This is a genomic window from Sphingomonas benefaciens (genome assembly GCF_052907485.1).
Map to the genome: position 1 here is coordinate 170510 of NZ_JBREIC010000001.1, position 57671 is coordinate 228180.

Below are 57671 nucleotides of genomic sequence, written 5' to 3' on the forward strand. Positions count from 1 at the left end.
AGCAGCGCCCATCGGGCCAAAGAGATTCACACGATCTGGATCGCGGATATCGTAGAAGACCCGCATGGTGGGCATCACCGTCTTACCGCGCCTGACTTCCCAATCCACCGTCGCTTGATGGTGACGGCCCGCAGCATCGGCGTAATCAATCCGCACCTTCGTGTATCGACCAATCTTGCCATCCGTGAAGGGGTGTAGCCTCAGCGCGGCGAACGGCCGAAGATCGTCAAGACGCTCTGCTTCGGAGTAATCGCTGCCAACCGTCACGGCCTCGACGGAACGCCACCAGTGGGCTCGGTCCCAAGCCCGCCACCCGTAGAACAGGGAGCCGAATGTCGGTCCGCCCACAAAGAGGAGGTAGATCAGCATCCTATCGGCCTAATCGATATTGCTGAAGATGCTGTTGACGTGCCGCAGCGCTGCAATGGCGCCTGTAACCGGCACGACGAAGCGCGAGCTCACGAACACAGGCAGCTCTAACAGGACGGCGCCGAAAGGCGGACGGGCTACTTACCCCTTCCCATTCCGCGAGCGACAACACACGCCCGAGTGGAGGAACCGCCCGACTCATCGGACCCACGAGGTGGGGCTCTTCGAGCACGCGAATACTGCGTGTCTCCGACGACGCACCCGCAGACATCGCTAAAAACTCTGCAACGTCGACCAGCCCGTTTGGTGACCCCTACGGGACTCGAACCCGTGTTTCAGCCGTGAAAGGGCCGCGTCCTAACCACTAGACGAAGGGGCCATGCGATGGCGTTGGGTGCGCCTAGAGAAGGTCGCGGGCACGGTCAAGCCCTTGTTGGTCACGATGCCCAGGCGGCGTCGTCGAGATGCAGTTCGGCGACGTCGCGACCGCTCCAATCGTCGCGGCGGGCGCGACCGGCGAGCCACAGCTTGCGATGCGGTGCCGCGGCGAGCAGCGCCTGGCCGAGCGGCGTGTCGGCGGCGCGGAACGCCATGGCCTTGAGACTGCGGCCGTCGTCGCCGGCGACGATTGCGCGGACATGGTCGCTGCCGACCCGGTCGGCGCGCACCACGCGGACGGGGCCGACGGCGATACGCGGCGCCGCCCAACCGGTGCCGTATGGCCCGCCGGCGTCGAGCGCCTCGACCAATCCGGTGGTGACCGCGCCCGGCGCCACCACGGTGTCGAGCAGCAGTGCGCGGCCGGCCATCGCCCGCGATACCGCGATCGAGAGTCGATCCTCCAGGAAGTCCGCCAGCGGCTGCACCTGATCGGCGGCGATCGTCAGGCCGGCCGCCATGGCATGGCCGCCACCGGCGACCAGCAGGCCGTGTTCGCGGGCGGCAAGGATCGCCGCACCGAGGTCGACCCCGGCAATCGAGCGGCCGGAGCCCTTGCCGACGCCGTCCTCGTCGATCGCGATGACGATGGCGGGGCGGCCGAACCGTTCCTTCAGCCGCCCCGCCACGATGCCGATCACCCCGGGGTGCCAGCCGCGGCCGGCGACGACAACGACGCGGCGATCGCCGCTCGCGCCGGCTTCCGCCGTTTCGCGGACCAGCGTTTCGATCGCGCGGCGTTCTTCGTTGAGCCGGTCGAGCTCGGCCGCGATGGTCCGTGCTTCCTGCGGCTCGGCCGTGGTGAGCAGCCGGACGCCGAGATCGGCGCGACCGACCCGGCCACCGGCATTGATCCGCGGACCGAGTGCGAAGCCGAGATCCTGGCAGGTCGGCGCACGGGTGAGCCGCGATGCCTCGATCAGTGCGTCCAGCCCGAGGTTGCGCCGCTGCGCCATCACCTTGAGCCCTTGCGCGACGAAGGCGCGGTTCAGCCCTTTCAGCGGCGCGACGTCGGCGACGGTGCCGAGCGCGACGAGGTCGAGCAGTTCGAGCAGTCGCGGCTCGTCCCGTGCGGCAAAGAAGCCGCGGGCGCGCAAGGTGCGGATCAGGGCGGCGCCGAGCAGGAAGCAAACGCCGACCGCGGCAAGGTGACCATGCGCAGCGCCTTCATCCTCGTCGAGCCGGTTAGGATTGACCACGGCATGGGCCGGCGGCAGCGCCGATTGGCATTTGTGGTGGTCGACCACAACGATATCCACCGCCGCGGCGCGCACCGCTTCCAACGCCTCGAATGCCTGCGCACCGCAATCGACCGTGACGATCAGCGAGGCGCCCTCGTCGGCGAGGCGATGCAGTGCGGCGCCAGATGGGCCATAGCCCTCCGTCAACCGGTCGGGAATATAGGGGCGGGCGCAGAGCCCAAGCTCGCCGAGAAGGCGAACGAGCAGCGCGGCGGAGGTAGCGCCATCGACGTCATAGTCGCCGAAGATCGCGACCCGTTCGCCCTTCTCCACCGCGTCGGCCAGCCGCGCGGCGGCTTTGTCCATGTCCCGGAATATCGACGGATCGGGCATGAAGGCGCGGATCGATGGCGCGCGGTGATCGTCGAGCGCCTCGCGCGGGCAACCGCGGGCGAGCAGCAATTGGGTGACTAGATCGTCGGTGCCGAAGCCGTCGCGCGCATCCGCCGCCAGCCCTCGCCAGCGCCACGGCTGGCCCAGGATCGAGGCAGCGATACCGAGCGCCGCGGGCGGCGCGGCATCGGCAGCACCGACGGTGGCGGTGGCGAGATCAGAGGGACGCGGTGGCATGGGTCACTTCATCCACGGCTTTTCGCGAAACCATTTGGTGACGACATATTTCGTTCCACGCACCACCGCCGTCCCCTCGTGGAGCGTCAGCAGATTGGGACTGCCATCAGGATTCATGTTGTTCCAGGCGAGCAGCATGCCGGCACGCGGCGGCACCTGGAAGCCGGCCTGCGGGAACCAGGTCGCGCCACCCTCCTCGACGTCGTTGAGGTAGATCATCGCGGTCCAGGTCCGCTGGCCACCCGACGCCTTCATCGCGCCCCAATAGCTTTCGCCCTCGTGGAAATAATCGTGATGCGCCTTGAACTGCTGGCCGGGCGCGTAACGCTGCCCCTGCATCGTCTCGCCATGGCGCGGATCGATGCCGAGCAGCGCGGCGATCGCTTCGTCGACCGGGCGAATGTCGGGGGAGAAACGATCCATGTCGCAGCTCTCGCTGGTGCGAAAGTCGCTGCCGGCCCTGTCGGATAGCAGGGTCGACGGCCGGCGGCCGGCATCGATGATCCCGATCAGCCGTGCGCAGGTCGCCGGATCGATGAAGTCGAGCTGATAATAGGCCTGGACGTTGGGCACACCGGCACTGGTCATCGCCGGATTGGCTTCGAGGCGGCTTGCGACCGACGCGCCGATCGACTGTCGCAAGGGATTGGCGCCATTGGGCTTGCGGGCGAACATCCCAAGGAGATGCCGCCCGGCCGGGATAATGGCAAGGGGGCAGCGGGGGCGAGCACCGACCCGTGCGACGGGCCGCGCCGCCCCCGCGCCGTTTACCAGAAGATGTCGTAGACGACGTCGACCACCCGGCCGTTGCGCACGTCGACGAGCAAGGCATCGTCATAATAACGGACCCAGCGATAGGGCCCATAGGCCTCCGGTAGGCGATAGGCGAACGGATCGTCGATCCAATAGGACGATCCCCATAGGCCCGACCACAGCGTCGTGCCGACCGTGAAGCGACGATAGCCATAACCCCAGCCCGCCGGCGCATAATAATGCGGCAGGCGATAGGCGGCCCGATTGCCGTCGCGATAGCGGCCCCAATCGTAGCGGCGATCATCGCGCCAGCCGCGGCTCCACGCGCCGCGGTCGTCGCCCCGCCTGTCCCAGCGGCGCTGCTCGCCGTCCCGGCCGTCCCAGCCAGGGCGGTCGTTGCGATCGATGCGGTCGCCGTTCCAACCGGCGCGGCGATCGTCCACGCCCGGCCGGCGATCGTCGAACCCGCGATGGACGGTCACACCGTCACGGCGGTCGTCCCGCTGCCGGTTCCAGTTGCCGCCGCGCCAATCCGGCCGTCCCTCGGCAAGCGGACGGTCGCCGCGCGTGTCGACCTCCAGCCGGTTCGGGGCAGGGCGGTCCGGCGTCAAGCGCTCCGGGCGAACCCGCTCCGGGCCCGGCCGTGCGCCCTCGGGCCGGTCGGGGCGCGCCTCGGGGGGACGGTCGAACCCACGATCGGGACGATCGAAGTTGCGGTCGGGGCGGGCGCCGGGCTGCGCCTGGAACGGCTGGGAGCGTTCGCTGCGGAAATCGGGACGGGCGCCCTGCAAATTGTCTGCCGGACGGGAGCGGTCGCCGCCCCGTCGATCGTATCCGGGTCGATCATAGCCGCGGTGGCCATCGCCCTGCGGCGGTCGCGGCGGGGCGTCCTGTGCCTGAGCCGCCACCGGGATCAGCATCGTGGCGGCGAGCAGCGACTTGATGAAGGTCCTCATCACCTCTTGGTCCTCGTCTGCCGGCGCACAAGCCGGCCCTCATGATGACCTGCAGATAAAGTGCCGTCGATGTTGGCAAGCTGAATTGGTCGGTCAGCGATCCGACAGCTTTCGCCGTCAGGGGGCAACCGATGACACCGTCAACGCTCCGGCTTGGCAACGAAGGCAGGCACCAGCCGCGCGGCATCGGCGGGGTCGATGCCGGGTCGCACGCCGGCGGGGATCGTCTCCTCGCCACGCAGGGCCCGAGCGGCACGTTGGATCGCCTCGATCAGCCGCGGGTAGACGCCGCAGCGGCACAGATTGTCGATCGCCGCGCCGATCGCATCCTCGCTCGGATCGGGGTTCTTCTTGAGCAGCGTCGCCGCCGCCATCAGGATTCCCGGGATGCAGAAGCCGCATTGCGGCAGATTGGCCGCGATGAAGGCGAGCTGGAGCGGATGATTGCGTTCCCGCGACAGTCCCTCGATCGTGGTGACGTAGGTGCCCTCGATCGTGCCGATCGGGGTGCGGCAGGACAGGGCCGCACGGCCGTCGATGTCGACGGTACAGGCGCCGCAATCGCCCGTGCCGCAGCCATATTTAGTCCCGGTCAGGTTGGATGCGTCGCGCAACGCCCAGAGCAGGGGTGTTTCGGGGTCGAGCCGATATTCGACAGGCTGGTTGTTGACCGTGAGGCGCGCCATGGCCGCCGCCATAGGCGAAGCGGGGCAGGGCGATCCAGTCCTAGCGCATTTCGGCGCGGGGTCGGGACAAGCTTGGCCCAGATCAGCGCTTTGAGCGGTTGCCAGCGCCGCCTGGCCGTGCTTGTGCGGTGCCGGAAACGACTACGAGAGGGGCGCCGACCATGGCAATCAACGTCAGCACATCGCCGCAGGAGTCGGCCGCCGCCGGCGACGCGGTCCACGGCTATGATGCGCCGGACCTGCGCGTCTTCGTCTTCGCGCTGTTCTTCATCTTCGGCGGGATCACGTCGCTCAACGACGTCATCATCCCCAAGCTGAAGGAGCTGTTCACGCTCAACTACGCGCAGGCGCTGCTCGTCCAGTCGGCGTTCTTCGCCGCCTATGCGATCTGTTCGATCCCCGCCGCGGCGATCGTGCGGCGCGCCGGCTATATGCGCACTGCCGCGATCGGCCTGCTGACCATGATGGTCGGCTGCCTGCTGTTCGTGCCGGCCTCGTCGTCGGCGACCTTCGGCGTGTTCCTGTTCGCGCTGTTCGTGCTCGCCGCCGGCATCACGGTGGTGCAGGTCGTCGCCAATCCGCTGATCTCGCTGCTCGGCCATCCGCGCACCGCGTCGAGCCGCCTCACCTTCGCGCAGGCGTTCAACTCGCTCGGCACGACCATCTTCCCCTATGTCGGCTCGATCGTCATCCTCGGCGGGTTCGCGACGGTCGATCCGGCGACGTTGTCCGGTGCGGCGCTCGACGCCTATCGCGCCGCGGAAACGCATACCGTCGTTGTCACCTATCTCTGCCTCGCCGCCGCGCTCGCCATCGTCGCCGCCGTCGTCTGGTCGCGCCGCAATCGCCTGCACGAGGAACAGAGCCACAACGGTAGCATCCTCCAGGCCTTCAATCTGCTCGGCCGCCCGCGCTTCGGTATCGGTGCGCTGTGCATCTTCCTGTACGTCGGCGCCGAGGTCGCGATCGGATCGCTGATCGTCAACTATCTGATGCAGCCGTCGACGCTGGCGCTGACCGGCCAGGAAGCCGGCAAGCACGTGCCCTTCTACTGGGGCGGTGCCCTCATCGGCCGGTTCATCGGCGCGGGCATCCTGGCACGGGTCTCGCCGGGCAAGGTGCTGGCCAGCGTCGCCACCGGTGCGATCGCGCTGATCCTCATTTCGGCCAACACCACCGGTGCGGTCTCGGGCTGGTCGCTGCTTGCCATCGGCCTGATGAATTCGATCATGTTCCCAACGATCTTCAGCCTGGCGAGCGAAGGGCTCGGCAAGCGCGCGGCGGAAGGTTCGGGCGTGATCGCCACCGCGATCGTCGGCGGCGCGATCATCCCGCCGCTGACCGGCATGCTCGCCGACCAGAGCGGCTCGCTGCACTTCGCCTTGCTATTGCCGGCGATCTGCTATGCGATAATCCTGTCCTACGGACTCTATGCGCGCCGCCCGGCGCCGGAGGTCGAGCGCGCCGCCTGAACCACCGCGCCGGCGCCGGGATCAGGCGTCGCCCGATCCTTTTCGCGGCGCGGGGCGGCCTAACGCCAGTTCCGCTTCGGAAAAGCGGATCGGGGTGCGCAGGCCGCGGATCGGCGGCTGGTCGATCACCATGCCGCGCGCCGCGATCTGTGGATCGGCCAGGGCCTGCTCGACCGTGTTGATCGGGCCCGCCGGTACGCCGGCCGCCTCCAGCCGGACGAGCAGGTCGCCGCGGGCGAAGCGGCGGGTGGCGGCGGTGACGACCGCCGTCAATGCGTCACGATCGGCGACACGGCCGGCATTGGTCGCCCAGCCGGGGCGGGGTTCGATGCCGGCGACCGTGCAGAAGCGCGCGAACTGCCCGTCATTGCCGACCGCGAGGATGAACCAGCCGTCCGCCGTCTCGAACACCGCATAGGGTGCGATATTGACGTGAGCATTGCCGAGCCGAGGCGGATTGATCCCGCTGGCGAAGTAATTGGCGGCCTGGTTGGCGAGCACCCCGACCATCGTGTCGAACAGCGCCATGTCGATGTGCTGGCCGCGCCCGGTGCGTGTCCGCATCGCCAGCGCCGCCTGGATCGCGATTACCGCGTATAGGCCGGTGGTGATGTCGGCCATGGCGACGCCGATCTTCTGCGGGGCGCCGTCCGGCTCGCCGGTCAGGCTCATCATTCCGCTCATGCCCTGGACGATATAGTCGTAGCCGGCGCGATGGGCGTAGGGTCCGTCCTGGCCGAAACCGGTGATCGAGCAATAGACGAGCCGCGGATTGATCGCCGAAAGGCTGGCATAGTCGAGCCCGTATCGGGCGAGGCCGCCGACCTTGAAGTTCTCGATCAGCACGTCGGCTTCGGCGGCGAGCGCCCGGACCTGCGCTTGCCCCGCCGCGGTGGTGAAGTCGATGACGTGGCTGGTCTTGCCGCGGTTGCAGGCATGGAAATAGGCGGCATCGCGGCTGCCGTCGGGATGGTCGACGAAGGGCGGCCCCCAGGTCCGGGTATCGTCGCCCGCCGGGCTCTCGACCTTTGTGACCTCGGCGCCGAGGTCGGCGAGCACCTGACCCGCCCAGGGGCCCGCGAGAATGCGCGCAAGCTCGAGGACCTTGAGGCCGGCGAGGGCGGTGGTCACGCCGCCCCGCTCAAAACGCCGCGATTCCCGTGATCGCGCGGCCGAGGATCAGCGCGTGGACGTCGTGCGCGCCCTCGTAGGTGTTGACCGTCTCGAGGTTCATGACGTGGCGCATCACCTGATATTCGCCGGAAATGCCGTTGCCGCCGTGCATGTCGCGCGCCGTGCGGGCGATGTCGAGCGCCTTGCCGACATTGTTGCGCTTGACGATGCTGACCATCTCCGGCGCGAAGCGGCCCTCGTCCATCAGCCGCCCGACGCGCAAGCTGGCCTGCAGGCCGAGCGCGATCTCCGTCTCCATGTCGGCAAGCTTCTTCTGGTACAGCTGCCGCCCGGCGAGTGGCGTGCCGAACTGCTTGCGGTCGAGGCCATACTGCCGCGCGGCGTGAAAGCAGAATTCGGCGGCGCCGAGCGCGCCCCAGCTGATCCCGTAGCGGGCACGGTTGAGGCAGCCGAACGGGCCCTTCAGCCCCTCGACATGCGGCAGCAACGCGTCCTCGCCGACCGCGACCTCGTCCATCATCACCATGCCGGTGATCGACGCGCGCAAGCTGAGCTTGCCCTCGATCTTCGGCGCCGACAGGCCGGCCATATTCTTTTCGAGGATGAAGCCGCGAATCGCCCCGCCATGCGCATCGGACTTGGCCCAGATCACGAAGACGTCGGCGATCGGGCTGTTCGAGATCCAGGTCTTGGCGCCCGAGATCACGTAGCCGCCATCGACCTGGCGCGCGCGCGTGGTCATGCCGCCGGGGTCGGAACCGGCATCGGGCTCGGTCAGGCCGAAACAGCCGATCCATTCGCCGCTGGCGAGCTTGGGCAGATATTTGCGCTTCTGCGCATCGGACCCATAGGCATGGATCGGATACATCACCAGGCTCGACTGGACGCTCATCATTGAGCGGTAGCCGGAGTCGACGCGTTCCACCTCGCGCGCGACCAGGCCATAGGCGACGTAGCTCGCCCCGACGCCGCCGAACTCTTCGGGTATGGTCGGGCCGAGCAGGCCGAGCTCGCCCATCTCGCGGAAGATCGCGGGATCGGTATGTTCGTGCTGGAAGGCATCGACGATCCGTGGGGCGAGCCGGTCCTGCGCATAGGCGCGTGCCGTATCGCGGATCATCCGCTCGTCTTCGGTCAGCTGCTCGTCGAGCAGGAACGGATCCGCCCAGTCGAACTTGCCCATACCGGCCATGTGTCACTCTCCTTTGGAGGGTGCGGTACGGGGGAAGGGGCGGGGAGGCAAGCCGTGCCCCTCCCGTTCGCGGGAGGGGCAGGCGGCGTTGGCGCGTTCCGCCGGAATTTCGACCCCGGCTTACAGGCCGAAGCGCAGGGTCGCGCGCAGGTCGCGTCCGGCCAGGGGGGCGAAATCCTTGAGGAAGCTGGAATGACGGCGGGCGACGACATCGAAGACGTTGTTCGCTGACAGCAGCAGGCTGGTCCGGCTCTGGCTGCCCCAGGGCTTCAGCGACAACGACGCATTGACCATCGTATAATCGCTGGTCCGCGTCTCGAACGCCGCCAGCCGGTTCTGCGCGAAGGCATGTTCCACCTCCACCCGGCCGCTCAACCGGTCACCCTGCGCCTCGACGCCGCCGAGCACGCGGGCCGGCGGGATACGCGGCGCCGGCCCTAGGTCGACGATCGTCGCGCGGACGTAGTCGCCGAGCAGATCGGCGTTGATCGCATAGTCGCCGAGTTGCGCCAGCTTCACCGACCCGTCCGCCTCGAACCCCCAATAGCGGGCGTCGCGCTGCTGATATTGGAAGCAGGGCAGGTCGACATCCCGCCCCGACGGCGCGGCGGCGGCGGCGCACACCGCCTGGTCCACCTGATTCTCGGAGATATAGTTGGTGAACCAGTTGTAATAGGCCGAGGCATCGAAACTGAACCCGGTGCCATGGGCGTGCAACGTCGCCTCCAGCCCCCAGGATTTTTCGAGCCGGAAGTCGGGGCTGCCGAGTTCATAGGCCTGGGTGCCGGCGTGGGCGCCGTTCGCGAACAACTCCTCCGCCGACGGCGCGCGCTCGGTGCGGGAGCCGTTGATGCCGACACGGATCGCATCGCTCAGCGCATAGGAGGCACCGAGCGAACCCGACACGGCCTCGAAATGACGCTTGCCCGCAAAGAAGCGCAGATCGTCGGCCGGGGTGCGCGCCGCGAGATCGCTGATCTCGTAGCGCAAGCCGCCCTCCGCCCGGAACGGCCCGCTGGCATATTGCTGCAGGGTGAAAAGGCCGGTTTGATTGGTCTCGTTCTTCGGCAGGAACGCCTCATCGCCCTTCACATCGAACTGGCGGTTGAAATATTGTACGCCGCTCGCGCCCTGCCAGCCGCCGCGATTGGCCTGGACGAGCTCCAGCCGACCCTCGAGACCGTTGTTGTAGAAGGCGGTGCCGACGCTGCCGTCCTCCTCCAGCTCGAAATGGCGATACGTCGCCTGGCCGGCGCGGATGCGGATACGGTCGAGGAAGCCGCCGCCGGTCTGCACTTCGCCGCGCAGGTCGACGCGGTTTTGCACGACGGACAGACGCGGAGCCTCCTGCTCCTGGCCAACCTGCGTCGCGAAACGGATCGGCACGCCATAAAGGCTGTCGTAATGGCTGTAGCTGATGCCGAGACTGCCGGTGTCGGTGATGATCGTCGCACCGGCCCCGGCGGTCCAGGTCTCGGCGGCGCTATTGGGCAGCCGGTTGCGCAGCGCGGCGGAGGCGGCGAAATCGATCGGCTCTTCGGCACCCGGCTGCGGCAGGCCGACCTGGCTGAGCGCCGCGGCGCGCGCCTCGGGCGACAGCAGATAGCCGTGGCCGGTGCGCAGGTCGTCGGACTTCAAATAGGAGCCGTCGGCGTGGAGGACGAGATGGTCGCCGACGGCGACGTCACCCGCCATGCCGCCTGACCGCTCGTTCGCCGCAGAGCCGTAATTGGCGATGCCGTTCAGCCGATAGCCGTCTTTCGGCACGGTGCGCGGGATGCGCGTGTCGATGACGTTGACGACGCCGCCGACGGCGGACGATCCGAACAAGAGCGCCGACGGGCCACGCAGCACCTCGACGCGTTCCGCGAGCAGCGGGTCGATGATCACCGCATGATCGACCGAGGTGTTGGACACGTCGATCGAGCCGATGCCGTCGGTGAGTACGCGGATACGGTCGCCCTGGAAACCGCGCAGGATCGGCCGTGAGGCGCTCGGACCGAAGGAGGTGGCCGAGACGCCGGGCTGACGGGCAAGCGTTTCGCCGATCGTCGGGCGCAGTTCGCGGGTCAGTTCCTCGCCGGACAGGACGGTGGTACCCTGCAGCACGTCGCGCTCGCTCTGATCAATCGGCGCGGACACGATGATGTCGCGGCTGCGATCCTGCTGTGCGGTGCTGCCGGCAATGGTGTCGGTGGCGACCTGGGCGCAGGCCGGAACGGCGGTCAGGGCAAGGCCGGCGGTGCCGGCCAACAGGGCAAGACGTGCCATTGATACTCCAAGCATACGAATTTGGTGCGATGCAGCGCTGTCTAGCGGTGATGTTACATTATATCAAAGACAAATTTCATCAGTCTGGCGGTTTCGCCGATCAGCGTGCGGCGATCAGGAGAATCGCAAGCGTTATCGACCCGGGTGTAGCCGATTCCACGGCGAGATCAGCGACCAGCGCGCCATGGACGTCAAGCTCGGCCTCCGGCAAACAGGCGAGCCAAGGTTGCACGTCACCGTCCGTGGCGCAGCGGAGCATCACCCTGCTACCGTCGAAGGTCGCGCTGGCCCAAGTCTCTTCGCTGATCACCACCGGCTCGATCTGGATCCCGGCGAGGGCGGCGTCACGGCGCAGGGCGCGGATCAACCGCCGGGTTTGGCCGTGAAGGTTCGTGTCGATGCTCATGAGATCACCCCCCGAATGGCGGTTACGTCGCTGACGAGGCAGGGGCGGCCGGTCCTGACGGCATTCTCGCTGCGAGGCGTGGCCAGATCGCGCGCGATGAAATCGCGGATGCGTCGCTCCATCGCCGGCCGCGGCTGACGGCCGCGCCTCAGATCGTGAACCAAGCGGGGATCATTGACCGCCAATCGGCCGAACAGCGTCGCCGGCATCCGCGTCCGCGCGAGATATAGGTTGATGTCATACAGCACCGTCATTGCTCCCTCCCGAGTCCCGAGTCCGTCGGTATGTTCATGAGGTGTTCCGCCAAATCCTACTTGTCTAGGAAAAAATCCTAGGGTACCGAAGGACGGTGGACGGACATGATCCGAGAGCGCGATTGCGCGACCTCGCGCTGGAGCGGGGGGCAAGCCTTGCCGCCTTGTCGGCGATGATCGGGCGCAATCCCGCGTATCTTCAGCAATTCGTCACACGCGGGTCGCCCCGCGCGCTGCTGCCGGACGATCGGCGGCGGCTGGCCGATTTCTTCGGTGTCGACGAGACGGAACTGGGGGCGGAGCGGAGCCGCCCGGCCTTTGTCCTGCCGCGGCTCGACGTATCGGCATCGGCCGGTCCCGGCGCATGGGTCGACGGCGAGATCATGCTGGGTGCGGAAGCGCTTGACCCGGCGCTGGCGACGCGCCTGCGGCTGAAGGCCGGGCAAGCGGCGATCGTGCGGGTGCGCGGCGAGTCGATGGAGCCGACGCTGATCGACGGCGACCTGATCGTGGTCGATCAGGCGCAGCGCCGGCCCGATGCGCAGGCCGCGCTATTCGTCTTGCGCTTCGACGATGCGGTGATGGTCAAGCGCGTGCGCTGGACGCGGGACGGGCTGGCGGTGACCAGCGACAATCCCGCTGCCGCTCCCGTCCCCGCCGGCACACCGACGATGATCGGCAAGGTGGTGTGGCTGATGCGCGCCCCGCGCTGATTCAGCCGCGGCGGTCGCGCAGCCAGACGGCGATCGCGCCAGCGCTGCCGATCGCCAATCCAGCAAGGAAGCCGATCGTTACCTGGCCTTCGAACAGGCCGATCACCGCGCCCAGGATCGAGCAGGCTGCGACGAGGACACCGCCGGCGGCGGAAGCGGGGGGATTGGCCATGGCACGGCCCTGCCACGTCCCGGCCTGGGACGCCAGTGCCCCACTTCGGGACGGTCGGGGCAGTGACGGAAAGTACCGTTTACCTTCGTCCGCCGCGGTTTAAGGCTCCGCGACGCCATCTGGCACGGCGCATGTATAATAAGAAACGATGATGCCATTCCGCGACACCGCCGCTCCCTTGTATCTCGCCGACGCCGATCAGGTGATCGAGGCGACCGACCTGATCGCCGCCTTCGGCGAACATGCCATGCTGGAAGCGGCGGTGCGTGCCGGCGCGATGCGCGACATCGGCAACCACGTCCGCTTCTGCCGTTGGCGGCAGACGGAGCGGCTGATCGCCGTGATGGTCAGCGACGAGGCCGTCGGCACCGTTCACTGAGCGGTTGCGTCCAGGTCCGGCGACCGCTGGCCGCGGGCGTGCGGCGGCCGGTGCGGCGGGGGCTGTCCCCGACGGGGGCGGCGCGCTAAGACCAGGATCATGGTGGCGCGCGTTGGGTTGGTCGGGCTGAGCGCGACTGCCGTCCTTTTTCTTGGCGACCCGGCGGCGGCGCAGCTGGCGACCCCTGCCCGCGAGCGTACGAACGGCAGCGCCGCGCCCGCCGACACGGTGACGCTCGACCCCAATGCGCCGCTCGCACCGATGCCCGATATCGGCGTCGCCTGGCCCGATCTCGGTACCGCACCGGCAGCCTCCGCCAAGGTCGACGCGCACGCCGTGACCGACGCGGCGGCGGAGGCACGCTACGCATGGCGTATCGACGGGATCGATGCGGTCGCGACGCCGCTGCTGCGTCGGCGCTTTGCCGAACTGTCGACGCTCGACGCCAATGACGGCCAGCCGGCCAATGCCGCGCAGCTCGACCGGCGCGCACGCGAGGACGCCGATTTGCTCGTCACGCTGTTGCGCGGGGAAGGCTATTATGACGCGCGCGTGACAACGCGGGTCGAGCCGGGCGCCAAGCCGCTGGTCGTGCTCGCCGCCGACCCCGGCGCGCTCTATCGGTTGAAGACGGTGACGGTGGACGGCCTGGCCGCCGCCGGAACGCAGGCGCCGGCGTTGCGCGACGCGCTCGGCGTGCGCCCCGACGACGCCGCCAATGCCGACACGATCACCGCCGGCGAAGCGAAACTGAAGGCGCAGATCGCACAACGCGGCTTCCCCTTCGCCAAGGTCGGCGAGCCGGTGCTGACTGTCGATCATGCGACGCAAACCGCAACGCTCGACCTGGCGGTGCAGCCGGGCGGCGCCAAGCGGTTCGGCCAAATCGTCGCGCTCCCCGGCAACCGCGTGTTCGACGCCGATCACGTCGCCGAAATCGCGCGCTTCTCGCCCGGCGATCCCTATAATGCCGCATCGGTCGACGACCTGCGGCGTGCGCTGATCCAGACCGGGCTGATCTCGTCGGTCGAGGTCAAGCCGGTGCCGGCCGCCGATCCCGACACGGTGGATATCGGCGTCAAGCTGGAGCCGGCGCCGCCGCACACGATCGCCGGCGAACTCGGCTATGGCACCGGCGAGGGCGCGCGGGCCGAGCTCAGCTGGACGCATCGCAACTTATTTCCGCCGGAGGGCGGGCTGACCCTGCGCAGCGTGCTCGGCACCCAGGAACAGCTCGGCAGCGTAACCTTCCGTCGCAATAATTTTCAGGGCCGCGACCGCGTGCTCACCGCGCAGATCGCCGCCGCCCATACCGTTCGCGACGCCTATGACGCGAAGACCTTCTCGCTTTCCGCCAATCTGGAGCGGCAGACGAATATCTTCTTCCAGAAGGCCTGGACCTGGTCGTTGGGCGGCGAATTGCTGACCTCCGACGAACGCGACGTGATCGAGACCACGGGCCAGCCGCGCCGCCGCACCTTCTTCATCGGTGCGCTGCCGACCAGCCTCAACTATGACGGCTCGGACGATCTGCTCAATCCGACCCGCGGTTTCCGCCTAGGCGGCCGGATCAGTCCGGAACTGTCGCTGCAGGGTACCGCATTCGGCTATACCCGCATCCAGCTCGACGGCAGCACCTACCGCACCGTCGCGGACGGGGTCGTCCTTGCCGGTCGCGTCCGGCTCGGCTCGATCCTCGGTGCTCCGCGTGACCAGATCGCGCCGTCGCGGCGCTTCTACGCGGGCGGCGGCGCGTCGGTGCGCGGCTATGGCTATCAGGCGATCGGCCCGCGCGACGTCAACAACGATCCGATCGGCGGGCGCAGCCTGGCCGAATTCTCGATCGAGACGCGGGTCAAGGTGAAGGGCAACTTCGGGCTCGTGCCGTTCCTCGACGGCGGCAACATCTACACGGGCGCGCTGCCGACGCTCGGACGTTTCCAATACGGCGCGGGCGTCGGGGTCCGCTATTACTCGAATTTCGGCCCGATCCGGCTCGACGTCGGCACGCCGCTCAACCCGCAGGCGGGGGATAGCCGCATCGCCGTCTACGTCTCGCTGGGGCAGGCGTTTTGAAGCGGGTTTGGCGCTGGCTGGCGGGTGGCCTGATCGCACTACTGCTGGTCTTCGGCCTCGCGCTGGCGGTGGTCGATACCGACGTCGGCCATCGCTGGGTGGCGCAACGGATCGGCGCGATCCGCACCGCCAACGGCCTGCGCTTCGCGATCGGGCGGATCGACGGCTCGCTCTACGGCGTAGCCCGGTTGCGCGATGTGCGCGTCTACGACCTCGACGGGCTGCTGCTGCAGGCGCCGGCGGTGCAGCTGGACTGGCGACCGTGGCGCTGGGCGCGCAACACACTCGACATCCGGACGATGGCGGTGCCGCAGGCGGTGTTGCTGCACGCGCCGCATACCCGGCCAAGCGGCCGGTCGGGCCCGCTGCTGCCCGATTTCGACATCCGCATCGGCCGCCTCGCGATCAATCGGCTGGTGCTGGCGCGGCCGGTGCTGGGCAACGTCCGCGTCGCGTCGTTGGTCGCGCGGGCCGACGTGCGGCGAGGACGCGCGATGCTGGTCGCCGACGGCGCGGTCGCGGGCAGCGATCGGCTGGCGCTGCGGCTCGACGCGGAGCCCGACCGCGACCGCTTCGACCTGATGGTCAAGGCGGAGGGACGGACCGGCGGGGTGCTGGCGCGCGCGATCGGTCGCGGGCGGCCCGTGGCGATGGTGATCGACGGCCGGGGCAGCTGGAGCCGCTGGCATGGCCGTGCCCTCGCGCGTGCCAACGGTGTCCCGATCGCCGATCTCGCGCTCACCGCACAAAGCGGCCGCTACCGCCTCAACGGCATGGCGGCGCCCGCGCCGCTGCTCACCGGCAAGGCGCAGCGGCTGACCCAGCCGCGTATCGCCCTCGACGGCGCCGCGACCTTCGTCGATCGTCGCCTGTCGGGCACAGTGGCGATGCGCAGCGCGGCGCTGAGCGCGCAGGCGGAAGGCACCGTCGATTTCGCCGCCAACCGCTGGCACGCGGTGCGCATCCGGGCACGGCTGCTGCGGCCGGCGGCGCTGTTCCCCAACATGTCCGGTCGCGACATCGTCGCGCGGGCGATCCTTGATGGACCATTCGCGCAGCCGCGCCTCGATTTCCGGGTCGCCGGGGCGCATGTGCAGTTCGACAACACCGGCTTCGATTCCGCCCTGCTCACCGGCAGTGGCCGGCTCGGGGACGCGCCCTCGCGGCTGACCGCGCGCTTCGCGGCGCGTCAGGTGACCGGCGTCGGTGCCGTCGCCGGCGGCATCCTGCGCAACCTGTCGGTCGACGGGCCGCTGCTGCTGATTCCCGGTCTATTGCGCGGTGAAGCGTTGCGGCTGCGGTCCGACCGGCTGCAGGGCCGGATGATGCTCGCGCTCGACCTGCGCACCGGACGCTACGAGGTCGGCCTTGCCGGAGCACTGGGCCGCTATCTGATCCCGGGGCTCGGTATCGTCGACGTCCGTTCGACCCTGCGCGTCGTGCCGGGGCCGAACGGTCACGGCACGCGCGTCGTCGGGCGCGGTGATGCGACGATGCTCCGCTTCGACAATGCCTTCCTCCGTTCGCTCGCCGGCGGTCTGCCGCGGCTCGCCACCGGGCTGGAGCGGACGCCGGACGGGATCCTCCACTTCACCGATTTGCGTCTCGTCGCGCCGGCGCTGCAGCTGCGCGGCAACGGCTATCGCCGCCGCGACGGCAGCTTCCATATCGAGGCGGCGGGGCGGCAGGCGAAATACGGGCCGCTGACGATGATTCTCGACGGCCGGATCGAGCGGCCGACCATCGACCTCGTCCTTGCCAGCCCCGCGCCAGCATTGGGCCTGGCGAATGTGCGCGCCCATCTCGACCCAAATCCGGGCGGCTATGCCGTCACTGCCAACGGCGGATCACGCCTCGGCGCCCTTACCGCGACCGGGGCGATCCTGCTGCCGTCCGGCGGCCAGGCAGCGGTCGACATCGCCCGGCTGACGATCGGCGCGACGACCGCGCGCGGTCGGCTGGCGATCGTCCCGGCCGGCTTCGACGGGCAGCTGGCGGTACAAGGCGGTGGGATCGACGGGACGGTGACGCTCCGCCCGCTCGATACGGTGCAGCAGGTGGCGCTGGCCCTCAGCGCCGGCGATGCCCGCATCGCCGGCACGACGCTGCGGCGTGGCCGGCTGGAGGCGACGATCGCTCTCGACCCCGCCGGCGCCACGATCGACGCAACCGCAACGGGCGCGGGCGTGCGCCGCGGCCGGCTGGTGCTGGCGCGCTTCGCCGGCAACCTGCGCTTGCGCGGCGGGACCGGTACGGCGCGGGTGGCTTTGTCAGGGTCGCGCGGCCGCGGTTTCGACATCCGGGCCGAGGCGGAAATCGCCCCGGAACGGATCAGCGCCGCCGCGCAGGGCATGGTCGACCGGCGTCCGCTGAAACTGCTCTCCCCGGCCGTGTTCCACCGCGATGGCGATGGCTGGCGGCTCGCGCCCGCCCGGCTCAGCTTCGCCGGCGGGACGGCCGAGATCGGCGGCCGGTACGGCGGCGATGCGCTGCAGGTCGATGCGACGTTGGCCGCGATGCCGCTCGCCATCCTCGATATCGGCTATCCGGGGCTTGGACTGAGCGGCGTCGCGTCCGGGCGTTTCAGTTTCGCCGATACCGCCGACGCCATGCCGACCGGGCGGGCCGAATTGACCGTCCGCGGGCTAAGCCGCGCCGGGCTGGTGCTGCAATCCCGCCCGCTCGACGTCGGCATCGCCGCCGTGCTGACCGCCGACCGGCTCGGCATCCGGGCAGTGATGGCCGCCGACGGGCGTACCGTCGGGCGCGCGCAGGCGCTGTTGAAGCCGCTCGGCGGTGGTGACCTGCCGACCCGACTGGCGCAGGCGCCACTGGTCGCGCAATTGCGCTACCAGGGACCGGCGGACACCCTGTGGCGCTTGACCGGCGTCGAGCTGTTCGACCTGTCGGGGCCGGTGGCGATCGGGGCCGATGTCGGCGGCCGCCTGTCCGCGCCCGCCATTCGCGGCATCGTCCGGGCGGATGGCGCGCGCATCGAAAGCGCGACCACCGGCACCGTGCTGACCGGCGTGACGGCGAGCGGCCAGTTCGCCGGATCGCGATTGCGCATCGACCGGTTCGCCGCCGACGCGGGCAAGGGCGGTCGCGTCACCGGCACCGGCAGCTTCGATTTCGCCGCCGCGCATGGCGTCGGTCTCGATCTGTCCCTGCAGGCCGATCATGCGGTGATGATCAACCGCGACGACATCGGGGCGACCGTCACGGGGCCGCTGACCTTCGTGTCCGACGGCGGGGGCGGGCGGATTGCCGGCAACGTCGTGCTCAATCGCAGCCGCTACCGCCTCGGCCAGGCGAGCGCCGCCGCGGCCCTGCCCAAGCTCAACCTGCGCGAGATCAACCTGCCCGGCGGTGGCAGCGAGGACGAGATGCCGGCAACCCCCTGGTCTCTCGCCATCAAGGCACACGCGCCCGGCAACTTGCTGGTCAGCGGCCTCGGCCTGTCGAGTGAATGGTCGGCCGACCTCAATCTCGGCGGCCAGCCCAACAATCCCGCGATCAGCGGCCAAGCAACGCTGATCCGCGGCGACTATGAATTCGCCGGGCGCGAGTTCGAACTGCAGCGTGGCGTCATTCGCTTCGGCGGTGATGTGCCGGCCAACCCCGCGCTCGACATTGCCGCCGATGCCAATACCACCGGGCTGAACGCGACGATCCGCGTCACCGGCACCGCGTTGAAGCCGGAGATCGGCTTCACCAGTACGCCGGCCCTGCCACAGGACGAGCTGTTGTCGCGCCTGTTGTTCGGCACCTCGATCACCAACCTGTCCGCGCCCGAGGCGTTGCAGCTCGCCGCCGCGGTGGCGGCCTTGCAGAACGGCGGCAACGGCCTGAACCCGATCAACGCGGTGCGCCGTGCGGCGGGCCTTGATCGCTTGCGCATCCTGCCGGCCGACCGGCAGACGGGGCAGGGAACCTCGATCGCGGCGGGCAAATACGTCACCCGGCGCCTGTATGCGGAGATCGTCACCGACGGGCAGGGCTATTCCGCCACCCAGGTCGAATTCCAGGTGACACGCTGGCTGTCGCTGCTGTCGAGCATCTCGACACTCGGCCGGCAAAGCGCCAACGTCCGCGTGTCCAAGGACTATTGATCGCCCACGTTGCCGGGAGGCATCGGCGCAACCGCCCTCGACCGACGGGCGTTTGCGCCGCGGCGTAAAGGAGACGGACATGGAACGGGTCGCACGCATTGAACGGACCGGCGGGCCTGAGGTGATCGAATGGGTCGACGTCGACCTGCCGCCGCCCGCCGCGGGCGAAGTGGGGATGCGCAACCGGGCGGTCGGGCTCAACTATATCGACACCTACCATCGCGCCGGCGTCTATCCGATCGATCTGCCCTCAGGCCTCGGCAGCGAGGCGGCAGGCGTCGTCGAGGCGGTGGGGGAGGGCGTGCACGGCTTTTCCGTCGGCGACCGTGTCGGTACCTTCGGGCCGCTGCGGGGCGCCTATGCGACCGCGCGCAATGTTCCGGCGGCGCAGCTCATCCACCTGCCCGACGAAGTCGACGACCGTACCGCGGCGGCGCTCCTGTTGAAGGGCTGCACGACGGAATGCCTCGTCGAGCGCTGTGCCGAAGTTCGGCCGGGGCAGACCGTGCTCGTCTGGGCGGCGGCCGGCGGCGTCGGCCAGCTGCTGACCGGCTGGCTGAAGGCGATCGGCGCGCACGTCATCGGGACGGTCGGAACGGCGGAGAAGGCCGATCACGCGCGGGCTGCCGGCGCGGACCACGTCATCCGCTATCGCGACGAGGATGTCGCGGCCAAGGTCCGCGAACTCACCGATGGCGAGGGGGTGCCGGTGGTTTTCGACGGGGTCGGTATGGCCAGCTGGCAGGCTTCGCTCGATTCGGCGGCGCGGCGCGGACTGATCGTCAGCTACGGCAATGCCGGCGGTCCGGTGACGGGCGTGGCGCTCGGCACGCTGTCGGCCAAGGGATCGCTGTTCGTCACCCGACCGACGCTGTTCGATTATTACGCCGATCCGGCGGAACGCCGCCACGGTGTCGACCGGGTCTTCGCCATGCTCAGGAAGGGGGCGATCAAACCACAGATCGGCCAGACCTTTCCACTGAAACAGGCGGCGGAGGCGCATCGCGCACTGGAAACGGGAGAGACACGCGGCAGTACAGTGCTGCTGCCCTAATGCATCACCGCGCGGTCGACTGAATATCGGCCCGCCCGTCGCGAGACATCGCTGATCGGGATCGCAGTGACATTTTTGTCATGGCGGTGACTTGATCCTGCAACCGCGCTGCGGGCATGGGTACGCTCGGAGTTCTATCGATGTCGCAACGGCCCATTTTCTACGACGCCAGCGGACGGCGCAAACGCCGGTTCACCTTCGCGGTGGCGGCGTTCGTCCTGTTGCTGCTGCTTGCCCTTTCGGTGTTCGCGGTGTCGATCGGCGCCGTGCCGGCGGCGCCGTTGCTCCCCGTCCAGGCCGAGCATCCGACCTTGCGCAAGCTGCCGCCGCCGCATGGCCTGATCGGACGTACCGAACGCAGCCTCAATTATTACGCGCGCAAGCTGTTCGGCACCGCCGGCGCCAAGCCGACCGGCGGCATCAACAATCCGTCGCTGGCGATCGGCTTCTACACGCCCTGGGATTCGTCGAGCGCATCGAGCCTGTCGCGGCATATCGACCAGCTCGACTGGGTGATCCCCGGCTGGATTTCGGTGACTGGGGCCAACCACCAGATCACCGTCTTCCGCGATGTGGCGGGACGCGAGATCATCAATCGCGCGACGCGGCGACCGATCGTCACGCCGATGATCCAGAACGTGCTCAACGGACAATGGGACAGCCAGGGCATCGCCGCGCTGCTCGCCGATCCCAAGGCGCGGACCGCGTTCCTCGACAAGCTGACGCCCTGGCTGGCGCAGAACAACGCCAATGGCGCCTTCTTCGATTTCGAGGAACTGCCACCCAGCGCTCATGCCAATTACCGCGCGTTCCTGGCGGAGGCGCAGCGCCGTTTCGCGCCGCGCGGCTGGACGGTGTCGATCGCCGCCCAGCTTGGCAATCCAGACTGGGATCTGCCGGCCTATGCGAAGGTGACCGACAAGGTCTTCCTGATGGCCTATGACGAGCACGAGAGCAGCGGCCCCGCCGGCCCGATCGCCTCGCAGCATTGGTTCGCCCAGGTCGTCGCCGAGGCCGCGCGGGGCATCCCGCCGTCGAAGCTCGTCGTCGCCTTCGGCTCCTACGCCTATGATTGGCACGACGGCACCGGCGATCCGGCGACGGTCGAGGAAGCGTGGCAGGACGCCGCCGACAGTTCGGCGATGCCGACCTATGACCGGACCAGCGGCAACACCGGCTTCGCCTATATGGAGGGCAGCAGCCGGCATGTGGTGTGGATGCTCGACGCGGCCTCGGCCTACAACCAGATCGGGCTGCTGCACCGCGCCGGCATCCGCAGCGTCGCACTGTGGCGGCTGGGGTCGGAGGATCCCGGACTCTGGTCGATTTTCGGCCGCGATCATCGCCAGTTGCCGCCGCCGTCCGCGATAAACGCCATTCCCGCCGGCACCAATACCGACATCGAGGGTGCGGGCGAAATCCTGAAGATCTCGGCGGAGCCCGTCGCCGGCTCGCGGCGCGCGACGGCGGGCCCGGACGGGCTGCTCGCCGATGTCGTCTTCGATCGGCTCCCGTCGCCCTATGTCGTCGAGCGTATCGGCTATCGTCCCGGTCTGCTGGCGCTGACGTTCGATGACGGTCCCGACCCCAAATGGACGCCGCAGATCCTCGACGTGCTGAAACGCGAACATGCGCCCGGCACCTTCTTCATCGTCGGCGAGAATGCGCTGACGCAGCGGCCGCTGTTGCAGAGGATGGTGGCCGAGGGGCATGAGATCGGCAGCCACACCTATACCCACCCCAATCTCGCCACCGTCGGTCCGGCGCAGGTGCGGTTCGAACTCAATGCCACGCAGCGGCTGTTCCAGGCATTTACCGGCCGCTCGCTGCGTCTGTTCCGCGCGCCCTACTTCGGCGATGCCGAGCCGAGCACCGCGGACGAGATCCAGCCGGCGCTGATGGCGCAGAACCGCGGCTACATCTCGGTCGGCCTGCACGTCGACCCCGACGATTGGAAGCGGCCCGGCGTGCAGGCGATCATCGACCGGACGATCGACAAGATCGTCAACGGTCCCAAGACGTGTGACGACCAGTCCGAGGCCAATTGCAGCCGCAACATCATCCTGCTCCACGATGCGGGCGGCAATCGCCAGGAGACCGTCGAGGCGCTGCCGGTGATCATCGAGCGGCTGCGTGCGCTCGGCTATCATTTCGTGCCGGTGTCGACGCTCGCCGGGCTCAGCCGCAACGCCTCGATGCCGCCAATCTCGGCCAGCGACCAGCTCGCGGCGCGTGCCGATCTTGCGCTGTTCTCGCTGCTGGGCGGCATCGTTATCGCGATGCGCTGGCTGTTCGGCATCGCTATCACGGTCGGCATCCTGCGCGCCGTGGCGCTGTCGGCGCTCGCCCTGATCCAGGCGCGGCGCGAGGGACGGACCGTCTTCCCGCCGATCGACCCCGGCCGCTTCGTGACGGTGATGATCCCCGCCTACAACGAGGAACGCGTGATCGAGCGGGCGGTGCGCGGCGTGCTGGCGTCCACCGAGGTCGAGATCGAGGTGATCGTCATCGACGACGGGTCCAAGGACGCGACCAGTGCGATCGTGGCCCGCGCCTTCGCCGACGATCCCCGCGTTCGGCTGCTGACCCTGGAGAATGGCGGCAAGGCGCGCGCGCTCAATCGCGGGCTGGAGCTGGCGCGGGGGGAGATCGTCATCGCGCTCGACGCCGATACGCAGTTCGAGCCGCCGACGATCGCCCGCCTGGCCCGCTGGTTCGCCGACCCGACGCTCGGCGCCGTGGCCGGCAATGCCAAGGTCGGCAACCGCGTCAATCTGGTCACCAAATGGCAGGCGCTGGAATACATCACCGCGCAGAACCTCGAACGGCGCGCCCTCGCGCGGCTGGATGCGATCACCGTCGTTCCGGGCGCGGTCGGCGCGTGGCGGCTGGCGGCGATCCGCAGCGTCGGCGGCTATCCCGACGACACGCTGGCCGAGGATCAGGATCTGACCATCGCGATCCAGCGTGCCGGCTGGAAGGTCCGCTACGACCAATATGCCATCGCCTGGACCGAGGCGCCGGAGACGTTCCGCGCGCTGGCCAAACAGCGTTTCCGCTGGGCGTTCGGCACGCTGCAATGCCTGTGGAAACACAGTGGCGCGATCGGCCGGTCGACGCCGCGTGGTCTTGGCTGGATCGGTCTGCCGCAGGCGATCGTCTTCCAGATCCTGCTCGCCGCCATCTCGCCGATCATCGATCTGGCGCTGCTGGTCAGCTTCGTCGTCACCTATCTCGACGTGCAGGCGCATGGCTGGGCGCAGACCAGCCACGACATCTATACCATGCTCGCTTTCTGGATCGTGTTCACGACGATCGACCTGCTGGCGGCGACGATCGCCTTCGCCCTGGAACGGCGGGAACAGTGGCGGCTGTTGTGGCTGCTGATCCCGCAGCGGGTTGGCTATCGCCAGGTCATGTATTACGTCGTGCTCAAGGCGATCGCCCAGGCGCTGCGGGGGCCGATGGTCGGCTGGGGCAAGTTGCAACGCACGGGGCGCGTCCAGACGGCGGATAGGCCAGCTTCCTGACGCATCAAATGGAAAGTGGTTGTGCGGTTGCGCGCAATGACGCTACGGGCGCGCTCTGCTTACGGAGAAGGTCATGGGGTATCGGGTCGTCGTCGCGGGTGCGACGGGCAATGTCGGTCGCGAGATGGTCAACATTCTCGCCGAGCGGGAGTTTCCGGCAGACGAGATCGCGGTGCTCGCCTCGTCGCGCAGCCAGGGCGATGTGATCGACTATGGCGAGACCGGCAAGAAGCTGACCGTCAAGAACATCGAGCATTTCGATCCCACCGGCTGGGACATCGCGCTGTTCGCGATCGGCAGCGAGGCGACGCGCGTCTATGCGCCCAAGTTCGCCGCCGCCGGTTGCACGGTGATCGACAATTCGTCGCTGTACCGCATGGATCCGGACGTGCCGCTGATCGTGCCGGAAGTGAATGCCGCCGCGATCGACGGCTATCGCGCCAAGAACATCATCGCCAATCCCAATTGCTCGACCGCCCAGATGGTCGTCGCGCTGAAGCCGCTGCACGATGCGGCGACGATCAAGCGCGTCGTCGTCGCGACCTATCAGTCGGTGTCGGGCGCCGGCAAGGTCGGCATGGACGAACTGTTCGAGCAGAGCCGCAACATCTTCGTCGGCGATCCGGCCGAGCCGAAGAAGTTCACCAAGCAGATCGCCTTCAACGTCATCCCGCACATCGACAGCTTCCTCGACGATGGTTCGACCAAAGAGGAATGGAAGATGGTGGTCGAGACCAAGAAGATCCTCGATCCCAAGATCAAGGTGACCGCGACCTGCGTGCGCGTGCCGGTGTTCGTCGGCCATTCGGAGGCGATCAATATCGAATTCGTCGACGAGATCAGCGCCGAACAGGCCAAGACGATCCTGCGCGAGGCGCCGGGGATCATGCTGATCGACAAGCATGAGGACGGCGGCTACGTCACCCCGATCGAGAGCGCGGGCGACGACGCCACCTTCGTCAGTCGCGTGCGCGAAGACTCGACCGTCGAGAACGGCCTGTCGCTCTGGTGCGTCAGCGACAATCTGCGCAAGGGTGCGGCGCTGAACGCGGTCCAGATCGCCGAACTGCTCGGCCGGCGCCACTTGAAGAAGGACGATACCGCCCTGGTCGACGCGCTGACCGACGAGGCCGACGACGCCTGATCACCGGCGGTAGGGGAACGAGCGTCGGGCGCCAGCGCCCGGCGGCTCAATGTCCGATGTACAGGCCCGGCCGGTGCCACGTTACCAGCACCAGGCTCATCGCCGCCGCGCTGAGCGCCGACCAGCCAAGATGCGCCGCGCTGACCACGGGGATCGCGGCGGCGAGGATCACCACGTCGAACGCCGCTTGCGTCCGCCCGGCATTCCAGCCGCGACTCCGCTGCAGCCACAGCGTGACCACGCCGGTACCGCCGACACCGGCGCTATGCCGCGCCAGCGCCAGAATGCCCATGCCGATGACGGTGCCACCGAACACCGCGGCGAAGGCCGGATGGATGTCGACGACATGGAAGGAGGCGCGGGCGAGCATCGATAGTCCCGCGATACCGAGGTTGACGAGCAGCGATTTGATCGCAAAGCGGCTGCCCATCACCCGCTGCGCGAAGGCGAAGAAGGGGATGTTGATCAGCGTGAACAGCACGCCGACCGGCATCGGCACTAGATAGGACAGCAGCAGCGCGATCCCCGCCGTGCCGCCCGTCGTCAGTTCGGCCGATTTGAGCAGCACCAGGCCAAGGACGATCAGGATGCAGCCGATGACCAGGGCATAGGCGTCCTCAAGCAGGCTGTGCTGGCGACCGGTAAAGGCGGTTTGCGAAGGCGCTGGCATCGACTCTCGACAGATTGGGGGTGGCGCTCTCCTGTCCTGTCGCTCTGCTGGCGTGGGGCTGCTATACCCGAGCCTGTCATGGTTGGGAATGAACCTTTCGGAGAGGATGACGACGCCGCGACGATCATGGCCGGTGGCTGCCAATGCGGACGCATCCGCTATGCCCTGATCGTACGGGACGACGAGGCCTATCTTTGCCATTGCCGGATGTGCCAGCGCGCGACCGGCGGCGTCGCCGCTGCGCTGAAGGCGGTGGCGGCGGGCGATCTGCGCTGGGCGGGTGCGGAGCCGGACCGCTATCGTTCGTCGCCGTTCGCCCGGCGCGGTTTCTGCGCGGCCTGTGGTACGCCGCTGACCTACGAACCCGATGACGGCGAAGGCCTCGACGTGACCGTCGGCAGCCTCGACGATCCGTCGCGGTTCCGGCCGGTCGCCCATGCGGGCGTGGAAAGCTGGCACACGGCATGGCTGGACACGCGCGACCTGCCGACGCAACGCACGGATCAGAACAGCCGCATCACCAACAAATGGATCGACAGCCTTGGACGTATCCCCGACTGACCGTTTCGCCAGCTTTGACGGCACGCACATCGCCTGGCGGGAGGTCGGCGAAGGTCGCCCCGTGGTGCTGATCCACGGCTATTTTTCGACCGCGGAGGTGAATTGGATCAAATACGGCCATGCCGCCCGCATCGCAGAGCGGGGCTTTCGCGTGATCATGCCTGATCTTCGCGGTCACGGGGCCAGCGACAAGCCGCATGAGCCGGCGGCCTATCCCGCCGACGCGCTGATGCGCGACGGCTTCGCGCTGGTCGCGCATCTCGGCCTGAGTGACTACGATCTGGGTGGCTATTCGCTCGGCGGACGGACGGTGATGCGGATGCTCGCCAATGGCGCGACGCCGCGGCGGGCGGTGATCGCCGGCATGGGGCTCGACGGGATCGTGCGGACCGCCGGCCGCGGGGGCTATTTCCGCAACGTGCTGACCAGCCTCGGCAGTTTCGCACGCGGGACGCCCGAATGGATGACGGAGGCCTTTCTGAAGACCACGGGGGGCGACCCGGTTGCGCTGCTCAACGTGCTCGAAACCTTCGTCGACACGCCGATCGACGCGGTGGAACGCATCACCGTTCCGATCGCGGTGGTCACCGGCGTCGATGACGACGACAACGGCTCCGGCGCGGCGCTGGCCGATGCCCTGCCACGGGCCGTCTACCGCGAGATCCCCGGCAACCACATGAGCGCGGTGACCAAGCCGGAACTGGGGCAGGCGATCGCCGACTTCCTGGCGGCTTGACCGCAGCGGCGGTCCGCGGCCATTCTCCCTCGCAACAATCGAACCGAGAGGGATTTTGATGTTGCGTACCGCCGTTTCGTTCCTTGCGCTGGCCGGGGCGCTGACCGCCGGGCCCGTGCTCGCGCAGACCGCCCCCGCCGCCGCCACGGCCGGCACGCCGACGGCGGCGCAGGCCGACGCCTGGGTCGCCGGTGTCGAGAAAGAGGCGGCGCAGCTCGGCGTTGACGCTGCCCGCGTCTCCTGGGTCAATGCCACCTACATTACCGACGATACCGATGCGCTGGCCGCCAAGTCCGGCGCGGAGATGACCGAGAAGGCGGTCGAATGGGCCAAGGGCGCGGCACGCTTCAACGGCACGCCGGGCCTGTCCTACGACACCAAGCGCAAGCTCGACCTGTTGCGCAACGGCGTTGGCCTGCCCGCGCCGACGACGCCCGGCGCGGCCGACGAACTGTCGACGCTGACCACGCGCATGTCGTCCAGCTACGGCAAGGGCAAAGGCAGCCTGAACGGCCAGCCGATCAACGGCTCGGACATCGAGGCGGCGATGGGGACGGAGCGCGATCCTGCCAAGCTGAAGGAGATGTGGACCAGCTGGCACGACAATGTCGGCGCGCCGATGCGCAAGGATTATGCGCGGATGACCGCCATCTCCAACGCCGGCGCCAAGGAGCTCGGTTTCGCGGACGTCGGCGCGATGTGGCGGTCCGGCTATGACATGACGCCGGAGCAGTTTGCGGTGCTCACCGACAAGATCTGGGCGGAGGTCGAGCCGCTCTACAAGTCGCTGCACACCTATGTCCGCTGGAAGCTCAACGCCAAATACGGCGATGCGGTGCAGCCCAAGACCGGACCGATCCGTTCCGATCTGCTCGGCAATATGTGGGCGCAGGAATGGGGCAACATCTACGACCTGGTCGCGCCGCCGGGCTCCGGCGATCTCGGCTACGACACGGGCGAATTGCTCAAGGCCAAGGGCTATGACCCGGTCCGCATGGTCAAGCAGGGCGAGGCCTTCTATTCGTCGCTAGGCTTCGCGCCGCTGCCGCAGACCTTCTGGGAACGGTCGCAGATCACCAAGCCGCGCGACCGCGAGGTGATCTGCCATGCCAGCGCCTGGGATATCGACAACATGGACGATATCCGCATCAAGATGTGCACGAAGGTCAATGCCGACGATTTCGTCACCATCCACCACGAACTCGGCCACAATTACTATCAGCGCGCGTACAAGAACCAGCCGTTCCTCTACAAAAACGGCGCCAACGATGGCTTCCACGAAGCGATCGGGGATACGGTCGCGCTGTCGATCACGCCGGATTATCTCGTCAAGATCGGGCTGCTCGACCAAAGCAAGGTGCCGAGCGCGGACAAGGACATCGGCCTGCTGCTGCGTCAGGCGATGGACAAGGTCGCCTTCCTGCCGTTCGGCCTGCTGGTCGACAAATGGCGCTGGGGAGTCTTCTCCGGGCGGATCCCGGAGGGCCAGTATCAGGCCGGCTGGGATGCGCTGCGCCTGAAATATCAGGGCGTCGTGCCGCCGGTGGCGCGTGACGAGAGCAAGTTCGATCCGGGCGCCAAATACCACATCCCGGCGACGGTGCCCTACACGCGCTACTTCCTGGCGCGGGTGCTGCAGTTCCAATTCTACAAGGCGGCGTGCCAGCAGGCCGGCTGGAAGGGGCCGCTGCACCGCTGCTCCTTCTACGGCAACAAGGCGGTCGGCGAGAAGCTCAACGCAATGCTGAGCATGGGCCAGTCCAAGCCCTGGCCGGACGCGCTGCAGGTCTTCACCGGCAGCCGCGAGATGTCGGGCAAGGCGATGATCGAATATTTCGCACCGCTCAAGGCATGGCTGGACAAGCAGAACCAGGGCAAGCCGAGCGGCTGGTAGGTTCGGCAGGGGAGCGTGGTGATGAAGCGGGTGATGCTGACGATGCTGGCCCTGCCGGCGGCGACCTCGGCGCAGACCGCGCCCATCACCACGTTACAGCCGGGTGAGACGTTGCTGGAGGTGCAGGCGGAGGGGCAGGCCAAGTTCCGGCCCGATGCCGCCTTCGTCTCGGTCGGCGTGGTGTCGACCGGCACCACTGCCCGCGAGGCGACGGACGCCAATGCGACACAGATGGCGGCGGTGATCGCGGCGGTGAAGAAGGCCGGCGTCGACGGGCGCTACATCCGCACGCAGCAGATCAGCGTCGAGCCGCGCTTCGCCTGATCCGGGCAGAACGACTGGCAGGGGCAGGCGCAGATCACCGGCTATGTCGCACGCAACAGCGTCGCGGTGACGGTGGTCAAGCTGATGAGCGCCGGCGACGTGATCGCGGCGGCGTTCGGCGCAGGCGCCAATTCGGTGAACGGCCCCAATCTCGAATCCGACGATCCGGCCAAGGGTCTGGCGGAGGCGCGCCGCGCCGCGATCGGCAACGCCCGCCGCGAGGCGGACGACTATGCAGCCGGCCTGGGCATGCGGGTGTCCCGCGTGTTGCAGGTCAGCGAACGCGGCAAGCAGTCACGGGTGGTCGACTATGTGCGTCCGGATGGCATCGTATTGACGCCGATAGCGGCACCGCCGGCGCCACCGCCACCGGTGGCGCCGGGAGAGATGGAGCGGACGGTCAGCATCTGGATCGACTACGCGCTGGTTCCGGCGCGCTGACGCTGGCGCGGTTCCCGCCGGAAACTCCGCCGCTCTCTTGCTCTCATTGCGGCCCACCGGCCCGGTCAGCCGGCTTCGCTCATTCGTTCGGGATCGAGTTTTCGTCGGCGATGCCGGCCTCGAACGATTTGGAGGCATCCTGCCCGTCCGGGCTGTGCGCGCCGTGACCGTCTGCCGGTGCCTTGTCCTTGGGCGTGCTGCTCCGCAGGGACAGCAAGGCGGCGGCTGCGGCGGCACCGGCGGCCGCGACCCCGGCGCCGATCGCCGCGATCCCCCAGCCGGTCTTGCCCGCTGCGGCTGGCGCCGAGCCAGACTTGCCGCCGCGCTTGCGCTCCGTGCTGGGACGCGGCGTCGCCCGCCGGGCAGCGCGCGGCTTGACCGCCTTGGCCGTCGACACGACCGCGCCCTCTGCGGCTGTCGCGGCGCTGCGCACGCGCCGGGCTGCGCGTTTCACCGTGTCGGTTGCGGCCGTCTCGACCTTCTCGACGGTGGTCGGCGCGCTGGCCTTGCTGGTGCTGCGGCGGCGCGCGGTCCCGGTCGCCGTCTTCGTCGCCGGGCTTTTCGCCGCGGTGGCACGCGTCGTCGTCGTCTTGCGCGGGGCGCGGCGCCGCGGCTTGGTGGCGGCGTCGGCTTTGGCGGTGTCGGTGTTCGGCGTCTCGGTGTCATCGGCCATGATGCGGCTCCCTGATGCGTTGGCCCCGCCGACCCGGCACGCTTCCGTACCAGGGTCGGTTCGCAACCGTAACGCATTATCGGCCGATGGTTTCCTACGCGTCGCTACGGCATAGGATTTGCCGAGCAGTCGTGGCGGCTTAGCGGAAGGGTGGTTCGTCGAACGCGCGCAGCTTGCGGCTGTGCAACCGGTCGCCCTCGCGGCGCAGCTGCTCGCACGTCTCGATGCCGATCCGCATATGCTCGCTGATCGCACGTTCGTAGAAGCGGTTGGCCTGCCCCGGCAGCTTGAGCTCGCCGTGCAGCGGCTTGTCCGACACGCAGAGCAACGTGCCATAAGGGACGCGGAAGCGATACCCCTGCGCCGCGATCGTCGCCGATTCCATGTCGATGCCGACCGCGCGGCTCAGCGAGAAGCGCAAAGCCGACGCCGAATAGCGCAATTCCCAGTTGCGGTCGTCGGTGGTTACGATCGTCCCCGTCCGCAACCTTCTTTTCAACTCCTCGCCAGACTGGCCGGAAATGATCTCCGACGCCTTGGCGAGGGCCTGCTGCACCTCGGCGATCGCCGGCACGGGGATTTCGGGCGGCAGCACGTCGTCGAGGACGTGATCGTCGCGCAGATAGGCATGGGCGAGGACATAGTCGCCAATCCGCTGGCTGGGGCGCAGGCCGCCGCAATGGCCGATCATCAGCCAAGCCTCCGGCCGCATCACCGCGAGATGGTCGCAAATCGTCTTGGCGTTCGACGGGCCAACGCCGATGTTGACGAGGGTGATGCCGGTGCCGTCCTCCGCCATCAGATGATACGCGGGCATCTGGTGCCGGCGCCAGGCGCTGTCGGTGACCAGCTTGTCGACGTCCGCCGGGCTGGTGATGACGATATTGCCCGCGCCCGACAATGCGGTGAAGCGCGATCCTTCGCCAAGCTGCGACGCACCCCAGCGAACGAATTCATCGACATAGCGATGATAGTTGGTGAACAGCACGAAGCGCTGCGTGTGTTCGGCGGGAGTGCCCATATAATGGCGCAGGCGCGCGAGGCTGAAGTCGGTGCGTAGCGCGTCGAACAAGGCCAGCGGGCGCGCGTCGGCGTCCGCGATCCACAGGCCGTCCGCGATCTCGTCGCCGATGTGCGACAATTCGGTGGCGGGGAAATGCCGGGCGAGTTCGGTCGCAGACACGGTGTCGAGGCTCAGCGCATGGCCGGGATCGAGCACATAGGGGAAGGGAATTTCCTGCCGGCCCGGCAGCGCCTCGACCGTGACGTCGTAATCCTCGATCAGCAGCGTCAGCTGTTCGGTGAGGTAATCGGCGAACAGGCCGGGCTTGGTGACGCTGATCGTATAGGTGCCCGGCGAGACGAGCCGGCCGAACGAGCGCGGCGGCGTCGGCCGATTTAGGTCGCCCGCATAATGCAGGCGGATGACGGGATAGGCGAAGCTGCCGTCGTGGCGGCTCTCTGGCGGCGGCGGCGTGCCGTCGGTCAGATAGGCGTTGAGTGCGGCCTGGAGCCGGTCGACGGAGGCGCGATAGAGGCGGTCGAGTTCGGCAACGATCTGGGATGCGGTTGACATCCCGGATGGTTACGCGCGGTGCGTGACGCTGGCAAGACGCCCGCAGCTTATCCTCCCCGCAGGCGGGGAGGGGGACCAGCGAAGCTGGTGGAGGGGGCTCGCCTCATGTGCTGCACTGCTTGGATGCCCCCTCCGCCAGCGCTGGCGCGCTGCCACCTCCCCTGCCAGGGGAGGCGGGTTACATCTCGCTCAGCAGGTGCTCCACGCTACTGACCTTGAATTCGCCCGGCTGCTCGACGTGAAGCTGCTTCACGACGCCGTCCTCGACCAGCATCGCATAGCGTGCCGAGCGGGTGCCCATGCCGAACTTGCTCGCATCCATCGCGAGGCCGATCGCGTCGGCGAAGGCGGCGTTGCCGTCGGCCAGCATCGTGATGCCCTCCGCGCCGGCGGACTTCGCCCAGGCAGCCATGACGAAGGCGTCGTTAACCGCGGTGCAGGCGATCTCGTCGACGCCCTTGGCGAGCAGTTCATCCCTGCGCTCGACGAAGCCGGGCAGATGCTTGGCGGAACAGGTCGGGGTGAACGCACCCGGCACCGCGAACAGCGCGACGGTGCGGCCCGCGAAATAGTCTTGCGACTGAACCGTATCAGGACCGTCCGCGGTCACCTTGACGAGCGTGACGGACGGGATGGTGGCGCCAATGGAGATGGTCATGGTGGCGGGCCTCTGAGCGAAAGGGAGCGCGACTGGTCGGCGAAAGCGCGGACGATTTCAACCTTGGGTTTTGCGCGGGCGACGCCCTATGTTCGACGGCAATGAGCGATCCCACCTATCTCACCGGTCAGTTCCTGCTCGCCATGCCGGGCATGATCGATCCGCGCTTCGACCATGCCGTGATCGCCATGTGCTCTCACGATGCCGCCGGCGCGCTCGGCATCGGTATCGGCGCGACGATCGACGGACTGGGGCTGCACGATCTGCTCGACCAGTTCGAGATCCCGCACGGCGCCGCGCCCGACGTGCCGATCCATTTCGGTGGCCCGGTCGAGCCGCGGCGCGGCTTCGTGCTCCATTCCACCGACTGGGGCGGCCAGGATACGATCGACGTCGCCGGTCGCTGGGCGATGTCGAGCACGATCGACGTGCTGCGCGCGATCGCCGGCGGCGAGGGGCCGACCCGCTACGTCGTCGCGCTCGGCTATGCCGGCTGGGGCGAGGGGCAGCTCGACGGCGAACTGACCCGGCCGGGCTGGTTTAACGTCGCGGGCGACGACGGCCTGCTGTTCGCCACGGCCGCCGAAGACCGCTGGAACCGCGCCTTCGCTTTGGCGGGGATCGACCCCCGCCTGCTCGTCGCTGACGCCGGCACCGCCTGAACCAACAAGATATAAAGATATCTTTATATTTGATCAGCGGCGGCAAGCGGGCTAAGGGCGCCCCATCCATCCTGTCTGAGGAGCCTGTCGCGTGGCCACCGCTATCGCCGTCGAGAACAACGATTACGTCATCAAGGATATCGGTCTGGCCGATTTCGGCCGCGCCGAGATCAAGATCGCCGAGACCGAGATGCCCGGCCTGATGGCCCTGCGCGACGAGTTCGGCGCGTCGCAGCCGCTCAAGGGCGCGCGCATCACCGGCTCGCTGCACATGACGATCCAGACCGCCGTGCTGATCGAGACGCTGACCGCGCTCGGCGCCGACGTTCGCTGGGCGACCTGCAACATCTTCTCGACCCAAGACCATGCCGCCGCGGCGATCGCCGCCGCCGGCATCCCCGTCTTCGCCGTGAAGGGCGAGACGCTCGCCGAATATTGGGACTATGTCGGGTCGATCTTCGATTGGGACGACGGCAAGGGCCAGACCGCCAACATCATTCTCGACGACGGCGGCGACGCGACGATGTTCGCGCTGTGGGGCGCCAAGCTTGAGGCCGGCCAGAGCTTCGGCGAGCCGGAGAATGAGGAAGAGGTCGAGTTCCAGCGTTCGGTGAAGGCGTTCATCGCCAAGAAGCCGGGCTATCTGACCGAGACGGTCAAGAACCTGAAGGGCGTGTCGGAAGAAACGACGACCGGCGTTCACCGGCTGTACGAGATCGCCAAGAAGGGCGAGCTGCCGTTCCCGGCGATCAACGTCAACGACTCGGTGACCAAGTCGAAGTTCGACAACCTCTACGGCTGCAAAGAATCGCTGGTCGACGCGATCCGCCGCGCCACCGACGTGATGCTGGCCGGCAAGGTCGCGACCGTCGCGGGCTTCGGCGACGTCGGCAAGGGTTCGGCCGCCAGCTTGCGCAACGGCGGCGCGCGCGTCCTCGTCACCGAGATCGACCCGATCTGCGCGCTGCAGGCGGCGATGGAGGGCTATGAGGTCGTGACGATGGAGGAAGCGGTGAAGCGCTCCGACATCTTCGTCACCGCGACCGGCAACGCCGACGTCATCACCGCCGATCACATGAAGGCGATGAAGCCGATGTCGATCGTCTGCAACATCGGCCACTTTGACAGCGAGATCCAGATCGCCGCTCTGTCCAACTACAAGTGGACCGAGGTGAAGCCGGGCACCGACCTGGTCGAGTTCCCGGACGGCAAGCAGATCATCGTCCTCGCCAAGGGCCGCCTGGTGAACCTGGGCTGCGCGACCGGCCACCCGTCGTTCGTGATGTCGGCGTCGTTCACCAACCAGACGCTCGCGCAGATCGAGCTGTGGACCAAGGGCGAGAACTACAAGAACGAGGTCTACGTCCTGCCCAAGCACCTCGACGAGAAGGTGGCGGCGCTGCACCTCGAGAAGCTGGGCGTCCAACTGTCGAAGCTGACGCCGAAGCAGGCGGGCTATATCGGCGTGCCGGTCGAGGGTCCGTTCAAGCCGGATCACTATCGCTACTGATCGCCGACGCGATTGCAGCAACGGGGGCGGCGCCGCGAGGTGCCGCCCTTTCCGTTTCCGGTCTTCAACGATTGCCGCAATCCGGCAATCCGTTCTACAGCTTGGCCCGGAGAGCGCCCGGTCGGGCAGGCGAGGGGTAAGCGTTGATCCAGCTTTCGGTGATGGCGGCGGTCGTGACGGGGGTGGTGCTCGCGCTGCTCGTCGGCGGCGGCAGCTACGCGCTCTACCTGGGTTGGCGGTGGCGGGGCGAAGCCGCCCAAGCCTTGGCGCGGGTGCGCGAGACGGAGGCTCTTCGCCAGGTATCCCCCGCCATGGCGACGCTGATCCGCGCCGACGGCCGCATCGAAATGCCCCCGCGTCTGGTCGATTGGTTCGGCCTCGCGGCGGCACCGCGCTTTCTGCAGGACCTGACCGGCGATGGCGGCGGCCTCCCTCCGGACGAGGCGCAGGCCCTGGCGGCGGAGGTCAAGGCGGCGCAGCGCGCCGGCCGTGGCTTCGTCCGGACCCTGCATCCCCAAGCATCGGGGCGCAGTTTCACCGTGCGCGGCGCGCGCGCACCCGGCGACTTGGGCGCCACCGGCGCCGTGGTGCTGTGGGCGATCGACGCGACCGAAGCGGAGGCGGAGACGGCGCGGTTGAGCGCCGAGGTCGACGAGCTATCGGTGGCGTTCGACGCACTGACCGGACTGATCGAGGCGGCGCCGCTGCCCATGTGGTACCGGGGACCCGATTTCCGGCTGGCGATGGTCAACACGGCCTATGTGCGGGCCGTGGAGGGCGTCGATGCGGCGGACGTGATCGCGCGGCAGCTCGAGCTGATCGAGGGGTCCGGGCGCGGTGGCCCCAATGCCGGCGCACGGACGGCGCGCGAATCGGGGCGTCCGCAAGCCGCGATCCTGCCCGCGACGATCGATGGCGCGCGCCGCGCCTTGCATATCCACGACGTGCCGCTGCCGACCGGCGGGGTTGCGGGCTTCGCGGTCGATGTCGAGGATCTCGAACAATCGCGCGCCGCCGCCAAGCGTTTCGCCGAGGCGCAGCGCGCGATGCTGGACCGCCTGTCGGCCGGCGTCGCGCAATTCGGCCCGGATCGCGGGCTGGTGTTCTGTAACCAGCCGTTTCGCCGCATGTTCGCGATGCGCGCCGAATGGCTTGCCGACCGGCCGGAGTTCGACCGCGTGCTCGAGCGGATGCGTGAGGCCAGCCGCCTGCCGGAGGTGCGAGACTTTCCGAGCTGGAAGGCGGAACGGCGCAGCTGGTTCGTCCCCGGCGAGGACGCGATCGAGGAGAATTGGCATCTGCCGGGCGGCACGCATCTGCGCGTCGTTGCGCAGCCGCTGCCGGATGGCGGCCTGCTCGTCATCTTCGAGGATCGCACCGAGCAGGTGCAGCTGGCTAGCGCGCGCGACACGCTGCTGCGGGTTCGCACTGCGACCTTCGACAATTTGTTCGAGGCGCTGGCGGTATTCGCCGCCGACGGCAAGCTGCAGCTGTGGAACAACCGGCTGCGCAGCGTCTGGGGCTTCGAGGAGGAATTCCTCGCCGGCCACCCCCGGGTCGACAGTTTCGCGGAGGCCGCGGCCTCGCGTCTGGCGACCCCGAACCGCGCCGTGCTGATCCCCGAACTGGTCCGCTCTGCGACCAGCGAGCGCCAGCAGCGTGGCGGACGCGTCGCCTTCGCCGACGGCCGCCATTTCGAATTCGCCGCGGTGCCGCTGCCGGACGGCAATGCGCTGCTGACGATGCTCGACATCACCGACAGCCGCCGCGCCGAACAGGCGTTGCGCGACCGAGCCAACGCGCTGGAGGCGGCGGACAAGGTCAAGACGCAGTTCGTCGCCAACATGAGCTACGAATTGCGCACGCCGCTGACCTCGATCAGCGGCTTCGCCGAGATGCTGCATGAGGGCTATGCCGGCGCGCTGAGCCCCGCGGGCGACCAATATGTGCAGGCGATCCTCGATTCGGTCGAGCGGCTCGGGCTGCTGATCGACGACGTGCTCGATCTGACCCAGGGCGGCGACGATACCGACGTCGAGCGGATCGACGTCGATCTGGCGGCGGTGGCGCGGCAGGCGGCGGAGACGATCCAGCCGGCGGCGAAGCGGCGCAAGCTCGACTTCGCGATCGAGCTGGCGCGGTCCGCCGGGCGCGTCACCGGTGATCCCAAGCGGCTGAAGGAGGTGGTCGAGCATCTGCTGCGCCACGCGGTGGCGGCGACGCCGGAGGGCGGCCGCATCCTGCTGCACGCCGACGGCAATGCGACGCGGGCGCGGATCATCGTGTCGGACGACGGCTTCGGCATGGACGCGCAGGCGGTGGCGCATGCCTTCGACCGGTTCGCCGAACCCGGCATGCAACCGACCGGCGAACGTGCGCTTGGCCTCGGCCTGCCGCTCGCCCGCCAGTTCGTCGAGGCGCATGGCGGCACCATCGACCTCGTCTCCGAACCGGGGCAGGGGACGCTGGTGACGGTGGAGCTGCCGCGGCGATGACGGTCGTCGCCCTCGCCGATCCGGCCGCGACCGAGGCGTTCGGCGCCCGGCTGGCCGACCTGCTCGCCCCCGGCGACGTCATCGCACTGCGCGGCGATCTCGGCATGGGCAAGACCAGCCTAGCGCGCGGACTGCTCGCCGCGCTCGGCCTGGCCGGCGAGGCGCCGAGCCCGAGCTTCGCGATCGTCCAGCCCTATGCGCCGCCCGACGTGCGGCTGCCGGTGCTCCATGTCGACCTTTATCGGATCGACGATCCCGCTGAGATCGACGAACTCGGCCTGGACGACGCGCTCTACGATTCCGCGCTGTTGATCGAATGGCCGGAGCGGGCCGGCGACCGATGGCCCGATGCACTCGTCCTGACCCTGGCGCCGGCCTTGGACGGCGGACGAATCTTGACAGCGGACGTCCCCGCGGCATGGAGGCGGCGATGGCCGATATGACCCCGCCAGGCGGCGCCGCCGCCTTTCTCGCACGCCACGGCTGGGCGGGGGAGATCGTCCCGCTCGCTGGCGACGCTTCCTTCCGTCGCTATTTCCGGGTGCATGCGGGCGAGCGGCGGGCGATCCTGATGGACGCACCGCCGCCGCACGAGGATCCGCGCCCCTTTCTCTCGGTCGCCGGCTGGCTCAGCGCGCACGGCTTCGCCGCGCCTGCGATCCATGCCGTCGATCTCGACCAGGGTCTCGTCCTGATCGAGGATTTCGGTGACGCCCGGCTGCGCGAGACCGCGGATGCGGAAGGCGAGGCGGCGGTGCCGCTGTACGAGGCGGCGATCGACCTGCTCGTCGCGCTTGCCCGCCATCCCGCCGAGGGGCTGGCCCCCTATGACCGTGAGGTCCTGCACCGCGAGGCGGCGCTGTTCGTCGAATGGTATTGCCCGGCGGTGGGGCTGGCGATCGACGTAGACGGCTATCGCGCGGCCTGGGATGCGGTGTTCGATCATGCCCTGACCGATGCGCCCGTCACCGTGCTGCGCGACTATCATGCCGAAAATCTGATGCTGGTCGGCGCGCAGCGGCAACTCGGCCTGCTCGACTTCCAGGACGCGCTCGCCGGCCATCCGGCCTATGATCTCGTCTCGCTGCTGCAGGATGCCCGCCGCGATGTCGAACCGTCGCTGGAGGACAGGATGCTGGCCCGCTATCGCGCCGCGACCGGGGCGGGCGACGCCTTCCTCGACGCCTATCACGTGCTCGGCGCGCAGCGGAACGCCAAGATCATCGGCATCTTCACCCGGCTGTGGCAGCGCGACGGCAAGCCGCGCTACCCGTCGCTCTGCCCGCGGGTCTGGGCCTATCTGGAGCGCGACCTGTCGCAGCCGGTGCTGCGCCCCGTCGCCGCCTGGTTCGACGCCAACGTGCCGCCGGAAAAGCGCGGCGATCCGCTGGTGATCGGCGCATGACGCGGCTGCGCTCGCTGCGCCCCGACCCCGGCGCCCGCGTGCCCGCGACTGCGATGGTGATGGCGGCGGGCCTCGGCAAACGGATGCGGCCGCTCACCGCGACGCGCCCCAAGCCATTGGTCGAAGTCGCCGGCAAGCCGTTGATCGATCACGTCTTCGATCGGCTGCGCGCGGCCGGCGTGCAACGCGCGGTGGTCAACGTCCATTATCTCGGCGACGTACTGCAGGCGCATCTGACCGATCGCTACGACGATATCGAGGTGGTCTTCTCGGACGAGCGGGCTCAGCTGATGGAGACGGGCGGCGGCCTGGTGAAGGCGCGGCATCTGCTCGGCGACGATCCGGTGCTCGTCGTCAACAGCGATAATCTCTGGCTCGACGGGCCGGTGGACGCGCTGAAGCTGCTCGCCGCGCGCTGGGACGATGCGGACATGGACGCGCTGCTGCAGGTCGTTCCCTATGCGAGGGCGAACAACCACAAGGGACAGGGCGATTTCCGCCTTGGCCCCGACGGTCGCATCACCGGCCGCCGGCGGGAAGGCGCGACCGCGCCTTTCGTCTTTACCGGGGTGCAGATCCTGCATCCGCGGCTGATCGTCGACTGGCCGGAGGGACCCTTTTCCACCAATCTGTTCTGGAACCGCGCGATCGAGGCGGGTCGCGCCTTCGGGCAGGTCCATCAGGGTCTGTGGTTCGACGTCGGCACGCCGCAGGCGATCCCCAAGACCGAGGCGCTGATCGCGGATGGCTGAGCCGCGCCGGCCGCAGCTGTTCACCATCCCCTCGCACAAGGCGTTTGCGGATACTTTGGTCGCGGGGCTGCTGCGCCGCGCCGGCGACGATCCGATGGCGTTGGCGCGCGGGCTCGTGCTGCTGCCCAACAATCGTGCCGTCGTCGCGGTCACCAACGCCTTCGTGCGGGCGAGCGGCGGCGGGCTGCTGCTGCCGCGGCTGGTGCCGCTCGGCAGTGCCGACCTCGGCGAGGCGGTCGGGGCGGCGCTGGACCCGGCCGACGACCTCGATCCGCCGCCGCCCGCGGTGGCACCGATGCAGCGGCGGATGATCCTCGCCCGGCTGGTGCAGGAGGAACGGACGCGGGCCGGCCAGCCCGTCGACGCCGCCGAAGCGGTGCGGCTGGCGGGCGACCTCTGCCATACCCTCGACCAGCTGTTGGTCGAGGAGGTGCCGCCGGCGGCATTGCGCGACATCGACCTGGCGCCGGAGCTCAGCGAGCATTGGCAGCGCGCGCTGTCGACCTTCGCCATCGTGCTCGAGCGCTGGCCGGCGGAGCTGGCACGGCTCGGCATGATCGACGCGGCGACGCGGCGGCGGATGCTGCTCGACCGGCTGGCAAGGCGTTGGCGGCAGGCGCCGCCGACGGGCTTCGTCTGTGCCGCGGGCATCACCGATCCGGCGCCCGCGGTGGCGCGGCTGCTGCGCTGCGTCGCGGAGGCGCCGGCGGGGATGACCGTCTTCGCCGGGCTCGACCTCGCCATGCCGGAGGCGGAATGGGACGCGCTGGGTCCTCATGCGCCGGACCCGGTCACCGGCCTCGTCCGGCGAGCGATCGAGACGCATCCGCAATTCCACATGAAGCAGCTGATGGAGCGGATGGGCGTCGGCCGCGGCGAATTCGCCAATTGGCCGGGCACTGCTGGCCCCGATGCCGGCGCGATCCGCGGGCGCGCGGTCGCCAATGCCCTGGCGCCTGCCGCCTTCACCGGCAAATGGACCGCGCTGAAGGCGGAGGAGCGGCGGCTGACCGGGGTCACCGCCGCCGAGCTGGCGACGCCGGCGGAAGAGGCGCAGGCGATCGCGCTCGCGCTGCGCGGCGCGCTAGAGGAGGGGGGACGCACCGCCGCGCTCGTCACCCCCGATCGGGCGCTGGCGCGGCGCGTCGCGGCGCATCTGGAGCGCTGGGGCATCACCGCCAACGATTCGGCCGGCCGGCCGCTGTCGCTCTATGCGTCGGGCACGCTGCTGCTCGCGCTGGCGGAGGCGGCGGCGCAGCGGTTCGCGCCGCTCGCCTTGCTCGCGCTGCTCAAACATCCGTTGGTGCGCACCGGCGCGCGGCGACTGGCGTGGCTCGACGGCGTGCGCCGGCTCGACCGCGCCTTGCGCGGCCCGCGGCCGGCACCGGGGCTCGACGGCATCGCCGCGCATCTGGAACGCAACGGCCGCAAGCAGGCGCTGGCCTGGTGGGAGGAGGCGGCCGCGCTGCTTCGTCCGATCGAGCGGACGTTCGACGATGGCGCCCAGCCGATGGCGGCGATGCTCGCCTGTGTGCGGGAGACGGCGCAAAGTCTGTGCGACGACGATCTCTGGGCGGGCCTGCCGGGGCGAGCGGCGGCGCAGTTCATCGACGATCTGGAGGCGGCCGCCGCCGCCGGGCCGCCGCGCGTCGATCCGGCCGGGCTCGCGCCCTTGCTGCGCGGGCTGCTCGACGAGGTGGCGGTCCGCCTGCCGAGTGGGCGCAACCACCCGCGCATCGCCATCTACGGCCTGCTCGAGGCGCGATTGCAGACCGCGGACCTGATGGTGCTGGGCGGCCTCAACGAGGGCGTGTGGCCGGGGCGGCCGGCACCCGACCCCTGGCTGGCGCCGCGTATTCGCATGGCGCTGGGGCTGCCGGGTCTCGAATATGCGGTGGGCGTCGCGGCCCACGAATTCGGCCAGGCGCTGGGGGCGCCGGCGGTGCTGGTCACGCGGGCGCGGCGCGATGCGGCGGGGCCGACGCTGGCGTCGCGCCTATGGCTGCGGCTGCAGGCGATGGCGGGGGACCGCTTCACCCGCGCACACGATCTGGAACGCTGGGTCCATGCGCTCGACGCGCCGGGGGAATATCGTCCCGCCGATCGGCCCGCACCGGTGCCGCCCGCCGCGCTGCGGCCCAAGGCGATTTCGGTCACCGAGATCGACCGGTTGAAGGCGGACCCCTATGCCTTCTACGCCCGGCGGGTGCTGGCGCTGATGCCGCTCGACCCGGTCGATGCCGACCCGACGGCGGCGTGGCGCGGTACCGAGGTGCACCGTATTCTGGAGGAATGGTGGCGGCAGGATCGCTGCGCACCGGCGACGCTGATCGCGCGGGCCGACGCAATGCTGGCGGACGAGCGGACCCATCCGATGATGCGGGCGCTGTGGCGGCCGCGGCTGATGGAGGCGATCGACTGGATCGCGCGCCAGGTCGAGGCGCAGGCAGCGGACGGTCGCCAGGTCGCCAGTGCGGAAGGGGCCGGCAAGGCGGAGATCGCCGGCATCGTGCTGACCGGCCGCTACGATCGCGTCGACCGGCTGGCCGACGGCAGCCTCGCGATCGTCGATTACAAGACCGGCAAGCCGCCCTCTGCCGCCGCGGTACGGGCAGGCTACAGCCTGCAGCTTGGCCTGCTCGGCGCGCTGGCGGAACGGGGCGGTTTCGCCGATGTCCGCGGCAAGGCGGCGGCGTTCGAATATTGGTCGCTTGGCAAGAAGCGCGACCAGTTCGGCTATATCGACACGCCGGTCCATCCCGACGGCCAGCGCGACCGGATCGTCACCGCCGACTTCACCGCCATCGCCGTCGCCAATTTCGTCGAGGCGGCGGGGAATTGGTTGACCGGGGACGCCCCCTTCACGGCCAAGCTGGTGCCCGAATACGCCCCTTATGCCGAATATGACCAATTGATGCGCCGGGATGAATGGTATGGCCGCGACTGACACGCTCGCCACGCTGCCGCGGCTGAAGGGTGCGCAGGCCGCCGCCAGCGATCCGCAGGCGCATGTCTGGCTGTCCGCCTCCGCCGGGACGGGCAAGACCCAGGTTCTGGCCGCGCGCGTCTTTCGCCTGTTGCTGCGCGACGTCCAGCCCTCGGCGATCCTCTGCCTGACCTTCACCAAGGCGGGCGCGGCGGAAATGGCGCAGCGGATCAACACTCGGCTTGCCGCCTGGGTGCGGATGGCGCCGACGCAATTGGCCGCCGACCTGGAGGCACTCGGCGAGCGGGCGACGCCGGCGTTGCAGGATCGCGCCCGTACCCTGTTCGCGCGCGTGCTCGATGCGCCGGGCGGTGGCCTGCGCATCCAGACGATCCACGGCTTCTGCCAGAGCCTTCTGGCCGCCTTCCCGGTCGAGGCGGCGCTGACCCCCGGCTTCCGCCCGTTGGAGGCGCGCGAGGAGGCGGTGCTGGCGCGCGAGACGCTCGCCCAGCAGCTCGCCGATGCGGAGCGCGAGGGGCGGCTGACGCCGATCGACACGATCGGCGCGCTGTCGCTGCGTCTCGGCGAGGGCGGGGCGGAAGCCTTCCTGCTTGCGTGCGCACGGTCGCTGCCGGCGCTGGAGGCCTTGCCGAGCGGCATCCAGCCGTGGCTGCGCCGCGCACTCGACCTGCCCCAGGGCGATATCGGCGACGCGCTGGCCTCGGGCTGCGACCTGATCGACACTGGGGTGATCGAGCGGCTGGCGGCGGCGAACCGCGCCTGGGCGACGGCGACGGGGCTCGGCCATGCCGCGCGCTTCGATGCCTGGCTGGCCGCGTCGCCCGGATCTCGCGCGCAGACGCTGGAGGATTTGGCCGGTACGGTGTTGACCGGCAAGAACGAGCCCCGCAAGGCGTCGAAGAAGCTGGTCGATGCCGAGCCCGACTATGAAGAACTGGCCGCGGAACTCGGCGCGCATTGCCTCGACCTGCTGTCGCTGACCAGCCGCGCCGCCTATGCCGATCTGCTCGCCGCGGGGCTGGCCGTCGGCCGCGACTATGCGCGCGCCTATGCGGCGGCGAAGCGGCGGATCGGCGCGGTCGATTTCGACGATCTGATCGCGGTCACCGTCCGGCTGCTCGAACAGCCCGGCATCGGCGAATGGGTGCGCTACAAGCTCGACCAGGGCACGGAACATGTGCTGATCGACGAGGCGCAGGACACCAACCTCAACCAGTGGCGGATCGTCACCGCGCTGGCGTCGGAGTTCTTCGTCGGCCGCGGCGTGTTCGCACCGGCGACGCGGACGCTGTTCACCGTCGGCGACTATAAGCAGGCGATCTTCGGCTTTCAGGGCACCGATCCGATCAACTTCCGCTGGGCGGAGGGTCATTTCGCGCAGCGCGCCGCGGCGGTGGCGGGCGACCTCGACTGGCCGGAGCAGGAACGCGGCCTGCCGTTCAACCAATTGTCGCTGACCCATTCCTTCCGCTCGACCCGGCCGGTGCTCGAATTCGTCGATGCGGCGGTGGCGGCGATCGGCGATCCCGGACTCGGCATCGCCGGCGATCTCGAACGCCACGCCAGCGAGGTCGCCGGCCCGGGCCGCGTCGACCTGTGGCCGCCGGTCGTCGCCGGCGGCAGCGAGGAGGACGAGGAAGCCTGGATCGACGATGCGGTGCGCGAACAGGCGGTGCGTATCGCGCGTGCGGTACGCGATTGGCTGAAGGACGAGCTGATGCTGGAAAGCAAGGGCCGGCCGCTGCGCCCCGAGGACGTCATGATCCTGGTCAAGCGCCGGGGCGACCTTGCCTCGCTGATCGTCGCGCGCCTCTATGCGGAAGGCGTGCCGGTCGCCGGCGTCGATCGGTTGCGGCTCAATGCGCCGCTCGCGGTGCAGGACCTGCTTGCCGCCATCCGCTTCGTGCTGCAGCCCGACGACGATCTGTCACTCGCCAGCCTGCTCGTCTCGCCGCTGATCGGCTGGACGCAGGATGAGCTGATGGCGGCCGCCCCCCGCGCGGCAGGCAGCCTGTGGTCGCGGTTGACCGACACGCAGTCCGACGAGCGGCTCGCGCCGTTGCGCGCCATGCTCGGCCGGGCCGACATCGACACGCCCTATCAATTCCTCGAGGCGCTGCTGTCGGGGCCGCTCGACGGCCGGCGCAAGCTGATCCGCCGGCTGGGCGAGGAGGCGCGCGACCCGATCGAGGAATTGCTCAACGCCGCACTGTTGTTCGAGACCAGTTCGACGCCGTCGCTGCAGCGGTTCCTCGACTGGTTCGACCGCGGCGACGTCGAGATCGTCCGCGATCCCTCGGCGCCACTCGATGCGGTGCGGGTGATGACCGCGCACGGCGCCAAGGGTCTGCAGGCGCCGCTCGTCATCCTTGCCGATGCCACGGTCGATCCCACCGCCGCGCCACGTACGCTGGTGCGCTGGTCGCCCGAGCCCGGTGCCCAGCCGATCCCGATCTTTCGCCCGCGCTCGGCCGAGCGGGGCGGGCCGCTCGACATTGCGATCAGCGAACTCGAACGGCGCGAGCTCGAGGAGCATTGGCGGCTGTTCTACGTCGCCGCGACGCGCGCCGAGGAACGGCTGGTGATCAGCGGGGCACTTGGCCCGCGGGCCAAGGGTGTGCCGCCCGAGGCGAGCTGGTATGCCGCCGCCGCCCGCGCCTTCGACGCGCTCGGCGCCGTGGGGGAGGGCGCGCGCAGCTTCGCCGGCAGCGAGCCGCAACCGCCGGTCAAGCCGCGCCCGCCCGCGGTCGGCGAGACGACCGAGCGTGCCGCGGTGCCGGCATGGGCACGCCAGGCGGCGCCGCAGGAAAGCCGACCGCCGCGCCCGCTCGCCCCGTCCGCGCTCGGCGAGGACGAGGTCAGCGATCCGCCCCCTGCCGCCGCGATGCGCGCCGCGGCGGAGCGTGGCCGGCTCTACCATGCGCTATTCGAACGCCTGCCGGCGGTGGCGCCGTCGGACCGGGCGGGTGCTGCCGATCGCTGGCTCGCCGGCGCCGGCGGCCTCGCCGATCCGGTCGCGCGCGCGGAGATCGTCGAGTGCGTGCTGTCGATCCTCGACGATCCGCGCTTCGCCGACCTGTTCGGTCCGGAGGCGCTGGCGGAGGCGCCGATCGCCGCGACGCTGGACGACGGCACCGTCGTGTCGGGCACCGTCGACCGGCTGCTGGTCACGGCAGAGGCGGTACGCGTCGTCGACTTCAAGACCGGCCGCCGGCCGCCCGCGAACCGTGACGAGATCCCCGCCTATCACCTCGCCCAGCTCGGCGCCTATGCCGCCGCGCTGGCGATCGTCTTCCCGGGCCGAAGGGTGGAGGCGGGGCTGCTCTACACCGCCGGGCCGCGGCTCTTCGACCTGCCGCCGACGCTGCTCGCCGCGCACAAGCCAGGCTTGGCGCGGCCGGAGCAAAGCTAGCCCCCAAGCGGTTGAGCCGACACCCGCCCCATCCTAAATGGGGTGCAAAGGAGATTATCCATGGCGACCAAGACGATCACCGATTCCAGCTTCCAGAGCGACGTGCTCAATGCCGATGGCCCCGTGCTGGTCGATTTCTGGGCGGAATGGTGCGGACCGTGCAAGATGATCGGGCCGAGCCTAGAGGAACTGTCGGAGGAACTGGGCGAGAAGGTGACGATCGCCAAGCTCAACATCGACGACAATCCCGATGCGCCGGGCCGTTACGGCGTGCGTGGCATTCCGACGATGATCCTGTTCAAGGCCGGCGCGCCGGCGGCGACCAAGGTCGGTGCCGAGCCAAAGGGCCGGATCAAGGCCTGGCTGGAAGGTGAACTTGCCTGAGGTTTTGGGGGGCGTCCTACGCCCCCCTTCGTTTGACGGGCTGCGATTCGCGGCTCAGGCCAGCACCGCTCGCGCGCGCTCCCACAATGCCGGCGATGCCGCCGCGATCATCCCGCTTCGGCCATCACCGATCCGATAGTCCGCCCCGTCGAGCCGCCGTACGACGCCCCCGGCCTCGCGCAGGAACAGGCTGCCGGCGGCATGATCCCACGGCAATGTCCGGCGGAACAGCGCGGCGTCATCGGTGCCCAGCACCAGCCGGGGATATTGTTCCGCCGCACAACGTGGCATCGGCTTGATCTGCCAGTGGCCGGCGGCGCGCGCGTCGATGTCGGCCAATTCCTCGGCCGACAAAAAATAGGTCGCCACGCCCGCCACGGGCTGCGTGCCGCCCGTGCCGCGTGCGAAGACCCGCTCGCCGTCGACGAACGCACCGCCACCGGCGACCGCATGGACCAGCCGGTCGCTCACCGGATCGAAGATCCAGCCCGCCTGCACCACGTCGTCTTCGGCAAGCGCGATCATGATGCCGAAAGGGGTGCGGCCATTGGCATAATTGTTGGTCCCGTCGATCGGATCGACGATCCAGACGCGGCCGCGGTCGATACCGTCGAGGATCGTCGGATCGGCGGCCACCGCCTCCTCGCCGACGACCCGCGCGGTGGCGTCGATCGCCAGCAGCCCTTCGGTCAGCGCCGCCTCGCTGGCGCGATCGGCGACGGTGACGAGATCGTCCGCCGCCTTCTCGATCACCTGTTCGGGTGACAGGTTGCGGAAATGTGGCATCACGATCTCGGCCCCGACCCGGCGCATCAGCGCGACGACGGCGTCATGGTGCTTGTGGGTCATTTCGGCCTCTTCAGCTCCGATAATCGGCGTTGATCGCGATATAGCCGTGCGTCAGGTCGCACGTCCAAACCGTCGCGACGCCGTCGCCGAGGCCGAGGTCGACGCCGATCTCGACCTCCTGCCCCTTCAGATGCGCGGCGACCGGTGCCTCGTCATAGCCCTCGACCGCGAGGCCGCCTTCGGCGACCTGCGTCGTACCGAAGCGGATCGACAATCTGTCGCGCTCGGCCGGCTCGCCGGCCTTGCCGACGGCCATGACGACGCGGCCCCAATTGGCGTCCTCGCCCGCGATCGCCGTCTTGACCAGCGGCGAATTGGCGATCGACATGGCGATGCGGTGCGCGCTGCGGTCGCTTTCCGCGCCCGCGACGGTGATCTGGATGAGCTTGCTCGCGCCCTCGCCGTCGCGCACGACCAACAGCGCCAACTGGCGGCACAGATCGGCGAGCGCCGCGGCGAAGGCATCGGCACCGTCGCTGTCGGGCCCGGCGAGCGGCGTATTGCCGGCCGTGCCGGTGGCGAAGGCGAGCACCGTGTCGCTGGTCGACGTGTCGCCGTCGACGGTGATGCACGAGAAGGTGGTGGTGTTCGCGGCGTTGAGCGCCGCCTGCAGGAAGCCGGGCTCGACCGCCGCATCGGTGAAGATGAAGCCGAGCATCGTCGCCATGTCCGGCGCGATCATGCCCGACCCCTTGATGATGCCGACCAGGGTCACGGTCCGCCCATCGACGATCGCGGTGGTGGTCGCGCCCTTCGGATAGGTGTCGGTGGTGCCGATCGTCTCCGCCGCCGCCTGCCAGTCGCACGGTTCGGCGGCAAAGGCCGCGTCGAGCCCGGCCTCCGCCTTGTCGACCGGCAGCGGCACGCCGATCACGCCGGTCGAGGCGACGAACACGTCCGACGGCTGGCAGCCGATGTGCTGGGCGGTCCGCGCCGCGATCGCTTCCACCGCGGTGCGACCGCGATGGCCGGTGAAGGCGTTGGAATTGCCGGCGTTGACGACCAGTGCCCGCGCCTGCCCGAGCGTCAGCGCCTTGCGGCACCATTCCACCTCCGGCGACGGGCATTTGCTCTGCGTCAGCACGCCCGCGACGCTCGTCCCCGGCGCGAGCGCGACGAAGGTCAGGTCGCAGCGGTCCCAAGTCTTGTAGCGTGCCCGCGCGACATGCGGCACGACGCCGGCGATCGCGGGCAGGGCGGGGAAGGCGGCGGGGGCCAGCGGCGAGCGCGCATGATCTGTCATGCTGCCGCTATGGAAGCAGTCGCGGCCCGTATCAACGACGGGATGATGACAGCGGGGTAGGGGGTAGGGCGATGATCGACATGACGACGGCGTTGCCGATGATTCTGGTGATGCAGGCGACGACGCCCGCGACCGCGCCGCAAGCCGATCCGCCCCGCGCGGCCTCGCCCAGCGGCTACGAGCCGCCATTTCCTATCGGCTCTCAGGGTGACTGGTTTCCGTTCGAGGCCTATCCGCCGGTTGCGCGCCGGGCGGGTCAGCAGGGCAGGGTGTTGCTCAAGCTCGCTATCGACGCGCAAGGAAAGCCCACCGACTGTACGGTGACAGAATCGAGTGGCTTCGCGTTGCTCGATGCAGAGACGTGCAGCATGGCAATGCGCAACGCTCGCTTCCACCCAGCTCGCCAGAGTGGCGTGCCAGTTGCCAGCACGTATCAGTTGCGCGGCGTGCGATGGGCACTAACCGATAATGCCGGACCGCCGACTATGGAAGTCGGCGACACCCCGAATTCTGTCATCGACAATGAAGTCGAGCTTTCTCTCACGGCTTCGGGAGCGGTGGCAGGTTGCAAGATCATTCGGCGCACGACTGAGGTCGGTGATCCCTGTATAGGATTCCCGACGGGCAAGGCGATGTTTCCGCCGCTCCAGCACAATGGCATGCCGGTGACCGCACGCGCGAGGTACGTGACGACGCTCACGCTGCTTCCGGCGCAATAACCGAGGCCGCTGTCTCCCAGCTCTGTGCAGAACGGCCTTTCAACCAGCGATGTGTTAGTAGACGCCCGCCGCCACAGCCCCTATGCCGGGCGCGCAATGAACCTGCTGTTGCTCCTCTCTGCCCTGCTGTCCGCGCTGACCGGCGTCGGTTCGGCCGGGCGGGCGCCCGCCGCGGCGCAGGAGATCAGCGCGCAGGTCACCGCCGCTGCGGCGCAGGTCCGTGCGGTTCGCGCTGCTCGGCGTCCACAATCCGCGAAGCTGACGGTTGCGATGGTCCGTGCAGCCGCCGCGTTGCCTGTTCTCGCTGTGGCGACCGCGCCGCTCTACGCGAGCCGTCGGCGCGAGTAGCGCCGCGCCCGATGTTTGCAGCGGCCCAGGCCGCATTCGACTTTTCCGACTCATCGGCCGCGTTGCGCATCGGCGCGCGCGCTCTTTCTTGCAGGACATATGCTTATGCTCGGCGGCCTCGCCAAATCCCTGTTCGGTTCGTCCAACGACCGATACGTCAAATCCTTGAACCCGATCATCGCCAAGATCGCCGCCTTCGAGCCGCAGCTCCAGGCGCTGTCCGATGCCGATCTCGCCGGGCAGACCGCGAAGTTCCGCGAACAGCTGGCCAATGGCGCCAAGCTCGACGACCTGCTGCCCGAGGCGTTCGCCACGGTGCGCGAGGCGGCGGTGCGCGTGCTCGGCATGCGCCATTTCGACGTGCAGATGATCGGCGGCATCGTCCTCCACCGCGGCGAGATCGCCGAGATGCGCACCGGCGAGGGCAAGACGCTGGTCGCGACGCTCGCCACCTATCTCAACGCGCTGCCGGGCGAGGGCGTCCACGTCATCACCGTCAACGACTATCTGGCGGCTCGCGATGCGGAATGGATGGGGCAGGTCTATCGCTTCCTCGGCCTGACCGTCGGCACGATCATCCCCAACCTCACCGACGAACAGCGTCGCGCCGCCTACAACAGCGACATCACCTACGGCACGAACAACGAGTTCGGCTTCGACTATCTGCGCGACAACATGAAGTATGAGCGGACCAGCATGGTCCAGCGCGCCTTCAGCATGGCGATTGTCGACGAGGTCGATTCGGTGCTGATCGACGAGGCGCGCACGCCGTTGATCATATCCGGTCCGACCGACGACAAGTCGGAGCTGTACATGGGCGTCGACGCGATCGTGAAACAGCTGACGGCCGACGATTACGAGAAGGACGAGAAGCAGAAGTCGATCATCCTGACCGAGGACGGCACCGAGCGCGCCGAGCGCCTGCTCGAGGCGGCCGGCCTGCTGCAGGGCGCCAACCTCTACGATTTCGAGAATACGCAGGTGGTCCACCACCTCAACCAGGCGCTGCGCGCCAACATGATGTTCAAGCGCGACACCGATTATATCGTCAAGGACGGCAAGGTCGTCATCATCGACGAATTCACCGGTCGCATGATGGACGGGCGGCGCTGGTCGGACGGCCTGCACCAGGCGGTCGAGGCTAAGGAAGGCGTGACGATCGAGCCCGAGAACCAGACCATGGCCTCGATCACCTTCCAGAACTATTTCCGCATGTATCCCAAGCTCGCCGGCATGACTGGCACCGCGGCGACGGAAGCGGCGGAATTCTACGACATCTACAAGATGAACGTAGTCACCATCCCGACCAACGTGCCGGTGCAGCGCGTCGACGAGGAGGACGAATTCTACAAGGACACGCACGACAAGTTCCGCGCGATCGCCAAGAAGATCCGCGAACATGCCGCCAAGGGCCAGCCGGTGCTGGTCGGCACGGTGTCGATCGAGAAGTCCGAGCTGCTCAGCGAGTTCCTGGTGCAGGAAGGCGTCGAGCATAAGGTGCTGAACGCACGCTATCACGAAATGGAAGCGCATATCGTCGCCCAGGCGGGCCGCAAGGCCGCAGTGACGATCGCGACCAACATGGCGGGCCGCGGCACCGACATCAAATTGGGCGGCAACCTTGAATTCCGCATGCTCGACGAGCATCCCGACCTGGCCGAGGGCACGCCGGACTATGAGGCGGCGGCGGCGCGGATCCGCACCGAGATTGAGGCGGAGAAGCAGGAAGTGCTCGCCGCCGGCGGCCTGTTCGTGCTCGGCACCGAGCGGCACGAGAGCCGCCGCATCGACAACCAGCTGCGCGGCCGTTCGGGGCGTCAGGGCGACCCCGGCCTGTCGCGCTTCTACCTCAGCCTCGACGACGATCTGCTCCGCATTTTCGGGCCGGACACGCTGTTCGCGCGCATGATGCGTTCGAACATTGAGGATGGCGAGGCGATCGGGTCCAAGTGGCTGACCAAGGCGATCGAGACCGCGCAGAAGAAGGTCGAGGCGCGCAACTACGACATCCGCAAGCAGGTCGTCGAATATGACGACGTGATGAACGATCAGCGCAAGGTGATCTACGAGCAGCGCGCCGACATCATGGATGCCGAAACCGTGGGCGACGTGGTCAGCGACATGCGGGCCGAGACGGTCAACGTCATCGTCGGCGAGGCGTGCCCGGTCGGCTCCTATCCCGAGCAATGGGACGTCGCCGGCATGAAGACGCGGCTGGTCGAGACGCTCAACCTCGACATGCCGGTCGACGACTGGCTGAAGGAGGATGCGATCGATCCGGAAGTGGTCGAGGAGCGGGTGCGCGAGGCCGCCGACGCCATGGTCGCCGAAAAGGCCGCGCAGCTCGAGCCGGAGACGTGGCAGCAGGTCGAGAAGTCGATCCTGCTCCAGAATCTCGACCATCATTGGAAGGAGCATCTCGCGACGCTCGACGCGTTGCGGCAGGTCGTCCACCTGCGCGCCTATGCGCAGAAGACCCCGATCAACGAGTATAAGCAGGAGGCGTTCAGCCTGTTCCAGCGGATGCTCGACGCGATCCGCGAGGACGTGACGCGCACGATCGCCTTCGCCGAATTCCAGATCCAGGCGCCGCCGCCGCTGCCCGACCTGCCGGACTTCATCACCACGCATTTCGACCCGTTCACGGGCGAGGACAATTCGGCGGACATCGACGCCGGTACCCTCGGCCGCGTCACGCCGCAGCTGCCGCCGATGCAAATGGTGCAGCCCGAAGCACCCGACCTCGGCGACAATCCGGAACATTGGGAAGGCCGCGTCAACCGCAACGCGCCATGCCCGTGCGGTTCGGGACGCAAATACAAGCACTGCCACGGGGCGGTGACCGTCTGAGCGGTTCGTCGGTTCGGGTCATCCGACCCGGACCGCGGCAACAGAAAAGGGCCGGTCGCGATGGCGACCGGCCCTTTCTGCATTCCAGGCCCGATGGGGCGGCTCAGTTCGTCTTGGGCAGCACCACGGTCGGCCCGATCGTGTCGACCACCGAACGGGCGTTGAACGCGCGCAGGTTGTCGCGCGGGATCGGTCCCTTGCGCATGACGATCTCCGCCGTCGCTTCATAGCGATCGATCTGACGGATATCGAAGCCATTGTCCCACGGGCCGAAGCCGCCGAACCACGGGTCCCAGCTGCGCCAGCCGAAACCGCGGCCATAATAGCGCCACGACGGTCCCCAATAGCCGCCGAAGCCGCCATAGCCGAAGCCGGGCGTCGTATAGGTGCGCGTCTGGCGATCGGTGTCGCGATTGGCCATCACGAAATAGTCATAGCCATTCTGCAGCGTCAGTTCCGCGGCGCGGAACAGCAGATAGCGTTCGACGGTGTCGCGCGATGTGACGCTGTTGCCGGCGAAGCTGACGATGAACCGATCGGCTTCGACCTGACGATCGCTGTAGCCGGTGCGGTTGAAGCCCTGCCCGGTGGCGGGGCGATAGGTAGTCTCGGTCGCGCAGCCGGCGACCAGCAGCGTGCTCGCGGCCAATGCCGCAACCACAGCCTTGCGGCCTAGATGCATCATGTTTCCCTACTCCTTCGCGCGCGGATGCGGCGAACTCCCCGCATCTAGCGTCTTCCACCGGAACGAGCGATGAACGACTTGGCTCCCCCCGAGCACGGGTGAACCCGATTTCATCTTCCGGTTCATGCGCCGATCAGATGCAGGGCGACGCTGCGCCGATGCGGGCGGCTACGGTGCTCGAACAGATAGATACCCTGCCACGTGCCGAGCGCCAGCGCGCCGTCGATCAGCGGTATCGACAGCTGCACGCCGGTCAGCGCCGTCTTGAGGTGCGCCGGCATGTCGTCCGGCCCCTCGTCGTCATGCTCGTACAGCGGCCCCTGCGGCGCGATCCGGTCGAAATAGGCTTCCATGTCGCGGCGGACGGCAGGCGCGGCATTCTCCTGAATGACCAGAGACGCCGAGGTATGCCGGCAGAAGACGGTGAGCAGTCCCTCGGCCATTTCCTGCGCGGCGACCCAGCCGGTGACGCGCTCGGTGAATTCGACAAGGCCGGGGCGCCGCGTCTCGATCTGGATGATTGTGCTCGCCTGTCGCATCGTCGAATCGTTCCCGCATGCTATCCGGCCGATCCTACCCGCGACGGCGGCGCGCAGTTCCACCCGGGCGGAGCGGGCGGGCACGTCGGACGTTGGCAAGGCCCTCAACCAGACGGGACGCGAACATCATGGCCGACCAGAATCCTCTTCACCGCGGCCCGCAACGCCAGGCGGTGCCGCGCATGGTGCTGTTCCTCATAGCGCTGGTCGTAATCGCGGTGGCGGTGCTGGTCTGGTATTCGCTCGGGCGCTAGCGCTGTGTTCGTTGTTTTATCAGTGCGCGACGAGCGCCGCGATCTGCGCGGCATTGAGCGTTCTGCGGGCATTCGGCTCCGGCCCCTCCAGCACCAGATAGGCGTGGCAGCGGGCGGCCTCGTCCAGCCGCTGCCAGCGCGCCAGGCACTCGTCGAGGCTGGCGCGAACCGGCTGGTGGATCGACGCGATCAGTTGCGCGGCATGGGGAAGCGGAGCGGGGCGGGAATCGATACGGTCCACGGGGTGTTCCCAAGGCAAAGCGGTCGGAACCGCCAGCCATAGGCCCATGGTGTGGCAGATGCGTTAATCTGGATCGTGGCCGCAGCCCCGGCCGTATCGTTTCAGCCCGGCAGCGTCTCGTCGGCGGTGTCGCGGCTCTTGCCCGTGACCGCCATCAACACGGGGGCGGCGAGTACAGCGGCGGCCATGGCGCCGATCAGCACTTCCAGAATGATCATCAAGCCTCTCCAGCGGGCACGTTATGTGCCTCTGGCGCGGATGATGTCGATTCGCTGCCGGCTTGGCAACACTCTTGGTGAAAAGGGGGGAAGACACAGCGACAGGTAGGTCTGCTGCGCCCGGTGGCGCAGCGATGGCTCCCTGAGTTGGATTCGAACCAACGGCCGCTCGATTAACAGTCGAGAGCTCTACCGCTGAGCTATCAGGGACCGTTACCGTCGCTGTGTGGAGGGGGTCTATAGCCGGCATTTTCGGCAGCGCAACCCCGTTTCGCGGCGAATTTCACGAGATCGTCATGACGCAGCGCGCCCAGGGTGCACGTCGACGTCACCGGCCGGGTTCAGGCGATGAATTGCTCCATCGTGATCCGGTCGTCGAGCGCGTGTTCGGGATCAAACAGCAGGGTCAGTTCGCGCGCGCGGTCGATGCAGACCGAAACTTCGGCGACGTCGCGGAACTCGCGCTGGTCGGCGACGGCGGACACCGGCCGCTTGCCCGCGTCGAGGATGCGCAGGGTGATCCGCGCCTTGTCGGGCAGGATCGCACCGCGCCAGCGGCGCGGGCGGAACGGACTGATCGGGGTCAGCGCGAGCAGGTTGGAGCCCAGCGGCAGGATCGGCCCCTGCGCGGACAGATTGTACGCCGTCGATCCGGCCGGCGTCGCCACCAGAATGCCGTCGCAGGCCAGTTCGGGCAGCACCACGCGGTCGTTGACCGTCACCTCGAGCTTCGCGGTCTGCCGCGTCTCGCGCAGCAGCGACACTTCGTTGATCGCCGGGGCCTGATGGATGCGGCCGTCGTTGGTGGTCACCGTCGCGGTCAGCGGCGTCACCTTGAACGGGCGCGCGCGGGACAGCCGCTCCTCCAGATCGAATTGCCGCCACTCGTTCATCAGGAAGCCGACCGTCCCGAGGTTCATGCCGAACACCGGCACCGCCGGGCGACGCTGGTCGAGCTGGCTGTGCAGCGCCTGCAACAGGAAGCCGTCGCCGCCCAGCGCGATGATCACATCCGCCTCGGCCGGGTCGACCCAGTCGAACGCGTCGGCCAGCTCGCGCGCCGCGGCCTGGGCGGGTGGCGTGGGCGAAGCGACGAGCGCACGCCGTTCGAATACGTTCATCCGCCGGTGACGCTCATATGCCGGCTGGTCGCGGGCGCGGCGCCCCGGTCGATGCGGAAGTCGTGCCGCGCCGGCTTGCGCAGCAGCGCGTCGTCGATCGCCGTGTCGAGGGCGGCGATGCCGCCCTCGCGCAGCGCCGCCTTCAGATCGACGCGATCCTCATGGCCGAGGCACATGTACAATGTCCCCTCGGTGGTCAGCCGCACGCGATTGCAGCCGTCGCAGAAATTGGCGGTGAGCGGGGAGATGAGTCCCAGCCGCGTCGGGCTGCCCTTGACCCGCCAATAGCGCGCCGGTCCGCCGGTGCGATGGCTGTCGCGGACCAGCGGGAACTCGCCCTGCAACCGCTCGAGCACGCGGGTCAGCGGCACGAATCGGTCGGTGCGATCCTCGTCGATCGCGCCAAGCGGCATCGTTTCGATCAGCGAGAGATCGTGGCCCTGCTCGACGCACCAGGCGAGCATCGGGCCGATCTCGCCCTCGTTGAGGCCGGCCAGCGCGACCATGTTGATCTTGACCGCCAGCCCGGCCGACTTGGCGGCGGCGATGCCCTCCAGCACCTGAGCGACGTCGCCATGACGGGTGATGTAGCGGAAGGTGGCCGGATCGAGACTGTCGAGGCTGACGTTGATCCGCCGGATACCCGCGGCGACCAGCGTCTCGGCATGGTCGGCGAGCCGCGTCGCATTGGTCGTCATGGTCAGTTCGTCGAGCCCGCCGTCCGGGCCGGTGGCGCCGACATGGCGTCCGAGCCGCCGCACCAGATCGCCGACGTCGCGGCGCACCAGGGGCTCGCCGCCCGACAGGCGGATCTTGGTCACCCCGCGCGCGATGAAGCGTTCGGCAATGATCGCGATCTCGTCGAGGCTCAGCAGCTTTGAACGCGGCAGGAACGTCATCTGCTCGGCCATGCAATAGCGGCAGCGCAGGTCGCAGCGGTCGGTCACGGAAATGCGCAGGTAGCGGATCGCCCGCCCGTGCGCATCGACCAGCCGCCGGTCGGGAGAAGGAGAAGCGGTGGTCATGTCAGCGAGCTAAGCGGTCAACCCGCCGCGGACAAGTCCGTTCCGTCCCCGTAAACTTCTGTGGCGATATGGCGGGCGTATCGGCCGTCGCGCCAGCCGCTTTCACCGGCCCGGAACTGCCGCTAGGCACGGGATAATGGCAGCAGAAGCAAAGCACCTCACGTTGATGATCGTGTCGCCGCGGGATCACGACGCCCTCGCCGCGGTGGCGGCGGAGGACGGTTGGTTGGTAGCGGCTCCGGCGGCGGCCGACGTCCAGGCGGCGCTGGCCGAACGCGTGCGGGTCGTCCTGGTCGACGGGCGTGGCGGGGCAGATGCCGGCCTCGCCGCGAGCAAGGCGTTGGGCGGCTATATAGCCGCGACCGGCGGCGCATTGGTGGTGCTGCTCGACCGGCCTGATGCCGACGCGCTCGACGCGCATTTCGCTGCCGGCGCCACGCATTTTCTGGCGCCGCCGAGTGACGGCGAAAGTCTGCGCCAGACGCTGCGATTCGCGCAACGCCACGTCCGCCGTGCGGGCGGGCGCGACGATGGCGACCGGCGTCAGCCCGAAGCACGCTTGGCCGAGGCCGAACACTGGATCGACGCCCATCTCGTCGCCGGCCGCCATGTCGGCGTGCTCAGGATCGCACTGTCGCGGCTCGACATCCTGAACGCGGCGCGGGGACGGGCTGCCGGCGACTCCCTGATCGCGGCGGCGCGTGCGCAGGTGCAAGCCATCGTCGCCGATCTGCTCGACACGTCCGGGCTCGTCGTCGCGCCGAGCGGTAGCGAGTTGGTCGTCGCGGCGGCGGCGAATCCGGCGACGCTCGATGTGCTGGCGGCGCGCCTCGACGCGGCGCTGGCCCGGCCGTTCGCCGTCGGCGGGGGCGAAGCGGTGCTCGGCAGCCGCTGGGGCATGGCGGAGAGCGGGGCGGGAGACGACGCCCCGCGTCTGCTGCATCGTGCCGGCGAGGCGCTGGCGGCCGCCAAGAGCGGCGACAGCGGCATGGTACGGATCGCCGGCCCGCAAGGGGCGATGCCGCTCGATGCGCTGGCCGTCGACCTGCACCATGCGATCGAGCGCGGCGAGATCGACATCTTGTTCCAGCCGCAGGCACCGATCGACGGCGGCCCGATCATCGGGGTGGAGGCGCTGGCCCGTTGGCGGCACGGCCGGCTCGGCTCGCTCGGCGCGGATGCGCTGTTCGCCGCGGCGGAGCGCGCCGATCTCGGCCTCGCGCTGTCCGATCACATCCAGGGTCTGGTGCTACGGCGGATCGCCGGCTGGACCGGGACGCTGGCGGCGTTGCGCGTCTCGCTCAATCTGACCGCCGCCGACCTTGCCCGGCCGGGGTTCGCCGCATCCTTCCTCGCCCAGGCCGCTGCCACCGGGGTCGCGCCTGACCGATTGACCGTCGAGATCACCGAAACGGGCGCGGTTCGCGATCTGGACGCGGCCGCCGGCGTGCTGCGTGCGATCCGTGCCGCCGGCACCCGCGTCGCGCTCGACGATTTCGGCACCGGCTATTCCAGCCTGGCTTACCTCGCTGCTCTGCCGCTCGATTATCTCAAGCT

47 protein-coding genes, 2 tRNA genes and 1 pseudogene (2 of these 50 running past the window's edge) are annotated in these 57671 nt (G+C 68.7%); 26 read left to right on the plus strand and 24 right to left on the minus strand.

Annotated elements, in window-relative coordinates:
• From ACU5AX_RS00785 to ACU5AX_RS00810, 6 genes are all read right to left on the minus strand, one after another.
• Positions 1-369, minus strand: partial view of a hypothetical protein gene (locus ACU5AX_RS00785; protein ID WP_446689267.1) — the 5' portion only. Its footprint begins 78 nt before the window's first position; 369 of the gene's 447 nt are visible here — the first part of the coding sequence; the start codon lies at positions 367-369; its stop codon lies beyond the left edge, outside the window.
• 304 nt (positions 370-673) lie between these two features.
• Positions 674-748, minus strand: a tRNA-Glu gene (locus tag ACU5AX_RS00790).
• Positions 749-806: 58 nt separating this feature from the next.
• Entirely contained in the window at positions 807-2618 is a 1812-nt protein-coding gene (gene recJ, locus ACU5AX_RS00795) for a single-stranded-DNA-specific exonuclease RecJ (RefSeq protein ID WP_446689268.1), read from the minus strand.
• Positions 2619-2621: 3 nt separating this feature from the next.
• Positions 2622-3293: a prolyl hydroxylase family protein gene (locus ACU5AX_RS00800; protein WP_446689269.1), complete on the minus strand. Its 672-nt coding sequence runs from the start codon at positions 3291-3293 to the stop codon at positions 2622-2624.
• Between the two features lie 92 nt (positions 3294-3385).
• Positions 3386-4327: an RcnB family protein gene (locus ACU5AX_RS00805; protein ID WP_446689270.1), complete on the minus strand. Its 942-nt coding sequence runs from the start codon at positions 4325-4327 to the stop codon at positions 3386-3388.
• A gap of 140 nt (positions 4328-4467) precedes the next feature.
• Entirely contained in the window at positions 4468-5013 is a 546-nt protein-coding gene (locus ACU5AX_RS00810) for a (2Fe-2S)-binding protein (RefSeq protein WP_446689271.1), read from the minus strand.
• 161 nt (positions 5014-5174) lie between these two features.
• On the opposite strand from ACU5AX_RS00810, the gene ACU5AX_RS00815 reads away from it, so the two are divergent.
• On the plus strand, positions 5175-6485 hold the full coding sequence (locus tag ACU5AX_RS00815; RefSeq protein ID WP_446689272.1) for a sugar MFS transporter: 1311 nt from the start codon (positions 5175-5177) through the stop codon (positions 6483-6485).
• 21 nt (positions 6486-6506) lie between these two features.
• Here ACU5AX_RS00815 and ACU5AX_RS00820 read toward each other — a convergent pair whose 3' ends face one another.
• The 5 genes from ACU5AX_RS00820 to ACU5AX_RS00840 form a co-directional block, all read right to left on the minus strand.
• Positions 6507-7616, minus strand: coding sequence for a CaiB/BaiF CoA transferase family protein (locus ACU5AX_RS00820; protein WP_446689273.1), 1110 nt, complete (start codon positions 7614-7616; stop codon positions 6507-6509).
• Between the two features lie 10 nt (positions 7617-7626).
• Positions 7627-8811, minus strand: a complete 1185-nt coding sequence (locus ACU5AX_RS00825; protein ID WP_446689274.1) for an acyl-CoA dehydrogenase — start codon at positions 8809-8811, stop codon at positions 7627-7629.
• A gap of 120 nt (positions 8812-8931) precedes the next feature.
• Positions 8932-11082 carry a TonB-dependent receptor gene (locus ACU5AX_RS00830; protein ID WP_446689275.1) on the minus strand — a complete coding sequence of 717 codons (2151 nt, stop codon included), beginning with the start codon at positions 11080-11082 and terminating at the stop codon, positions 8932-8934.
• A gap of 100 nt (positions 11083-11182) precedes the next feature.
• On the minus strand, positions 11183-11488 hold the full coding sequence (locus ACU5AX_RS00835) for a hypothetical protein (RefSeq protein WP_446689276.1): 306 nt from the start codon (positions 11486-11488) through the stop codon (positions 11183-11185).
• Entirely contained in the window at positions 11485-11742 is a 258-nt protein-coding gene (locus ACU5AX_RS00840; RefSeq protein ID WP_446689277.1) for a hypothetical protein, read from the minus strand. The genes ACU5AX_RS00835 and ACU5AX_RS00840 overlap by 4 nt, the downstream gene beginning before the upstream one ends.
• 122 nt (positions 11743-11864) lie before the next feature.
• Between ACU5AX_RS00840 and ACU5AX_RS00845 the strand changes: the two genes are divergently transcribed.
• On the plus strand, positions 11865-12455 hold the full coding sequence (locus tag ACU5AX_RS00845; protein WP_446689278.1) for a S24 family peptidase: 591 nt from the start codon (positions 11865-11867) through the stop codon (positions 12453-12455).
• A 1-nt stretch (position 12456) separates the two neighbouring features.
• Here the strand turns inward: ACU5AX_RS00845 and ACU5AX_RS00850 are convergent, their stop codons facing one another.
• Positions 12457-12627 carry a hypothetical protein gene (locus ACU5AX_RS00850; RefSeq protein WP_198353162.1) on the minus strand — a complete coding sequence of 57 codons (171 nt, stop codon included), beginning with the start codon at positions 12625-12627 and terminating at the stop codon, positions 12457-12459.
• Positions 12628-12775: 148 nt separating this feature from the next.
• Here ACU5AX_RS00850 and ACU5AX_RS00855 point away from each other — a divergent pair, with 148 nt between their 5' ends.
• The 6 genes from ACU5AX_RS00855 to ACU5AX_RS00880 all read left to right on the plus strand — a co-directional run bounded on the left by ACU5AX_RS00855 (position 12776) and on the right by ACU5AX_RS00880 (position 24922).
• Positions 12776-13006: a hypothetical protein gene (locus ACU5AX_RS00855; RefSeq protein WP_446689279.1), complete on the plus strand. Its 231-nt coding sequence runs from the start codon at positions 12776-12778 to the stop codon at positions 13004-13006.
• Between the two features lie 99 nt (positions 13007-13105).
• Positions 13106-15082: an autotransporter assembly complex protein TamA gene (locus tag ACU5AX_RS00860; protein WP_446689280.1), complete on the plus strand. Its 1977-nt coding sequence runs from the start codon at positions 13106-13108 to the stop codon at positions 15080-15082.
• Positions 15079-19194 carry a translocation/assembly module TamB domain-containing protein gene (locus tag ACU5AX_RS00865; protein WP_446689281.1) on the plus strand — a complete coding sequence of 1372 codons (4116 nt, stop codon included), beginning with the start codon at positions 15079-15081 and terminating at the stop codon, positions 19192-19194. The genes ACU5AX_RS00860 and ACU5AX_RS00865 overlap by 4 nt, the downstream gene beginning before the upstream one ends.
• A 79-nt stretch (positions 19195-19273) precedes the next feature.
• Positions 19274-20248 carry a quinone oxidoreductase family protein gene (locus tag ACU5AX_RS00870; RefSeq protein WP_446689282.1) on the plus strand — a complete coding sequence of 325 codons (975 nt, stop codon included), beginning with the start codon at positions 19274-19276 and terminating at the stop codon, positions 20246-20248.
• Between the two features lie 140 nt (positions 20249-20388).
• Complete coding sequence (locus tag ACU5AX_RS00875; protein WP_446689283.1) at positions 20389-23778, plus strand: trifunctional glycoside hydrolase family 18/polysaccharide deacetylase/glycosyltransferase family 2 protein; 3390 nt, start codon at positions 20389-20391, stop codon at positions 23776-23778.
• A gap of 73 nt (positions 23779-23851) precedes the next feature.
• Entirely contained in the window at positions 23852-24922 is a 1071-nt protein-coding gene (locus tag ACU5AX_RS00880; RefSeq protein WP_446689284.1) for an aspartate-semialdehyde dehydrogenase, read from the plus strand.
• A gap of 46 nt (positions 24923-24968) precedes the next feature.
• Here ACU5AX_RS00880 and ACU5AX_RS00885 read toward each other — a convergent pair whose 3' ends face one another.
• Positions 24969-25592 (minus strand): YitT family protein, encoded by a 624-nt coding sequence (locus tag ACU5AX_RS00885; protein WP_446689285.1) that lies wholly within the window; start codon positions 25590-25592, stop codon positions 24969-24971.
• Between the two features lie 78 nt (positions 25593-25670).
• On the opposite strand from ACU5AX_RS00885, the gene ACU5AX_RS00890 reads away from it, so the two are divergent.
• The 4 genes and pseudogenes from ACU5AX_RS00890 (at position 25671) to ACU5AX_RS00905 (ending at position 29548) form a co-directional block, all read left to right on the plus strand.
• Entirely contained in the window at positions 25671-26153 is a 483-nt protein-coding gene (locus ACU5AX_RS00890) for a GFA family protein (RefSeq protein WP_232473855.1), read from the plus strand.
• Positions 26134-26889, plus strand: coding sequence for an alpha/beta fold hydrolase (locus tag ACU5AX_RS00895; RefSeq protein ID WP_446689286.1), 756 nt, complete (start codon positions 26134-26136; stop codon positions 26887-26889). Before ACU5AX_RS00890 ends, ACU5AX_RS00895 begins: the two co-directional genes overlap by 20 nt.
• Before the next feature lie 58 nt (positions 26890-26947).
• Positions 26948-28783, plus strand: coding sequence for a M2 family metallopeptidase (locus ACU5AX_RS00900; protein ID WP_446689287.1), 1836 nt, complete (start codon positions 26948-26950; stop codon positions 28781-28783).
• Between the two features lie 42 nt (positions 28784-28825).
• A pseudogene (locus tag ACU5AX_RS00905) lies at positions 28826-29548 on the plus strand (SIMPL domain-containing protein).
• A gap of 79 nt (positions 29549-29627) precedes the next feature.
• On the opposite strand, the gene ACU5AX_RS00910 reads toward ACU5AX_RS00905, so the two are convergent.
• The 3 genes from ACU5AX_RS00910 to ACU5AX_RS00920 form a co-directional block, all read right to left on the minus strand.
• Positions 29628-30221 carry a hypothetical protein gene (locus ACU5AX_RS00910; protein WP_446689288.1) on the minus strand — a complete coding sequence of 198 codons (594 nt, stop codon included), beginning with the start codon at positions 30219-30221 and terminating at the stop codon, positions 29628-29630.
• A 139-nt stretch (positions 30222-30360) separates the two neighbouring features.
• A complete protein-coding gene (locus tag ACU5AX_RS00915) occupies positions 30361-31797 on the minus strand; it encodes an AMP nucleosidase (RefSeq protein WP_446689289.1) in 1437 nt (478 codons plus the stop codon).
• 178 nt (positions 31798-31975) lie between these two features.
• Positions 31976-32455 (minus strand): peroxiredoxin, encoded by a 480-nt coding sequence (locus tag ACU5AX_RS00920; RefSeq protein ID WP_446689290.1) that lies wholly within the window; start codon positions 32453-32455, stop codon positions 31976-31978.
• 101 nt (positions 32456-32556) lie between these two features.
• On the opposite strand from ACU5AX_RS00920, the gene ACU5AX_RS00925 reads away from it, so the two are divergent.
• The 9 genes from ACU5AX_RS00925 (at position 32557) to trxA (ending at position 46022) form a co-directional block, all read left to right on the plus strand.
• Positions 32557-33117, plus strand: coding sequence for a YqgE/AlgH family protein (locus ACU5AX_RS00925; protein ID WP_446689291.1), 561 nt, complete (start codon positions 32557-32559; stop codon positions 33115-33117).
• Between the two features lie 91 nt (positions 33118-33208).
• Positions 33209-34627 carry an adenosylhomocysteinase gene (gene ahcY, locus ACU5AX_RS00930; protein WP_446689292.1) on the plus strand — a complete coding sequence of 473 codons (1419 nt, stop codon included), beginning with the start codon at positions 33209-33211 and terminating at the stop codon, positions 34625-34627.
• A 161-nt stretch (positions 34628-34788) separates the two neighbouring features.
• Complete coding sequence (locus tag ACU5AX_RS00935; protein ID WP_446690432.1) at positions 34789-37122, plus strand: sensor histidine kinase; 2334 nt, start codon at positions 34789-34791, stop codon at positions 37120-37122.
• The gene (gene tsaE, locus ACU5AX_RS00940) at positions 37119-37565 is read left to right on the plus strand and encodes a tRNA (adenosine(37)-N6)-threonylcarbamoyltransferase complex ATPase subunit type 1 TsaE (RefSeq protein WP_446689293.1); all 447 of its coding nucleotides are present in this window, start codon (positions 37119-37121) and stop codon (positions 37563-37565) included. The genes ACU5AX_RS00935 and tsaE overlap by 4 nt, the downstream gene beginning before the upstream one ends.
• The gene (locus tag ACU5AX_RS00945) at positions 37562-38527 is read left to right on the plus strand and encodes an aminoglycoside phosphotransferase family protein (RefSeq protein ID WP_446690433.1); all 966 of its coding nucleotides are present in this window, start codon (positions 37562-37564) and stop codon (positions 38525-38527) included. Before tsaE ends, ACU5AX_RS00945 begins: the two co-directional genes overlap by 4 nt.
• Positions 38524-39279 (plus strand): nucleotidyltransferase family protein, encoded by a 756-nt coding sequence (locus tag ACU5AX_RS00950; protein ID WP_446689294.1) that lies wholly within the window; start codon positions 38524-38526, stop codon positions 39277-39279. The genes ACU5AX_RS00945 and ACU5AX_RS00950 overlap by 4 nt, the downstream gene beginning before the upstream one ends.
• Complete coding sequence (gene addB, locus ACU5AX_RS00955; RefSeq protein WP_446689295.1) at positions 39272-42226, plus strand: double-strand break repair protein AddB; 2955 nt, start codon at positions 39272-39274, stop codon at positions 42224-42226. The genes ACU5AX_RS00950 and addB overlap by 8 nt, the downstream gene beginning before the upstream one ends.
• Positions 42213-45638, plus strand: a complete 3426-nt coding sequence (addA, locus tag ACU5AX_RS00960; protein ID WP_446689296.1) for a double-strand break repair helicase AddA — start codon at positions 42213-42215, stop codon at positions 45636-45638. Before addB ends, addA begins: the two co-directional genes overlap by 14 nt.
• 60 nt (positions 45639-45698) lie before the next feature.
• A complete protein-coding gene (gene trxA, locus ACU5AX_RS00965) occupies positions 45699-46022 on the plus strand; it encodes a thioredoxin TrxA (RefSeq protein WP_198353143.1) in 324 nt (107 codons plus the stop codon).
• Between the two features lie 54 nt (positions 46023-46076).
• Here trxA and ACU5AX_RS00970 read toward each other — a convergent pair whose 3' ends face one another.
• Both ACU5AX_RS00970 and argJ read right to left on the minus strand, forming a co-directional pair.
• Positions 46077-46871, minus strand: coding sequence for an inositol monophosphatase family protein (locus tag ACU5AX_RS00970; protein ID WP_446689297.1), 795 nt, complete (start codon positions 46869-46871; stop codon positions 46077-46079).
• A 10-nt stretch (positions 46872-46881) separates the two neighbouring features.
• Positions 46882-48114 carry a bifunctional glutamate N-acetyltransferase/amino-acid acetyltransferase ArgJ gene (gene argJ / locus ACU5AX_RS00975; RefSeq protein WP_446689298.1) on the minus strand — a complete coding sequence of 411 codons (1233 nt, stop codon included), beginning with the start codon at positions 48112-48114 and terminating at the stop codon, positions 46882-46884.
• 71 nt (positions 48115-48185) lie between these two features.
• On the opposite strand from argJ, the gene ACU5AX_RS00980 reads away from it, so the two are divergent.
• The 3 genes from ACU5AX_RS00980 to secA all read left to right on the plus strand — a co-directional run bounded on the left by ACU5AX_RS00980 (position 48186) and on the right by secA (position 52031).
• Positions 48186-48833 carry an energy transducer TonB gene (locus tag ACU5AX_RS00980; RefSeq protein ID WP_446689299.1) on the plus strand — a complete coding sequence of 216 codons (648 nt, stop codon included), beginning with the start codon at positions 48186-48188 and terminating at the stop codon, positions 48831-48833.
• 96 nt (positions 48834-48929) lie between these two features.
• Positions 48930-49181, plus strand: a complete 252-nt coding sequence (locus ACU5AX_RS00985) for a hypothetical protein (protein WP_446689300.1) — start codon at positions 48930-48932, stop codon at positions 49179-49181.
• Positions 49182-49286: 105 nt separating this feature from the next.
• On the plus strand, positions 49287-52031 hold the full coding sequence (gene secA / locus ACU5AX_RS00990) for a preprotein translocase subunit SecA (RefSeq protein WP_446689301.1): 2745 nt from the start codon (positions 49287-49289) through the stop codon (positions 52029-52031).
• A gap of 103 nt (positions 52032-52134) precedes the next feature.
• Here the strand turns inward: secA and ACU5AX_RS00995 are convergent, their stop codons facing one another.
• Both ACU5AX_RS00995 and ACU5AX_RS01000 read right to left on the minus strand, forming a co-directional pair.
• Entirely contained in the window at positions 52135-52716 is a 582-nt protein-coding gene (locus tag ACU5AX_RS00995) for a CC0125/CC1285 family lipoprotein (protein ID WP_198353137.1), read from the minus strand.
• Between the two features lie 122 nt (positions 52717-52838).
• Complete coding sequence (locus ACU5AX_RS01000) at positions 52839-53255, minus strand: secondary thiamine-phosphate synthase enzyme YjbQ (protein ID WP_446689302.1); 417 nt, start codon at positions 53253-53255, stop codon at positions 52839-52841.
• A 128-nt stretch (positions 53256-53383) separates the two neighbouring features.
• On the opposite strand from ACU5AX_RS01000, the gene ACU5AX_RS01005 reads away from it, so the two are divergent.
• A complete protein-coding gene (locus ACU5AX_RS01005; protein WP_269769647.1) occupies positions 53384-53509 on the plus strand; it encodes a hypothetical protein in 126 nt (41 codons plus the stop codon).
• A gap of 19 nt (positions 53510-53528) precedes the next feature.
• On the opposite strand, the gene ACU5AX_RS01010 is transcribed toward ACU5AX_RS01005, so the two are convergent.
• From ACU5AX_RS01010 to moaA, 4 genes are all read right to left on the minus strand, one after another.
• A complete protein-coding gene (locus ACU5AX_RS01010; protein ID WP_446689303.1) occupies positions 53529-53750 on the minus strand; it encodes a hypothetical protein in 222 nt (73 codons plus the stop codon).
• Positions 53751-54103: 353 nt separating this feature from the next.
• Positions 54104-54178, minus strand: a tRNA-Asn gene (locus ACU5AX_RS01015).
• Positions 54179-54309: 131 nt separating this feature from the next.
• Entirely contained in the window at positions 54310-55089 is a 780-nt protein-coding gene (locus tag ACU5AX_RS01020) for an NAD kinase (protein WP_198353134.1), read from the minus strand.
• Entirely contained in the window at positions 55086-56114 is a 1029-nt protein-coding gene (gene moaA / locus ACU5AX_RS01025; RefSeq protein ID WP_446689304.1) for a GTP 3',8-cyclase MoaA, read from the minus strand. The genes ACU5AX_RS01020 and moaA overlap by 4 nt, the downstream gene beginning before the upstream one ends.
• Before the next feature lie 136 nt (positions 56115-56250).
• Here moaA and ACU5AX_RS01030 point away from each other — a divergent pair, with 136 nt between their 5' ends.
• Positions 56251-57671 carry the 5' portion of a GGDEF domain-containing phosphodiesterase gene (locus tag ACU5AX_RS01030; protein WP_446689305.1) on the plus strand. 235 nt of this gene lie beyond the right edge of the window, so 1421 of the gene's 1656 nt are visible here — the first part of the coding sequence; the start codon lies at positions 56251-56253; its stop codon lies off the right edge, out of view.

Excerpts from the sequence above, each read along its gene's own strand:
- ACU5AX_RS00970 (WP_446689297.1), bottom strand. The coding sequence starts at position 46,871 with ATGACCCACAAGCACCATGACGCCGTCGTCGCGCTGATGCGCCGGGTC.
- moaA (WP_446689304.1), bottom strand. The coding sequence starts at position 56,114 with ATGACCACCGCTTCTCCTTCTCCCGACCGGCGGCTGGTCGATGCGCAC.
- ACU5AX_RS00870 (WP_446689282.1), top strand. The coding sequence starts at position 19,274 with ATGGAACGGGTCGCACGCATTGAACGGACCGGCGGGCCTGAGGTGATC.
- recJ (WP_446689268.1), bottom strand. The coding sequence starts at position 2,618 with ATGCCACCGCGTCCCTCTGATCTCGCCACCGCCACCGTCGGTGCTGCC.
- ACU5AX_RS00875 (WP_446689283.1), top strand. The coding sequence starts at position 20,389 with ATGTCGCAACGGCCCATTTTCTACGACGCCAGCGGACGGCGCAAACGC.
- ACU5AX_RS00880 (WP_446689284.1), top strand. The coding sequence starts at position 23,852 with ATGGGGTATCGGGTCGTCGTCGCGGGTGCGACGGGCAATGTCGGTCGC.
- ACU5AX_RS00985 (WP_446689300.1), top strand. The coding sequence starts at position 48,930 with ATGAACCTGCTGTTGCTCCTCTCTGCCCTGCTGTCCGCGCTGACCGGC.
- ACU5AX_RS00950 (WP_446689294.1), top strand. The coding sequence starts at position 38,524 with ATGACGCGGCTGCGCTCGCTGCGCCCCGACCCCGGCGCCCGCGTGCCC.
- ACU5AX_RS00815 (WP_446689272.1), top strand. The coding sequence starts at position 5,175 with ATGGCAATCAACGTCAGCACATCGCCGCAGGAGTCGGCCGCCGCCGGC.
- ACU5AX_RS00840 (WP_446689277.1), bottom strand. The coding sequence starts at position 11,742 with ATGACGGTGCTGTATGACATCAACCTATATCTCGCGCGGACGCGGATG.
- ACU5AX_RS00805 (WP_446689270.1), bottom strand. The coding sequence starts at position 4,327 with ATGAGGACCTTCATCAAGTCGCTGCTCGCCGCCACGATGCTGATCCCG.
- ACU5AX_RS00915 (WP_446689289.1), bottom strand. The coding sequence starts at position 31,797 with ATGTCAACCGCATCCCAGATCGTTGCCGAACTCGACCGCCTCTATCGC.
- ACU5AX_RS00945 (WP_446690433.1), top strand. The coding sequence starts at position 37,562 with ATGACCCCGCCAGGCGGCGCCGCCGCCTTTCTCGCACGCCACGGCTGG.
- ACU5AX_RS00980 (WP_446689299.1), top strand. The coding sequence starts at position 48,186 with ATGATCGACATGACGACGGCGTTGCCGATGATTCTGGTGATGCAGGCG.
- ACU5AX_RS00810 (WP_446689271.1), bottom strand. The coding sequence starts at position 5,013 with ATGGCGCGCCTCACGGTCAACAACCAGCCTGTCGAATATCGGCTCGAC.
- ACU5AX_RS00825 (WP_446689274.1), bottom strand. The coding sequence starts at position 8,811 with ATGGCCGGTATGGGCAAGTTCGACTGGGCGGATCCGTTCCTGCTCGAC.
- ACU5AX_RS00995 (WP_198353137.1), bottom strand. The coding sequence starts at position 52,716 with ATGATGCATCTAGGCCGCAAGGCTGTGGTTGCGGCATTGGCCGCGAGC.
- argJ (WP_446689298.1), bottom strand. The coding sequence starts at position 48,114 with ATGACAGATCATGCGCGCTCGCCGCTGGCCCCCGCCGCCTTCCCCGCC.
- ACU5AX_RS00830 (WP_446689275.1), bottom strand. The coding sequence starts at position 11,082 with ATGGCACGTCTTGCCCTGTTGGCCGGCACCGCCGGCCTTGCCCTGACC.
- ACU5AX_RS00835 (WP_446689276.1), bottom strand. The coding sequence starts at position 11,488 with ATGAGCATCGACACGAACCTTCACGGCCAAACCCGGCGGTTGATCCGC.
- ACU5AX_RS01020 (WP_198353134.1), bottom strand. The coding sequence starts at position 55,089 with ATGAACGTATTCGAACGGCGTGCGCTCGTCGCTTCGCCCACGCCACCC.
- ACU5AX_RS01000 (WP_446689302.1), bottom strand. The coding sequence starts at position 53,255 with ATGCGACAGGCGAGCACAATCATCCAGATCGAGACGCGGCGCCCCGGC.
- ACU5AX_RS00935 (WP_446690432.1), top strand. The coding sequence starts at position 34,789 with ATGGCGGCGGTCGTGACGGGGGTGGTGCTCGCGCTGCTCGTCGGCGGC.
- ACU5AX_RS01005 (WP_269769647.1), top strand. The coding sequence starts at position 53,384 with ATGGCCGACCAGAATCCTCTTCACCGCGGCCCGCAACGCCAGGCGGTG.
- ACU5AX_RS00900 (WP_446689287.1), top strand. The coding sequence starts at position 26,948 with ATGTTGCGTACCGCCGTTTCGTTCCTTGCGCTGGCCGGGGCGCTGACC.
- ACU5AX_RS00890 (WP_232473855.1), top strand. The coding sequence starts at position 25,671 with ATGGTTGGGAATGAACCTTTCGGAGAGGATGACGACGCCGCGACGATC.
- ACU5AX_RS00925 (WP_446689291.1), top strand. The coding sequence starts at position 32,557 with ATGAGCGATCCCACCTATCTCACCGGTCAGTTCCTGCTCGCCATGCCG.
- ACU5AX_RS00800 (WP_446689269.1), bottom strand. The coding sequence starts at position 3,293 with ATGTTCGCCCGCAAGCCCAATGGCGCCAATCCCTTGCGACAGTCGATC.
- tsaE (WP_446689293.1), top strand. The coding sequence starts at position 37,119 with ATGACGGTCGTCGCCCTCGCCGATCCGGCCGCGACCGAGGCGTTCGGC.
- ACU5AX_RS00850 (WP_198353162.1), bottom strand. The coding sequence starts at position 12,627 with ATGGCCAATCCCCCCGCTTCCGCCGCCGGCGGTGTCCTCGTCGCAGCC.
- ACU5AX_RS00855 (WP_446689279.1), top strand. The coding sequence starts at position 12,776 with ATGATGCCATTCCGCGACACCGCCGCTCCCTTGTATCTCGCCGACGCC.
- ACU5AX_RS00910 (WP_446689288.1), bottom strand. The coding sequence starts at position 30,221 with ATGGCCGATGACACCGAGACGCCGAACACCGACACCGCCAAAGCCGAC.
- ACU5AX_RS00860 (WP_446689280.1), top strand. The coding sequence starts at position 13,106 with ATGGTGGCGCGCGTTGGGTTGGTCGGGCTGAGCGCGACTGCCGTCCTT.
- trxA (WP_198353143.1), top strand. The coding sequence starts at position 45,699 with ATGGCGACCAAGACGATCACCGATTCCAGCTTCCAGAGCGACGTGCTC.
- ACU5AX_RS00920 (WP_446689290.1), bottom strand. The coding sequence starts at position 32,455 with ATGACCATCTCCATTGGCGCCACCATCCCGTCCGTCACGCTCGTCAAG.
- addA (WP_446689296.1), top strand. The coding sequence starts at position 42,213 with ATGGCCGCGACTGACACGCTCGCCACGCTGCCGCGGCTGAAGGGTGCG.
- ACU5AX_RS00885 (WP_446689285.1), bottom strand. The coding sequence starts at position 25,592 with ATGCCAGCGCCTTCGCAAACCGCCTTTACCGGTCGCCAGCACAGCCTG.
- secA (WP_446689301.1), top strand. The coding sequence starts at position 49,287 with ATGCTCGGCGGCCTCGCCAAATCCCTGTTCGGTTCGTCCAACGACCGA.
- addB (WP_446689295.1), top strand. The coding sequence starts at position 39,272 with ATGGCTGAGCCGCGCCGGCCGCAGCTGTTCACCATCCCCTCGCACAAG.